Here is a 57671-nt window from a genome sequence, read left to right as displayed (position 1 = left end):
TTGGTCTCATTGGGATGGCTGGTGTGCAGACGGGCCATGCAGCAATGGTGCCGCTAGCTTACCTGCTTAAAACAATTCTGTTCAGCGCTGTACTTTCCGGTACTACGTTTATCCTTCGTAGAAAAATCACAGTGCTTGGCGTTCTTGCATTTTTTATCGTCTTGATTCAGGTAATTATGGGCATTGTGATGGTTATAGGACTTTCTTCATTGTGGTTTGAATAATCGAGGCAAGAAGGAAAAAACGGCCACACCGTGTGGAGCCTCTGCGTGGAGAAGGGGAGTTATCACGCAGGGTCATTACCTGACGTACTAATCTGTGTAAAATCAGAGCTAATCCTATTCCATTGAGAGTTCTGCTATGGCTGGCGTAAACAAAACTCATCTGACCGAAACGGACATCATCAGCAAATTTATCCTTCCTGCGGTTAAGGATGCTGGTTGGGATGATTTGGCTCAGATTCGTCAGGAAGTGAAACTGCGTGATGGCAAGATTGTGGTTCGTGGAAAACTGGCCTCACGTATCAAAGTTAAATCTGCCGATATCGTGTTGTATCATAAACCTAACTTGCCGGTGGCAGTTATCGAAGCCAAAGCTAACAAGCACACCATCAGCAAAGGGATGCAGCAGGGGTTAGACTACGCTAACCTGCTCGACGTTCCCTTTGTATTTGCCTCCAACGGTGACGGGTTTATCTTCCACGATAAAACCAATCCGCAGCAGCTCGAATCCGAAATTGTTCTCAGTGATTTCCCAACGCCTGAACAGCTCTGGCAAAAATACTGTGTCTGGAAAGGTTTCACTCAGGAGCAGTTGCCGGTTATCAGTCAGGACTATTTCGACGACGGTAGCGGGAAATCTCCCCGTTACTATCAGATGCAGGCGATCAACCGGACAATAGATGCTGTGTCGGCAGGTAAGAACCGTATTCTGCTGGTCATGGCGACCGGCACGGGCAAAACCTATACGGCGTTCCAGATAATCTGGCGGCTGTGGAAAGCTAAAAACAAAAAACGCATTTTGTTCCTTGCGGACCGCAATATTCTGGTCGATCAGACTAAAAACAACGATTTTCAACCTTTCGGCACGGCGATGACCAAAGTCACCGGGCGTACCATCGATCCGGCCTATGAGGTGCATTTAGCATTGTATCAGGCGATTACTGGGCCGGAAGAACATCAAAAAGCCTATAAGCAGGTGGCACCGGATTTCTTTGATCTGATTGTGATTGACGAATGCCACCGTGGCAGCGCGTCTGAAGATTCTGCCTGGCGAGAGATTCTGGAGTATTTCGGTAGCGCCACGCAGGTCGGTCTGACGGCCACGCCGAAAGAAACCGAAGAGGTCTCCAATATCGATTACTTCGGTGAACCGGTTTACACCTATTCACTGAAAGAGGGCATTGAAGACGGCTTCCTCGCGCCTTACAAAGTGGTGCGCGTCGATATTGACGTCGATGTACAAGGCTGGCGTCCTGTCAAAGGGCAGTTGGATAAATACGGCAAAGAAATTGAAGACCGCATCTACAACCTGAAAGATTTTGACCGCACGCTGGTCATTGATGAACGCACGATGCTGGTGGCGCAGACCATTACCGATTACCTGAAACGTACTAACCCGATGGATAAAACCATTGTCTTCTGCAATGACATCGATCACGCCGATCGAATGCGCCATGCGCTGGTGGTGCTCAACCCTGAGCAGGTATTGAAGAACGAAAAATACGTGATGAAAATCACCGGCGACGATGATATTGGCAAGGCGCAGCTCGATAATTTTATTAACCCTAAAAAAGATTATCCTGTTATCGCCACAACCTCTGAACTGATGACAACCGGCGTCGATGCGCAGACCTGCAAGCTGGTGGTACTGGATCAAAACATCCAGTCGATGACCAAATTTAAACAGATCATCGGGCGCGGCACGCGGATCAACGAAAAGTACGGCAAGCTGTGGTTTACCATTCTCGACTTCAAAAAAGCGACAGAACTGTTTGCCGATCCCCGCTTTGACGGTTTGCCAGAAAAAGTGCTGGTGGTAAAACCCGGCGATATTTCCGATCAAGATTCAGACTTCAATGAAAGGATGGATGCGGAAGATGACGGCGATAATGTCGCCAATGAAGCACGAGAAGATGCCGCTGACTATCAAATTAATCATGACAAGCATTGGGGCAGCGGTGAATTCCATGACGATGATGAAAACAAAGTCCGTAAATTCTATGTGAATGGCGTGGATGTAAAGGTGCTGGCTAAGCGCGTTCAGTATTACGACTCTGACGGAAAACTGGTGACCGAATCCTTCCAGGATTACACCCGCAAAACGATGCTCAAAGACGGTGATTACGCTTCGCTGGATAGCTTCGTGCGCAAATGGCAGGATGCGCCACGCAAACAGGTCATCATCGAAGAACTGGAGCAACTAGGTATTCTATGGGATGTACTCGCCGAAGAGGTAGGTAAAGATCTCGACCCGTTTGATTTACTCTGTCATGTGGTGTACGGTCAGCCGCCGTTAACCCGTCAGGAGCGCGCGGCCAATGTGCGTAAGCGTAATTACTTTACCAAATACGCCGAGCCAGCACAGCAGGTGCTCAGCACGCTGCTGGATAAATACGCCGATGAAGGCGTGCAGGAAATTGAGGACGTCCAGGTGCTGAAACTGAAACCGTTCGATGCGCTGGGTCGTCCGATAGAGATCATTAAAACCCGCTTTGGTGATAAGAAGGCTTATGAGAAAGCCGTTAACGAACTGGAAAACGAAATCTACCATCTACCGCCGCGCTCAGCCTGATAACGAATAAACATCGTGCCACTGGTCGTGCCTGCGTCCGGTGGCATCCTTTTTTAAGTATGGAAAGAATACATGTCGATTAGCTCAGTCATTAAATCCCTTCAGGACATTATGCGTAAAGACGCCGGGGTGGACGGCGATGCCCAACGTTTGGGGCAGCTTTCATGGCTGCTGTTTCTGAAGATTTTTGATACTCAGGAAGAAGAGTTGGAACTGGAGCAGGATGACTACCAGTTTCCGATCCCACAACGCTATTTATGGCGTAGTTGGGCGGCGAACAGCGAGGGCATCACGGGTGAGGCGTTGCTGGAATTTGTGAATGACGATCTGTTCCCGACTATGAAAAATCTCAGAGCGCCGATTGATAAAAACCCGCGTGGTTTTGTGGTAAAACGGGCGTTCAGCGACGCCTATAACTACATGAAAAATGGTACGCTGCTGCGCCAGGTGATCAACAAGCTCAACGAAATCGACTTCAGCAGCAGCCAGGAGCGCCATCTGTTTGGCGATATCTACGAGCAGATCCTGCGTGACCTGCAAAGTGCCGGAAATGCGGGTGAGTTCTACACCCCGCGTGCGGTGACGCGCTTTATGGTCAACCGCATTGACCCAAAACTGGGGGAGTCAATTATGGACCCGGCGTGTGGTACTGGCGGCTTCCTCGCCTGCGCGTTCGACCATGTGAAAGAGCATTACGTTAAGATCACCGAAGACCACAAAATGCTGCAAAAGCAGATCTATGGCGTAGAGAAAAAGCAGCTTCCGCACTTGCTGTGTACCACCAATATGCTTTTGCACGGCATTGAAGTGCCTGTTCAAATTCGCCACGATAACACGCTCAACAAGCCGCTTTCCTCCTGGGATGAGCAGGTTGATGTGATTGTTACCAACCCACCGTTTGGCGGCACTGAAGAAGACGGGATTGAGAAAAACTTCCCGGCAGAGATGCAGACCCGCGAAACCGCCGATCTGTTCCTGCAACTGATCATCGAAGTGCTGGCCGACAAAGGCCGCGCGGCGGTGGTATTACCGGATGGCACCCTGTTTGGGGAAGGTGTCAAAACCAAAATCAAAAAGCTGCTCACCGAAGAGTGCAATCTGCACACCATCGTGCGTCTGCCAAAGGGCGTCTTTAATCCCTATACCAGTATTAAAACCAACATTATGTTCTTCACCAAAGGTCAGCCGACTAAACAGGTGTGGTTCTACGAACACCCGTACCCTGACGGCGTGAAGAACTACAGCAAAACCAAACCGATGAAGTTTGAAGAATTCCAGACTGAAATCGACTGGTGGGGCAGCGAAGCCGATGGCTTTGCCAGCCGCGAAGAGAACAATCAGGCGTGGAAAGTCAGTATCGATGAGATCATCACCCGTAACTTTGACCTCGATATCAAGAACCCCTATCAGGGCGAAACCATCAGCCACGATCCAGACGAGCTGCTGGCCCAGTACCAGACGCAACAGGCAGAAATCAATGAGCTGCGTAACCAGTTACGCGACATCCTCGGTGCTGCGCTAGCGGGCAACAAGGAGGTGAACTGATGACCATTGAGACGCTGATCACCGACCATATCAATATCTGGTCCTCTGCGCTGCAAACCCGCTCCACGGCCGGACGCAGCAGTAACGGCAAAATCGACCTGTATGGCATTAAGAAACTGCGTGAGTTGATTCTGGAGCTGGCGGTGCGCGGCAAACTGGTGCCTCAGGATCCGAATGATGAACCTGCGTCTGAGCTATTGAAGCGAATTGCTGCCGAGAAAGCGGATCTAGTGAAGCAGGGGAAAATTAAAAAGCAGAAGCCGTTGCCTGAAATTAGCGAAGATGAGAAGCCTTCTGAATTGCCGGTAGGGTGGGAGTGGGTTCGGTTCGAGTCGGTATTGGACTTCTCGGGAGGAGGACAACCACCTAAATCCTTTTTTATTGAGGAAAAAAGAGATGGCTACATTCAATTAATTCAAATCAGAGATTTGGGCGAGTCGCCACAGCCTGTGTTCATACCGAAAGATAAAGCCTCAAAATTCTGTACAACTGATGACATATTGATTGGGCGTTACGGTGCTTCAGTTGGTAAGGTTTTCTGGGGGAAAGATGGCGCTTATAATGTTGCCTTAGTTAAAATAGATAATTCTTTTAAGGCTTTCAATTACCCTTTTTTATATTGGCTTTTAAAAAGTCCTTTAGGACAACACTTATTTTCAGGTATATCCCGCTCGGCCCAAGATGGTTTCAATAAATCGGACATAGGTTCCAAATTGCTTCCTTTGGCTCCAGTGCAAGAACAAGTTCTTATCGTAAATAAGATTCGCGAACTCATGGCCTTCTGCGACCAACTGGAACAGCAATCACTAACCAGTCTGGATGCACACCAGAAACTGGTGGAAACCCTGCTGGTAACACTGACCGACAGCCATAGTGCCGAAGAACTCGCCGAAAACTGGGCGCGAATCAGCCAGCATTTCGATACGCTGTTTACCACCGAAGCAAGTATCGATGCGCTTAAGCAAACTATTCTGCAACTGGCTGTGATGGGTAAGCTGGTGCCGCAAGATCCTAACGACGAACCGGCATCTGAACTGCTTAAACGTATTGAGCAGGAAAAAGCGCAATTGATGAAAGAAGGCAAAATCAAAAAACAAAAGCCGCTGCCGCCAGTGAATGATGAGGAAAAACCGTTTGAGTTGCCGCAGGGGTGGGTGTGGTGTCGTTTTGAAGATATAGTTGATATCCAAAGTGGTATAACTAAAGGCAGGAACCTTGTTGGCAGAGAATTGATTTCAGTACCATATCTTCGAGTAGCAAATGTACAACGGGGATATCTTGATTTATCAGAAATTAAAACGATAGAGATTCCTGCTGATGAAAAAGAGAAGTACCATGTTAAATTAAATGATTTGTTAATTACAGAGGGTGGTGACTGGGATACTGTTGGAAGGACCACAGTCTGGACTGATTCTTCATATTACGTGGCGAACCAAAACCATGTTTTTAAAGCTAGACCGATTCTTAATGAGTTAAACGTTAAATGGATTGAAACATTTATGAATTCGTCTGTTTCACGAAATTATTTCGCAGGTGCTAGCAAGCAAACAACAAATTTAGCATCAATAAATAAAACACAGCTTCGCGGATGTCTTATTGCGTTACCTTCAGTTAGTGAGACAAACAGAATTTTAGAATTGTACATATCACTTCTGAATGTTTGCGACACCCTAAAATCCCGCCTGCAATCCGCCCAGCAAACCCAGCTCCACCTGGCGGACGCGCTCACAGACGTAGCATTAAACTAAGGAACAGACGATGCCGGTTCATCATGCTATCTGGCGGGTGGGGGATAACCCTCAGCCGCTGACCATCAGCAAACTCGCCAGCGAACAACTGCTGGAGAAGATGATTCTAAACGATCCCACCATCCTCTCTGACCAGTGGATGATTATCGGGCATCAAGAACCGACGCTCGATAAAGGGCGTATCGACCTGTTGGCTATTGCGCCGGATGCCTCGTTGATCCTGATTGAGCTTAAGCGCGACCGCACGCCGCGTGAAGTGGTGGCACAGGCGTTGGATTACGCCTCGTGGGTGGATGATTTAACCGCCGATCGTCTGTCGCAGATTTATGAAAAATTCTCCGGTGGCGGCAATCTGGGCGACGCGTTCAAGCAACGCTTTAATACTGAACTGGAAGAGGAGTCACTCAACCAGTCGCACCAAATCATTATTGTGGCGGCAGAGTTGGACTCCTCCACTGAGCGTATCGTCGGCTATCTGAGCAAAAACGGTATCTCGATTAACGTACTGTTCTTTAAGGTATTCCAGCACGGCGACGAGCAGTTCTTAAGCCGCACCTGGCTTATCGACCCGAGTGAAACGCAGACTAATGCTGCACAGGCTACAGCCGGAGCAAGCACCAATGCGAAGGAACCGTGGAACGGAGAGTTTTACGTCTCGTTTGGCGATCCGCAAAGCCGTGTTTGGGAAGAGGCGCAACACTACAACTTTATCAGTGCGGGCGGTGGAAGCTGGTACAGCCAGACGTTAAAACAGCTACAACCGGGCAACCGTGTGTGGGTAAAAATCCCGGCAAAAGGGTACGTCGGCGTTGGTATTGTGCAGAGCGCTGTTGAACCTGCCAGCAGCTTCACTATCAACACCGAAGAGGGGGAAAAGCTGGCAATGGATGTGCTGAAGCACAGCGATCTCTATCGCTTGAACGCGGATGATCCTGAGAAGTCTGAGTATTTTGTTCCCGTAAAATGGCTTGAAACCCGCACTGAACAATCAGCCGTTAACGAAGTGGGGTTCTTCGGAAACCAAAATACGGTCTGCAAGCCTACAACCCAGAAATGGCGACACACTGTTGAGAAATTAAAGCGTTATTTCGGAAATTGGAACGCCGAATTGTAATGTTCTGGTGATGATTTTTCCCGACAGACAAGAAATTGGTATCTCAGAAGACGTCTAAAAGTGAAGGCTTTGGTTTATTGGGATACTGACACTTACATTTCGAGGATCTCTTGAACCCAATCCCCCCAACATTCACAACCAAGTCGTGATTCAACTGTACCCGGATGAGATGTAAACCACCATTCCTTTACCACTTCATATTCCGAGAGCATAAGGGTGAATGGACGCCAACAACCCATTCTTCCATCTTGATCACATGGATCACTGCCAACCAGGAAGAATTCATTCAGAAAGGGTAAAGGTGGGAAATAGCCAGAAGAACTAATGACACCAAAGATGCCATAAAGCACTTTGGTGTTCTCATCTAAAATCCGTTTAGCATTATTAATATTATTCATAGAAATCCATTCACCTGATGTTTACGTTATTGTCATGTTCTTACTAAGTGTACGTACCTTGGTTTTCTTACTCGATAATATTTTTGGATAGTGTTTGGCTATGATGTCGTTCATACGCTCAACCAACCTCAGGTGTTTGAAGGTCAAATGCGCGGTTCCCTTCTGAAAGTAGCGAATACTGAAGAATTTATCTTAGTAAGTTTCCTTAGCCGAAACACCGATAGATAATTTTTTCTCTTTCCCTGAAACGCGGTACTTCAAACGCCAATATTTGGCTCCGTTCGGCTTTATCAGAAGATAAAGGCCTGCGCCGTCAGTGAGTTTGTACTCTTTGTCTTGTGGTTTGGCGGTTTCTATCTGTCGAGCATTAAGTGGCATCGTGGGGGCCCCTAATAGTCATTGAACAAGAAGAGCCCCCATAGAGGCCCCCAACATCGACTTGATTTCCGGTATGCTGGGTTGACCTCGGTGGAGCTCAGCGACAGAAAATCCTAATGGTATCAATGAATATAACGGGGTTTTGTTGAATTCGGTAGAGTCTGGGAGAACTTAAAATGGTACGCCCTACAGGGCTCGAACCTGTGACCTACGGCTTAGAAGGCCGTTGCTCTATCCAACTGAGCTAAGGGCGCATTACGCAAAGAAGTGACCGTTGCTCGTTGCAACAGTGGGCTGGATTATACCCACAAGCCCCAGTGAGTCAACGGGTTGGCGCGGGATTTACGTTATACGGTGAATCCCTGTACAACTTTGCTGAATATTGCTTTTGCTGGTGTGAATTTTTTGCACAATTGCGAGCCCGCTCCACACGAATGACACATAGCAATGAAAGTTTCAGTTTTATCTGCTGGATGCGTTCAGTAATTCTTTTCAAGTTATGAACAGGCATATTCTGCGTCCTACGCTGTTGGTACACTATGCCCGTATTCGTTGGATTTTGGATGAGTGCGGGCAGCTTTCACGTGCTGGGGTTGTTGCTTGGCTATTGATGAATTCGCTATTTCGTCGAACTTTGGAACCTTTTGATTTATGAACATTCTTTCATCCGCATTTTTACGCATTTGTCTATTGACGATGTTAGTGCTGCCCGCTGGATATGCCGCAGCGGCGAATGCGGGTTCTGACCCAGATCCACAGCCCGCTCAGACTGAGGCTCCAGTAAAAATTAATGTTGATGCTGAGTTGATCAAGCAGCAAAAACAGTTAGACAGCATCAAACAGCAGGTTTCAGGCACTAATAACGACAGCAAATTTGGTGCGTTGAATGACACGACACAGGAATTGGTGAATAGCGCCAACGAGCTTTCTAATGCGGTTGCGCCGCTACGTGCTCAAATTCAGGCTCAGTTGGATGTTTTAGGTCCCGCGCCAGAGTCTGGTTCCAGTCTTAATGAAACCAGTGAAGTGACGCGTAAGCGCAATAGTCTGAATGCGCAAAAAGCAAAAATGGATGCGCAGATCGAACAAATTCAGGCTTTACGCACCAGTGCAGCTAATCTGTCGGCGCAAATTGTGACTCTACGACGTAGCGCGCTGAAAACACAGTTGGCATTGAACTCCGGCAGTATTCTGGGTGGGCGTTTCTGGGCACCGCTTATAGTGCCGCAGGCCGAGGATGTTCGCCGCCTGAGTACTTTTCAAGATCAATTAAGCGATGCTTTTACGGTGGCTTGGGAACCGGACTGGCGTTACGGTTCTGCTTTCCTGATTCTGATTGCAATGGCGATGAGTTCGGCAGGGCGGCGGTATCTGGAAAAGTATCTGGCCTGGGCGGGAATCCACTGGTTACCTGAAGGACGCTTGCGCCGGAGCTTTTTAGCGACAGCATCGGTTATTTCAACCGTAGTCACGATCGGTATTGCGGTGAATTTGATTGATTTTACGTTCACGCGTCATGGCGAGGCGACAGAACGCGTCGTGTCGTTCCTTGATGCGCTGGTGAGACAGGCCATCTTCTGTTCGATGATTGCTGGGCTGGGGCGAGCATTCCTGTCAAATCAACGCCCTTCATGGCGTTTACCCGCGATTGCTAATCCAGTCGCCAAGGCCATGAAGCCGTTCCCTGTTGTTGCCGCCGGTATTATTCTGATATTCGGCTTTATTGAACAAGTGACGGCGACGGTAGGGACATCGGTAGCGGCAACCATTATGGTGAACGGCTTATCTGCACTGTTCTTAGCCTTCACCGCAGGGACGATCACGCTGAAAAGCGATCAAATTCGCCGGCAGATGGTACATTCAGGGGAGCAGCCGGAAGCGCGTTCGACGCTATCTGGCATTATCCATCTTGCGGTATTGGCTACGTCATTCTCAATCCTGGTGTCGTTGGCCATCGGTTACATCTCACTGGCTCGTTTCCTGGCGTTCGAACTGGTGTGGATTGGCATGGTGTTCTCCTGCCTGTATTTGTTCTCAACGTTTATTACTGATATCTGCGAAAGCCTTTTCTCTCCCAACAATGCCAGCGGCAAGCGAATGAAAAATTCGCTTAATTTAGACGATCGGCATCTGGCTCAAGCCACATTGCTTCTGTCGGCTGGCGGTAAAGTTTTTTTAATTTTGATGGCGGCCGTTGCTTTACTAAACGGCACATTTGGCACGACTACACCTCTGGAGTTGGTGCAAAAAGCTGTTGAAATCTGGGGTGGTAAAGGACTGGAAACCTTGAGCATCGTGCCTGCTCATCTGGTTAATGCCGTGCTCTTTCTGGTCGTTGGGGTTTATGTTTTACGCTCCTCAAAACGCTGGTTGGAAGACGAGTTTCTTCCTAAAACGACGTTGGAACGTGGAATCCGTGCATCGCTGGTGACGCTGTTCAGCAACATCGGCTATATCCTGATTATCCTGCTGACCTTAGCGACATTGGGGATTCAATGGAACAAGCTGGCGTGGATTGTCAGTGCGCTGTCGGTGGGCATCGGTTTTGGCTTACAGGAGATAGTGAAAAACTTTATCTCTGGCCTGATTCTATTGACGGAGCGTCCGGTGAAAGTCGGGGATTCAGTGAGCATCAGCGGGGTTGAAGGTGATATCCGTCGGATTAATGTGCGTGCAACGGAAATTCAACTAGGCGACCGTTCGACGGTAATCGTGCCGAATTCTCAATTCATTTCACAGAATGTGCGCAATATTACCATGGGTAACCCGTTTGGGGTTGCGACGCTGGCGCTGACGTTCCCGTTGGATATCGACCCCGAAGAAGTCCGAACCCTGTTGCTGGATGCTTATATCAACCACGATGCGATTTTGGAATCACCAGCACCGTCAGTGAAGTTCAGTCAGTTGAACCCAACGGGTATGGTGTTGAGTGTGACGGGCTATGTCAGTAGCCCGAGAATGGTATCGGAAGCGAAAAGCGACCTGTTGTTTGAGATCATCAAACGGTTACGGGCATCAAATATTCCGTTGGCCGTGCCACAGAAGATGGTATTGGAAAACTCGGGGTTAGCGCTGCCTGATAGCATTTCGGGTGAGGATAAATAATGATTTATACCCTAAATAATTCGAGTTGCAGGACAAAACGTTAGCGTTTTGAACAACGCAAAGCGTTGGCCCGCAAGGGCGAGGTTCACGCCAGTGTGCCGAGTAGCGCAGCCAACGCACATGCAGCTTGCAGTATGACGGGGATAGCCATCCGTTATCCAGAATTGAACGGGTAACGGATGAACATCTATGCCGAGCTCACAGAGCGTGAATGGCGGCTATTTTCCCTGCTGTTTAATCATATCGAGATAGATGTCACGCAGCCGTTGAGTAATTTGACCCGGTTTGCCGTCGCCGATCGTTTTTCCATCCAGCATGACGACAGGGAGGACGAGCATGGTGGCTGAACTGACAAAAATCTCTTTGGCGTGATAGGCCTCTTCTGGTGTAAAACAACGTTCTTCTAGCGTAATGCCATCTTTTTCCGCCAGTTTGAGCAGCGACTGACGTGTGATGCCGTGCAGAATATCGTTGCTAAGCGGTCGGGTTACTACTGTGTTGTCATGCAGGACGATATAGCAGTTGCAAGAGCTGCCTTCGGTGATGAAACCCTCTTCGACAAAGAAGGCGTCATCGGCCTTATTCGCGTGGGCATACTCTTTCGCCAGGCTGGCAGCGAGCAGGCTGACGGTTTTGATATCCCGACGGTGCCAGCGGATATCTTCGGTGGTGACAATGTGCAGTCCCGTTGTTGCTTTAGGATTACCGACCAGCGAACGAGCTTGAGTGAATAAAACCAGCGTGGATTTGACGTCCGCGGAAGGGAAATAGAAATCACGATCGCCAGCATTGCCGCGGCTAAGCTGTAAGTAGATCGCACCTTCTTGCAGATCGTTTTTACCGATCAGTTCGTCGTGAATATCTTTGAGTGCCTCAGCGGTGACGGGCAGCGTAAGCGATAATTCGCGGCAGGAGCGTTGCAGGCGGGTGATGTGATCGGGAAAATCAACCAGCTTGCCATCGATTACCGCCGTCACTTCATAGACAGCGTCGGCAAACAGGAAGCCACGGTCAAATACGGAAATTTTTGCTTCATTCTCTTCTAAATACTGTCCATCAACGTAAACAAGACGTTGCATCACAACACTCCTTAATAGTTGCTCAATGCAGGTTAATACGCGTTATCCCCACAATAATGCGTTGGGCGGTAATATTTCGCTACCGTTATAATGCAACCCGTTATTGCGATCGCGCTGTAAGAGCAGCGGACCATCCAAATCGATCACGGTGGCACCCTGCGCTACGACAAATGCAGGAGCCATCGACAGTGATGTGCTTACCATGCAGCCGACCATAATTTTTAAACCTTGCTCCTGCGCGTATTTTTTCAAACGCAGGGCTTCAGTCAGTCCACCAGTTTTATCCAGCTTGATGTTAATCATGTCATAGCGTCCTATCAGAGCGGTTAGCGATTGACTGTCATGACAGGACTCATCGGCACAGACGGGAATAGGGCGGGGCAGATCTGCCAGCACATCATCCTTACCTGCCGGGAAAGGTTGTTCGATCATCGTTACGCCAAGCGCGGCGAGTTCAGGAACCAGCGTCAGATAGCGATCGGTATCCCATCCTTCATTGGCATCCACAATCAGGCGAGCCAATGGGGCTCCTTCGCGAACGGCGGCTACTCTGGCCAGATCGTCTGTGTCAGCCAGTTTTAACTTGAGAAGAGGGCGACGGGCATTGCGCATCGCGGCGTGTCGCATACCATCTGGTGTATCAAGCGATAGCGTATAGGCTGTCTCCAACGCTGTAGGCAAAGGAAGATTCAGGCGTTGCCAAATGCGCTGCTGATGTTGTTTGCATTCCAGATCCCAGAACGCGCAATCGAGCGCATTACGTGCCGCGCCGGCAGGTAGAATGGTTTGCAAGCGCTCTCGGTCTAAACCATTACGAACGTCGCTGTTCAGTGACGTGAGCTGAGCCATTACGCTATCAAGGGATTCACCGTAGCGCGAATAGGGGACGCACTCGCCATAGCCCGTCATATTACCGGACTGAAGCGCCACGACAACGACATCAGCCTGACGCTTGCTGCCACGTGAAATGGTAAATGCGCCCTCTATAGGCCAACTTTCGGTGAAAAATCGCATCTCGGTCATAGGCTGACTCTTGAATCCTCTCTCGAATGAACCATCTTGTAATCCCGAGCTATAACTACCTTATTTAGCAGGCCTGATCGGGTTGTAAAGTGTAATGCCTCTTCCGACGCGTATTCTTTATTTTTCGCGATATTAGCCAGAAATAAATGGGGTTTACTTCCAGACTGAGAAAATTTATGAACGGGTATCGACAGAACGAATTATCTGGGATAGCTTGAATAGACTCATCACACTTCAGGTCGCATGTGCTCTTGCGGTTAACGAAAACGGGCTTCGTGCGATTCGAAAGATGTTGAGTAGAGTGTCTTTTTACAGGCACTGCGTCGCTCGGACGGTCCGGGCGCTCACGTTAATTTGAGGATGTTATGGCTGATTCTACTTCTCCGCGCCGTTTTACGCGCATCGATCGTCTTCCCCCATATGTATTTAATATCACTGCTGAATTAAAAATGGCTGCGCGTCGTCGTGGCGAAGATATTATTGATTTCAGCATGGGTAACCCTGACGGCCCGACGCCTCCTCATATCGTGGAAAAACTCTGTACGGTTGCACAGCGTGAAGATACTCATGGTTATTCGACATCCCGAGGTATTCCGCGCTTACGCCGTGCGATCTCTCGCTGGTATGCCGATCGCTATGAGGTTGATATCGATCCTGAAAGCGAGGCTATCGTCACTATTGGCTCCAAAGAGGGGTTGGCGCACCTGATGCTGGCAACATTGGATCATGGTGATACGGTGCTGGTGCCGAACCCGAGTTATCCGATTCACATCTATGGTGCGGTGATTGCTGGGGCCCAGGTGCGTTCTGTGCCGCTTGTGGAGGGCGTCGATTTCTTTAATGAATTAGAACGTGCGATCCGCGAGAGCATTCCGAAGCCGAAAATGATGATTCTTGGCTTCCCGTCGAACCCGACAGCGCAGTGCGTCGAACTGGATTTCTTTGAGCGCGTTGTTAAGTTGGCGAAACAGTACAATGTGTTGGTGATCCATGATTTGGCCTATGCCGATATTGTGTATGACGGCTGGAAGGCTCCCTCGATCATGCAGGTTCCCGGCGCAAAGGACATCGCAGTAGAGTTCTTCACGCTGTCAAAAAGCTATAACATGGCAGGCTGGCGCATTGGCTTTATGGTCGGAAACCCTGAACTGGTCAACGCACTAGCACGGATCAAGAGCTATCACGATTACGGTACGTTTACGCCGTTGCAGGTTGCTGCAATCGCCGCGTTGGAAGGCGATCAGCAATGTGTACGTGATATTGCCGAGCAGTATCGCCAGCGCCGTAACGTTTTGGTGCGCGGTCTGCATGAGGCAGGTTGGATGGTTGATGAACCGAAAGCGTCGATGTACGTGTGGGCGAAAATTCCTGATGCCTATGCGCACTTGGGGTCGCTGGAATTTGCCAAGCGCCTGCTATCGGAGGCGAAGGTGTGCGTTTCACCTGGAATTGGTTTTGGCGATTATGGCGACACCCATGTCCGGTTTGCCTTGATCGAAAATCAGGATCGTATTCGGCAGGCGGTGCGCGGCATTAAAACGATGTTTCGTGCCGATGGTCTTTTACCGACGGCTAAACCTTCATCAGGAAAAGGCACTGTTGCCTGATATCCTCGGCTCCCAGTCGTCTGGCTGGGAGCGACATAAACATGCCGTGACAGCGGCCTATCATTTGCTAAAATGCCTACCGTTAATCTCAATCAGGATGAGTTTGTCATGTCGTTATCTCTGTCTAAATTTTCTGCGTTAACGCTGCTTTGCGTCACGCTGGCCGGGTGCCAACAAACAGGAACGTCTGCCCACAAAGGAACGGTGGCAGGCCAGTCTTCTGTGGTAACGGTCTCTCCTAACGATCAACTGAATCAGCTGTCGTCATTGGTTGCTGCCACCCGATACCTTAAATCGAAATGTAACCGTAGCGATCTCCCCGATGATGCGACGGTTACCAATGTGGCATTAGCTGTGGCGAAACAAAGAGGCTGGAATGTTGCAAACTATCAGGCTTTACCGCAGCGCAGTGAAAGCCTGTACCAAGGGTTATTAAAAGACAGTACGCCAAAAGAAGCGCAGTGTTCGGAGTTTAACCGTACGCTGACGCCGTTTATTGATGCCATGCGTAACCACGGCTAAGGCGCGACGTTTCCACTTTCACCGTCGGCGGAACGTTCATTGTCGTTGAATTTTCCGCCCGGCCAGTCTTCCAGCGCTTCCAAAATAAATACCTCACCCTCTACGCTGAAAATCGTCATATCTTGCTGGATCTGTTCTATGGTTAGCCCTTCCACTGGCGAATCACCTTCACGGAACGGTAGGCCGTTGAGTGTGATACTGCGCTTGGCTTCGTCGGATGTATAAACATGTGCGCTATAGGTCAGTGGCGGAATTTCGCCATTGCTGATGGCAGGTAATGGCAGCGTGGTCTTTTTCTCAAGGGGTGCTGGCTTATCAGCATAAACCTCCCCTTGATGAGATGTAGCCGCGAGTGCTTGTTCCTCAACCGCCGGCAAGGCCGCGGCGTGAACGGCTAAAGTGGCTGTCGGAGAAGCCGCAGGGCTACCCCAGCGCTGGTGGCTGAACCAGCCTAGCGCGATAAAAAGCAAAGCGTAAACAACCATCAGATAGCCGGGCATCGGATATTTGGCAAGTAGCGCTGGTTGTGAATGTGTCTGTGCGTCCGGTGCGTTATCCACGCGCTCATCCTTAATTATCTACTTAGGCCGTGTAGCCTCACATCATAAACGAAAGTCGTGCAAACGGATGGTGCTATCTGCCTTATTTTGCAAAAAATAGAAAGAACTAAAAACCGAATCTCTCGGTTATGTGACAGCTACTCCATTTTGATTAAAAACTATTGTAATGATAATAATCACGGATGGAACCTTGATGCGGGTCGCAAAAAAAAAGTGCGGATTTGCTTTAATGAAATCATGTTTTACCATTGTAGGCATGATGTTTCTTTTTGGTTCTTAGTGGTCAATGAATTCGGAGAAACCCTAATAATTAATTAACCATTCTGAGCGTTAAATTAGCAGCGTTACTATGTGGTTTTTACTACAGGTATTGCGCCACTTTTTTATCAATAAGGAAAACGTCAATCTGCCGTAAATTACAAATAAAATAAATTTTAAAGAATGTGATTAGTATCGCAGGATTTTTTGCGAATGTGTTATTTCCATTTTAATAATTAAAAAATACTGAGGGATAAAATGTTTAGAGCAGTTATTGGAACGGGTCGTTTACGCGCCTGTGCGGTAGCTATTGCCTTTTCTGGGATAGCACTTTCTGGGTGTGACAACAGTCAGCAACCAGTGGCAGAAAAGGCTCCGCCAGACTTACAGGTGAAAACTGCACCGTTTGGCTGGGCTGCGCAATATCAGAACACGGATGGTAAATTTTATGCGACGACGGGAGGTGAGGGCGCACATGAAAATAGCATTTATGTCGTTACCAATCGTCAAGAATTAAAAGAGGCGTTAAATAACACCCGCAGTGTCCGTTATATTGCAGGCGACGCCGATGCGGAGTTACAGGCAAAGTTAGAACCCAAGATTATCTATTGGCAAGGCACTATTCGTGGTGATGATTTAGGAAATGGACGCTATGCGAATGCTGAGGATTATAAAACCAAACCGAATAAAACCACGTTCGATTTTGATTTATATGTTAAAGCGTTCGATCAGAACTATATGGCACAACTGAAAGCGACGGCGGATGCCGGTGGCGCTGATGCGGTAGCCGCCAGTGCAGAGCTTAGCCTGTTGAAAAAACAGAATGGTCAGCGTTCGCAGTATGCCAACAACCAGAAAGCGCAGATTCAATTTCAGGTTCCGCCGAATACCACAATTTTAGGTGTAGGTAGCGACGCGAAACTGGTGGAAGGCTACTTATCCCTCAATACGTTAAGCCACACGTTTGGCAAAACGGATAACAGCAACATCATTATCCGTAATATTACGTTTCAGGCGCCACGTGACTTTGCCCCAGCTTGGGATGCGGGTGATGGAGATAAAGGCAACTGGAATGCGCGTTATGATTCCGTATCGATTAATGCCAGCAAAAATGTCTGGGTCGACCACTGTACCTTTACAGACGGTGAGCACCCTGACTATCAGGAGTCGGTGCTGTTCGGTAAACATATCCAACGCCATGATGGCCTGCTGGATATAGAAGATGGGGCTGATTATCTGACGATTTCCTACAACATTTTCGCTCAGCATGACAAGACGGTCTTAATCGGCTCAGGCGATGGTGATAAAGGGGAATATCGGATCACTTTTGAAGGCAATTTGTGGGACAACAGCGTGCAGCGTTCGCCGCGAGTGCGCTTTGGTCAGGTGCATTTACTTAATAACTACCACCGTGGCGCAACGGATACAAATTATCCCATTCTGTATGCCATTGGGATGGGCTTCGATTCATCGATTCTTTCCGAAAGTAATGTTTTTAATTTCCAGGGCGGTGCGGCAGATGAAAAGCTGATTATTGGTGCCTACAAGGGAAGTAAATTTAAAGACAACGGTTCTTGGTTCAATGGCAATCCGGCAAGCAATCTGAATCAAATAGCCTTGGATAAATGTACTGCATTGCAAGAAACCGAGAAAGCCGCTGCTACCAGCGCTGGGAAAGCGGTACCGGGATGGGCGTTGGAGACCTGCACCAATGAGTTGGAGTGGAGTCCGCCTTATGTCTATAGCGTTGGGAAATCTATCGCCGCTGTTGAGAAATATGTCCTGGAAAATGCCGGTGCGGGAAAACTGGAGATTGCCCTGCCGTAGCCATCTGATCTTACTCATTATTTAAATTTTTATCTGTAAACCCTCCGCCTGATGTGTGTCTCCCTGTGGTAACGATTCTGCCGCAGGGAGAAAGATGTCGGGCGATATAAAAATACAGGAAATGTTATGACTGATTTTTTACCTCGTACTCGCCTTACGCTCTGCGCGACACTCGTTCTGAGCGGCCTGATTGCCGGATGCAGCGATAGCGACTCAACGCCGAATGTGGGTGTTGACCGTTCTGCCGCACCACAGAATCTTAAGGTGCCGACGCTGGCCTATGATAATAGCAGCGTGGTACTGGCCTGGGAAAAACCGACTAAACCGGCCGCAGGCATTAAAGATTATCGTGTCTATATGAATGGAACCTTGTTGGGCGGAACCATTGATAACCAGAACACCCACTCGCCAGCCAAGCCTTATATCGATCACTTCTACAATTCGATCGATACCGCCAACTGGCATGTTCGCGTCAGCTTCCATAATTTCAAGGTGGCTAACCTGTCGCCGGAAACGGAATACCGCTTCACGGTGCGCGCGCTTTATGAGGACGGCAAAGAATCCGTTGATAGCGAGACGGTCGTGCAGAAAACGACGGCCACGCCAGTCTCACTGAACGTGACTAACTACGGTGCGAAAGGGGATGGGATAGCAAACGATACGTTGGCGATTCAGAAAGCGATTGATGACTGTACGCTAGCCGCCTATCCGAAAGGGTGTAAAGTCGTGGTTGAAGGGGGGACATTTAAAACCGGTGCGCTGTTCCTGCATAGCGACATGACGTTTGAAGTTGCAAAAGGTGCTACGTTGCTGGGGTCGGCAAACGGCGACGACTATCCGCTCGCTCGTGGCTACTATCTCTACCCTTACACTTCACCTCAATTACCTAAGCGCCCACCTTCGTTGATTAACGTGTTGGAAGCCGACGATCGGGGCAGTAGCCATGCCGGTACCTTTAAAAATATTCGTATCGTCGGACAGGGCACGATTGATGGTAACGGCTGGACGCGCGGCATTAAAGCCAGTGATAAAAACATTACTGAAACTGATGAATTAAAGAATGAATTGCCGCTCTACCGTGCGAGCAAAGCGACCAATGTTGGCAGTGACGGTATTCTGGCAAAAGACCAAACGGCCAAAGCCGTTAATGAAGGCATGTCACTGGAGGAAGCGTACAAAAACCGACGCTCCAGCCTGATGACGCTGCGCGGCGTGAGCAATATGTATCTGGAAGGGCTGACGATTCTGAACCCGGCTTACCACGGTGTGATGGTGCTGGAATCCGAAAATGTGGCGATGAATGCGCTGGTACACACGACGTACGATGCGAATAATGCGGATGGTATTGAATTCGGCAATAGCCAAAATGTCATGGTATTCAATAACTTTTTTGATACAGGTGATGACAGCGTAAACTTTGCGGCGGGGTACGGTGCTGAAGTGGCGACGCTGGGGCAAAAAGCGCAGAGCGGTGCCTGGATCTTCAATAACTACTTCCGCCGCGGGCACGGTGCGGTGGTTACGGGTAGCCATACTGGTGCTTGGATTGAAAAAATTGTTGCTGAAGATAACGTCATGAATAAGACGGATGTTGGCTTGCGTATGAAGAGTCGACCCTATTATGGTGGTGGCTCGCGTGACGTGGTATTCCGTAATAACGCGATGCGTGATATTGTCAACGAGCCGTTCGTTTTCACTATCAAATATAAAGCGGACGTGAACGATACTCAGCCTGCGGCTGAACCCGCGCAGTTCCGCGATGTGACCGTTTCTAACGTTACGGTTGATGGTTCAGCGAAGAAAAACAGCATTCTGGTCGATGGGATGACCATCGGTGAGATGGCTGATGCGTATAAGTTCTCTTTTGGACGTGATGCCTATCATCAAGGCTTGCATTTTGAGAATGTAAAATTCAGAAGTGTAAAAGCCACAGATATTACGTTCCTGAAGAACAGTGACTTTAAAAATGTCATTTTTGAGAATGTACCGGGAGCCTGGAATTTCGGTCATATTGAAAATATCCGGCTCGAAGACCGTGTAAATAATGATGCCGCGCTGGCGACCAGCGGTGATGAAACTATCACCCGGGAAGCCGCAACGGAATAAGGCATTTTCCCCACGCCGCTGGCGTGGGGAGTATTATGGATGATTATGCTATGGCACGATTGCAAGTTTTCAAAGAACCGTCTTTTAATTCGCTGGTTGCCTCTGTTCGGTCACTGCCCGCGCCGCTGATCCGACGTATTGTGTTGGGGCTGATTTTATTGCTGATTTGCCAGCAGTTGGCCGTACTGACCTGGCGCTTTCTCCTACCTGAAGATTCACGCGTTGTTGGCGTGTCGGTCACGCCTGCCCAGGCGAAAGAAAAACCTGCTACGTTAGGTGATTTTACCTTGTTTGGTCATGCTCCCGATGCGGATATGACCGCAGCTAACGATGCCGCGCTATCTGGTGATATTCCGCTGACATCGTTAAATATTAGTCTGACAGGGGTGCTGGCGAGTGGAGACGCCAAGCGTTCGATTGCCATTATCGCTAAAGATAGTCAGCAATACAGCCGTAATGTTGGCGATGCCATTCCCGGCTATGAAGCCAAAATTGTGACTATCTCTGCCGATCGTGTCGTGCTCCAGTATCAGGGGCGGTATGAGGCGCTCCATTTATATCAGGAAGAAAACACCGCCGCTGTCCCACTGTCTTCTGGCACTTTTAGCCAAGTGAAAGATGAGATTCAAAAGGCTCCCTTTACGGCGCAGGATTACCTCACCATTTCTCCCGTCACGGAAGAAGACGTACTGAAAGGATATCAGTTAAACCCCGGCAAAAATCCCGATCTTTTCTACCGCGCAGGCTTGCAGGATAACGATCTCGCTGTGTCATTAAACGGCATGGATTTACGTGATACGGATCAGGCACAGCAGGCGATGGCGCAATTGGCAGGGATGAGCAAATTTAATTTGACCGTCGAGCGTGATGGTCAACAGCAAGATATATATCTGGCACTGGATGGAGACCACTAATTTGTTTAGCAAGGGACAGGGATTTTTTAAGCGTCAGGTTTTTTCAAAGCATAAAAACCAATGGCTTAGTCATGTACGCCGCAAGAGCATGCTATTGCTCAGCGGGAGTGTTCTGCTGATGGCGTCATCGTTAGCGTGGAGCGCTGAGTTCTCCGCCAGTTTTAAAGGCACGGACATTCAAGAGTTTATCAATACCGTCAGTAAGAATCTGAATAAGACGGTTATTATCGATCCGTCGGTCAGCGGAACGATTACTGTACGCAGTTATGACATGATGAACGAAGAGCAGTATTACCAGTTCTTCCTTAGCGTGCTGGATGTTTATGGATTTACTGTTATCCCTATGGATAACAATGTGTTGAAAATTATTCGCTCAAAAGATGCGAAATCGACGTCGATGCCGTTGGCCAGTGATGATCAGCCTGGTATCGGTGATGAAGTTGTTACGCGCGTGGTGCCCGTCAACAATGTGGCGGCGCGTGATTTGGCGCCGCTGCTGCGTCAGTTGAACGACAACGCGGGGGCTGGGAGCGTGGTGCATTACGAGCCGTCGAACGTGCTGCTGATGACTGGGCGCGCTGGGGTAATCAAGCGGTTGATGACGATCGTCGAACGGGTTGATCAGACGGGCGATCGGAATGTTACCAGTATTCCACTGTCTTACGCGTCCTCCACGGAAGTGGTGAAGATGGTCAATGAGCTGAACAAGATGGACGAGAAGTCCGCCTTGCCGGGTATGTTAACCGCGAATGTGGTGGCCGATGAACGAACCAACTCAGTGCTGGTACGGGGTGAACCGAATTCACGTCAGCGCGTCATCGATATGGTCAAGCAGCTCGATCGCCAGCAGGCAGTGCAAGGCAACACCAAAGTCATCTATCTCAAATACGCCAAGGCTGCCGATCTGGTTGAAGTGCTCACGGGCGTAGGCGACAGTATCCAAACCGACCAACAAAATGCGCTGCCTGCGCTGCGCAAAGACATTTCGATTAAAGCGCATGAGCAAACCAACTCGCTGATTGTGAATGCAGCGCCTGACATCATGCGCGATCTGGAACAGGTAATTGCGCAGTTGGATATCCGTCGCCCACAGGTATTGGTCGAAGCGATCATCGCGGAAGTACAAGATGCCGATGGGATGAACCTCGGTGTGCAATGGGCCAATAAGAATGCCGGGGTGACGCAGTTCACGAACACCGGTCTACCGATCACGACAATGATGGCGGGAGCGGATCAATTCCGGCGTGATGGAACACTTGGTACGGCAGCGACAACGGCACTTGGCGGTTTCAACGGGATTGCTGCCGGTTTCTATCAGGGTAACTGGGGCATGCTGATGACGGCGCTGTCCAGCAACAGCAAGAACGATATTCTGGCAACACCGAGTATTGTGACGCTGGATAATATGGAAGCGACGTTTAACGTCGGCCAGGAAGTGCCCGTGTTGGCTGGCTCGCAAACGACATCCGGCGACAACGTTTTCCAAACGGTGGAACGTAAAACGGTCGGTATTAAACTGAAGGTGAAGCCCCAAATTAACGAGGGCGATTCTGTTCTACTGGAAATCGAGCAGGAAGTCTCCAGCGTAGCGGATGCGGCCTCCAGCAGCAGCACCAACCTCGGAGCAACATTCAATACGCGTACCGTTAATAACGCAGTGCTGGTCAGCAGCGGCGAAACCGTGGTGGTGGGCGGCTTGCTGGACAAAAGTACGAATGAGTCTGCCAGTAAAGTGCCTCTGTTGGGAGATATTCCCGTTCTGGGGCATTTGTTCCGTTCAAACAGCCAGGAAACGAAAAAACGTAATCTGATGCTGTTTATCCGTCCTTCTATTATCCGCGATCGTAGCCAATACCAGAGCGCTTCTGCCAGTAAATATCACTCGTTCAATGCTGAAGAAGAGAAGCAGAGAGAGGCGAATGGCGGGAAGGCTAATCTGCTGGATAACGATTTACTGCGCTTGCCGGAAGGCGGGAACGCTTATACGTTCCGTCAGGTTCAGTCCTCTATCGTGGCATTTTACCCGGCGGGCGGGAAATGAGTGACGCGGCTTCCCAGATTATAGAATTACGCCCCATATTGCCTTTCGCCTATGCACGGTCGCAGCAAATCCTGCTGTTGCAGGGGGATAATGAGGCGAGCCTTCGAACGATTTGCGTCGCGCAGACACCAGCGGCTGCGTTGTTGGAGGCGCGTCGGGTGGCAGGATGTTCGCTCAGGATTGAGCGGGTCACGGACGAAGAATTCGAGCGGCAATTGGTCATTAGCTATCAGCGCGACTCGGAAGAAGCGCGCCGTATGATGGAGGACATCGGCAACGAGATGGACTTCTATACGCTGGTGGAAGAGCTGCCAGATAGCGACGATCTGCTTGATGCTGATGACGATGCGCCGATTATCCGCCTCATTAACGCCATGCTGACCGAAGCGATTAAGAATAAAGCATCGGATATTCATATCGAAACCTATGAGCGCTATTTGCTGATCCGTTTCCGCGTTGATGGCGTACTGCGTGAGATTCTGCGTCCGCAGCGTAAGCTCGCTTCGCTGCTGGTGTCGCGTATCAAAGTCATGGCAAAGCTGGATATTGCTGAAAAGCGTATCCCGCAGGATGGTCGCATGGCGCTGCGGGTCGGAGGACGCGCGGTTGACGTGCGCGTATCCACTCTGCCGTCGAATTACGGCGAGCGTGTTGTGCTGCGTTTGCTGGATAAAAACAGCGTTAAGCTCGATCTTGAATTGTTGGGCATGTCGGACCGCAATCGACAACTGCTGGACAGCCTGATCCACCGTCCACACGGCATTATTCTGGTCACCGGTCCGACTGGGTCGGGGAAAAGTACCACGCTTTATGCTGCGCTTAGTCGCCTGAATGCTTCGGAACGTAACATCATGACGGTGGAAGATCCCATCGAATATGAGCTGGAAGGCATCGGGCAAACGCAGGTCAATACCAAGGTGGATATGACGTTTGCCCGCGGGCTACGTGCCATTTTGCGTCAGGACCCGGATGTGGTCCTGGTGGGGGAAATTCGTGATGGGGAAACCGCGCAAATTGCCGTGCAGGCATCGCTGACGGGTCACCTTGTCTTATCCACACTGCATACCAATAGTGCGCTGGGCGCGCTGTCTCGTTTGCAGGATATGGGCGTAGAACCTTTCCTGCTATCAACTTCTCTGCTGGGCGTACTCGCACAGCGTCTGGTCAGAACGCTGTGCCCTGACTGTAGCCAGCCGCAGCCTGTCGATCCGGTTCAGGCAAAACAGATGGGAATTGCATCGGATACGCTGCTGCACAGCCCCGTTGGTTGTCCGCAGTGTAGCTTTACCGGCTATCGGGGACGTATTGGTATTCATGAATTGGTTCTCATCAATGATGACGTCCGTGCTGCGATCCATCGCCGTGACGGTGAAATGGCGATTGCGCAGATTCTGGGAGAGAGCCGAACAACGATCCGTCAGGATGGGTTGGAGAAGGTACTGGCGGGGCTTACGACCTGGGAAGAAGTGATCCGCGTAACCAAAGAGGAATGACATGGCACAGTACCACTATCAAGCGCTGGATGCGCAGGGGAAAAAATGCCGTGGCAGTCAGGAGGCCGACTCTGCCAGACAGGCGCGTCAGCTATTACGGGAACGGGGGCTGGTGCCGCTATCGGTCGATGAAAGCCGAGGCGAACAGCAGAAATCCAGCGCTACGGGTTTTTCCCTACGTCGCAAGATCCGTATTAGTACCTCAGATTTAGCATTGTTGACGCGCCAGTTGGCTACGCTGGTGGCGGCATCGTTGCCGCTGGAAGAAGCGCTGGATGCCGTGGCGAAGCAGAGTGAAAAGCCGCATCTGAGCCAATTGATGGCAGCGGTGCGCAGCAAGGTGATGGAAGGCCACTCGCTGGCTGATGCCATGAAATGTTTTCCCGGTAGCTTTGAGCGCTTGTACTGCGCAATGGTCGCCGCAGGTGAAACGTCCGGTCATCTTGATGAAGTGCTGAATCGGCTGGCGGACTACACCGAGCAGCGTCAACAGATGCGTAGCCGCATACAGCAGGCGATGATCTATCCTTGCGTGCTAACCGTGGTCGCGATCGCCGTGGTGAGTATTTTGCTGTCTGTTGTCGTGCCGAAAGTCGTCGAGCAATTTATTCATATGAAACAGGCGCTGCCGCTTTCAACCCGTGTGTTGATGGGGATGAGTGATGCCGTGCGTGCGTTTGGACCGTGGTTCCTGCTGGCGTTGCTGGTAGGGTTTATGGCGCTGCGGGTGATGCTGCGGCAGGAAAAACGGCGCGTTAGTTTTCATCGACGCCTACTGCATTTACCGCTGCTTGGTCGTATTGCTCGCGGCCTGAATACGGCACGCTATGCGCGGACGCTCAGTATTCTCAACGCCAGTGCCGTGCCGCTGCTACAGGCGATGCGCATTAGCGGCGATGTGATGAGCAATGATTACGCTCGCCATCGACTTTCTATGGCGACGGATGCGGTGCGAGAAGGGGTGAGCCTGCACAAAGCACTGGAGCAGACGGCGCTCTTTCCTCCGATGATGCGCCATATGATCGCCAGCGGTGAACGCAGCGGCGAGTTGGACAGCATGCTGGAGCGTGCGGCAGATAATCAGGATCGTGAATTCAGTTCACAAATGACGCTGGCGCTGGGGTTATTTGAACCTCTGCTGGTGGTCAGCATGGCGGCAGTGGTGCTGTTTATCGTATTGGCGATTTTACAACCGATCCTGCAACTGAATACGTTAATGAGTTCGTAAGAGAACCAACAATTGAACAAGGAAAAGTAAGGATGCAACAGTATCAACGTGGTGATAGTCAGCGTGGTTTTACCCTGTTGGAAATTATGGTGGTGATCGTCATTCTCGGCGTGCTGGCGAGTTTGGTGGTGCCTAATTTGATGGGGAATAAAGAAAAGGCGGATCGACAAAAAGCGGTCAGCGATATTGTCTCGCTTGAAAGTGCGCTCGATATGTACAAGTTGGATAACAATCGCTATCCGTCCACAGAACAGGGGCTGAAAGCGTTGGTAACGAAGCCGACGGTACAGCCGGAACCGCGTAACTACCCAGCCGATGGCTATATTCGTCGCCTGCCGCAGGACCCATGGGGGACCGACTACCAACTGCTAAACCCAGGTCAGCACGGCAAGCTGGATATTTTTTCTTTGGGACCAGATGGCATGCCGGGAACAGAAGATGATATCGGCAACTGGAATCTTGATAAAAAATAAAGGTATATGGCGGCACACCCGTTTTTATAGATGATTGCTGTCGGGCGATAGTTGTAGGTCATCGCTACCGATGACGGCGGGAAAAGGACGGCAGAAGCGCAATGAAGCGGTCAACGAGGAAGCAGCAGGGGTTCACCCTGCTGGAAATGATGCTGGTCGTGTTACTGGCCGGTATCGCTGCGGGTATGGTGGTCATGGCGTTTCCCCCCGAGCGCCAGAATGACAGCGCCTGGCAGTTGGCTCGTTTTCAGGCACAGTTAGAATTTGCTGCTGAAAGCAGTCAGGTGAATGAATATATGCTGGGTGTGCGCATTTATCCCGATCGCTGGCAGTTTTATCAACTCCAGCGACCTGCTACAGCGGAAGGCGTGTCTGTGCCGAGCGGCGATCGCTGGCAGGGTTACAAGTGGCAGCCGTGGCAACCGTATCGGGTGAGGGCATCGGCGGCGCTGCCCGATGGGTTACGGCTTGAGCTATTGCAGGCCGATGGGAAAAAAGTGGAGAAAACGCAGAGTGGCGACGATCCCGATATCCTGATTTTGCCCGGTGGTGAAATCACGCCTTTCCGTCTGTTCGTTAAGTCTGACAACAAAGCACTCTCGAATTGGCTCCAGATGGATGCCAACGGGCGGTTTGTGACGTCGATGAGTCAGGGTAAGAAGCGATGAGACGACAGAAAGGGATGACACTGGTGGAAGTGTTGGTCGCGCTGAGCGTTTTTGCGCTGGCGGGCATTGCCGTTTTGCAAACGACAGCCAGACAAGCAAGCAGCCTGAGCCGGCTGGAAGAGAAAACATTTGCAGGCTGGGTGGCGGAAAACCAGCAGGTTCAACTGCGGTTGGAACAACGTTGGCCTGAAGCGTCGTGGGTGAGAGGGGAAACGAAATTCGCGGGCGTGCGCTGGCATTGGCGCTGGCAGGGTGTAGAAACTGGCGACCCTCAGACCAAGGCACTGGATGTGGAAGTGCGGCGTAATAAAGATGCCTTTGCTTCCGATGCCTCGCTACGCACCTATGTGGTGAAGCAATAATGTTTAGTAGAACAAGGATGTGCAATCAAGCTAGGACGGCGCGAGAGGCCGCGAAGCGCAGGCGTCAGCAGGGGTTTACGCTGCTGGAAATGATACTGTCGATCGCTATTTTTGCGGCATTAAGTGTCAGCGCGTTTCAGGTACTGAACGGTGTGATGCGTAACGATGAAATTTCGCAGCGCAAGGCCGAACGTCTGGCTGAAATACAGCGCGCTTTTTCACAAATGGACAGCGATTTTTCCCAGATGATCGCACGTGGCAGTCGGGGAAGCACCTCGATATTCTACGCCGGTCGCGATCAGCTAAAAAGTGATGACTGGGGCGTTAGTTTTATGCGCAATGGCTGGCAGAACCCGTTTGGTATTTTGCCGCGCTCTGAACTTCAGCCTGTAGCCTATCGACTGCGGGATCACACTTTGGAACGGCTAACGCACTCGGTTCCCGACCCTATTGAGGGGCTCGATCCCGGCGTAAAACCGCTTCTCACGCAGGTTGATGGTTTTCGCCTACGCTTTTTCAGCAACAAAAGCTGGCGTGACCGCTGGGATAACAGTACGCAATTGCCACAAGGAATTGAAGTCGTGCTGACCTTAAGGGATTACGGAGAAATGTCGCGTATGTTCTTGATTACCACCGGGCCAGTTAAATGAAGTCGCGTCAGCGCGGCGTGGCGCTGCTGGTGGTGCTCTTGATTCTGGCATTAATGGTAACGATAGCCTCAGCGATCACGGAACGCACGGGTAAAGCGTTTTTGCGTACCGAAACGCATTTAAGCCGTCAGCAGGCGAAATGGTACGCCTTGGGAGCGGAAACGCTAAGCGGGCAAATATTGCTACGCGATACCCGAAATATGCCAGGTCGCACGTTTGTCGGGCAAAATTGGTCCCAGCCGGGACACCGTTTCCCCGTGGACGGAGGGGAAATCATCGGCCAGATTAGCGATGCGCGCACCTGCTTTAATCTGAATGCGATCAATCAAGGCGTGGATAACGAAAGTACGTTGGTGAAGACACCTTATCCAGCGCAGGTTTTCCGTTTTCTGTTGAAAAATCTAGGCGAAGATGCGGATCGTGCAGAAAAAATCACTGCGGCGGTACGTGACTGGATTGATGCGGATAACTACCCGTCGGCGAACGGTGCAGAAGACGAGGTCTATGCCACGTTACCAGTACCTTATCGCACAGCCAATCAAAGAATGAGTGAAATCAGCGAATTACGAGCGGTTTACGGTATGGACAGCGATCTCTATCGCCGGTTATTACCTTATGTCTGTGCGCTACCAGTGGATGCGATGTCCATTAATATCAATACATTAACTGAGTTTGATGCCCCGCTGTTATCCGCTATTTTCTTGAATGAAATGACGATGTCTCAGGCAAAAGCGTTGGTGCAGCAGCGTCCCCGTATGGGATGGGCAAGCCTGGAGGTATTGCAGCAAACGGGACTATTGCCTCCGAATAGTAAAAATACCGCGCAGCGGGTGCTGGCAGTGAAAAGTGAGTGGTTTTTTGTAAAGCTTCAGGTACGTGTCGGCGACAGTGATTTTCACCAACGCAGCTTGCTTCATTTGAGTGGGCAAAAGGTAGAGATTGTGCAGCGGCAATATGGAGGATATAGGACGGTGAATCCATGAAATTAGCGGGGAAATGGAAGAAAAAAACCGCGAAAGTCCCATTAAATCGAGGTTCGGTTGTTCGACATCCGTGCCTCATTGTGCGCCTTCCGGTAGAGGAACAGGGCGAAATCGAATGGCAGGTCCGTTCATCCAATGGGGAAAGCTTACTGAGTCAGGGACGCGGCAGCGTAGAGCAGGTTCGTCCTGCGCTAGCAGCCTATCCGTCCGTGGCATTTACCCGCGTTCTGGTTCCGGCAACGGACGTGACGTTTTATGCCCTGACGTTGCCCCGTCAGGTGCGGCGTCAACTGACGCAAGTCGTACCATTTATGCTGGAAGATCAACTGGCTACGGATATTGAAAAGCTGCATTTTGCCGTGTTGGAAATTCATGGTGATGACGGTACGGCTGCCGTGGTGGAAAAAAGCCGAATGCAGCAGTGGCTGGCATTGTGTGATGCGTTGGATCTCCGCGTTGATGCCCTGTTGCCTGATGCTCGGGTATTGCCAAAACATCAGGATGGGTGGAGCGCGTTGCAACATGATGACATGTGGCTGTTTCGCCAGCCTACGGGTCATGCCATGGCGGCAGAATCGTCCTGGTGTGGTGACCTGCTGAAGGCATCTATGCCGCTGCCTGCGATATACAGCTATAGCGCTGCCTCGGTTGGCGGTGAGCTGTCGCAGTACGAATGGCAGGAGGAAAGCAAGTGGAAGGCGCAGCCAGAAACGGATCTCTTTACATTGGCGGCGACGGTATCTCTACCCGCTTCAGTTGATTTGCGGCAAGGTGATTATGCGCCGGAGAACGCGTGGCAAAACAGGCTATTGCCGTGGCGTAGCGTTGGAATTGCTTTTGCTTGTTATCTCTTGTTGGTCGTGGCAGATGCTGGCTGGGCGCACTATCAGCTTTATCAGCAGGCCGAGCATTGGCGGCAGGAGAGCGTGCGCGTCTATCGGCAAATTTTCCCTTCCGAGACGAATGTCGTTAACCCGCGAGCACAGATGCAGCAGCATCTGCAACGTACGACAGCCGGGAGTGCAGGGAAGGGGCTACTGGAGCAATTGAGCCCTTTGCAGCAACTCATGACGCAGAATAGCGCGATCAAAATTCAGTCGCTGTCTTACGACGGTTCTGCGGGTGAATTCCGATTGGCGTTGCAGGGTACGTCTTATCAAGAGCTGGAACAGTTTCAGCAGCAGGCTGCTGCCTATTATCAGGTACAGGCGGGTGAGATGCGGCAGGAAAACGATCGGGTTGAAGGCCGGTTAACATTAAGGAGCCAGCAATGAATGAATTACGGCAACGCTGGCAGGCTATGAGCCCGCGGGAGCGCCAGCTTATGGTCGTGTGTGCGGGGATGCTTCTGCTCTGTCTGGTTTATTACGCTATTGTTCAGCCGTGGCAACTGCGGGAGGAACTGTGGGAACGCACAATTTCCCGTGAACAGCAAACCGTAAACTGGATGCAAAAACAGGCCTCATCGATTCCACAGGAAAATCAGGCGCAGGGGGAAAATAGTCAGAGGGAAACCAGTCTGCCTATTTTGATTTCACAAAGTACCCAGCGTTACGGACTGTCTGTTGTACGTTTGCAGCCGCAGGGGAACCAGGCATCGGTAACGCTAGCGCAGAGTGACTTCAATAGTCTGCTACGCTGGCTGAGTGAACTGGAGCGGCAAAACGGCGTACGTGTTGTGTCGCTGGATGTGAATGCCGTAGAGCAAAGCCCTGGCATGGTGGATGTCACCAGGCTAATGCTGGAACGGTCGGATGAAGCTTAAATCCGGCATCAGTGCTGGTGTCGCTCTGGTTCTGGCCTATGGGCTGTTTCTGGCGTGCTATGCACCTGCCCGCTTGCTTACTGCGGTGCCCCTGCCAGCAGGAATGGTGGTCGCGGAGGCCGCTGGAACGCTATGGCAGGGGAATCTGCAACGGTTTAGCTGGCGTAAGTTAACGTTGGACGATGTGCACTGGAAAATCACTTTTTCGGGTTTTATGCCCGCGTTAGAGATTGCGTTTAAAAACCCGGAAGGCATTGAAGGTCATGGAATCATTCGCGGCTGGCAGCAGCCGCAGCTTTATCAATGGCGACTTTCTGTTCCGGCCGGCTACTTATTCAGCCAGTTACGTTTTATTGTGCCAATCGGGGCGGAAGGAAACGTGCAGCTAAATCTGCAAGAAGCGACGGTCGATCGTTCAGGCTGCCAGTCGCTGGATGCTAGCGTCATTTGGGCAGACGCGCGGGTAAAAACGCCGCTGGGTGGGCTGGCGTTAGCGACGCCTCAGGCCACGCTACGCTGCCAACAAGGCGGACTGGAAGCGAGTCTGCGGCAGGTTTCCTCACATCTACAGTTGTCTGGTAAAGGCAGCGTTACCCCGAAAGGCGAATACCGTTTTACGGGACGGCTTAGCAGCGGGAATGACTTACCCGCGACCATGAAAAAGCTGCTGGCGACCACGGGTAAAGCAGACGAGCAGGGTGCCAGAACGCTGAATTTTCAGGGGCGCTTGTTGTAATAAAGACAGTTGTTGAATCAAGACAATTGTTGTAATAAAGACGATCGTTGCAATCACTGCGTAGGCGCTCGCGAGAACGGGCAACTCATCTATACCACTTCTTTATCAATACTCAGGGATTAACGTGGATGATTTAAGGGAATTCGCACAGGTGTTTCCTGCATGGTGGTTTAGCATGCTGGGTGTATTGGGGCTGATTATTGGCAGTTTTCTGAATGTGGTGATTTACCGCCTGCCAATTATGCTGGAACGACGTTGGCAGCAGGATACCGATCTTCAGATGGGAGTGACGGATTCCGGTCGTGATAGTGCGCGTTATAACCTGTGGTGGCCGCCTTCGGCGTGTTCACATTGTCGGCAGGCTATTGCGGTGAAAGATAACATCCCGCTGTTCAGCTGGTTGTTGCTGCGCGGACGCTCCCGCTGTTGTCATCAACCGGTGTCTGTGCAATATCCGCTAGTGGAAGCTATCACCATGCTGGTTTTTCTGACGGCGGGTTGGCTATGGGTTCCCGGTATGGCGCTGTGGGGAGCGTTAATTCTGCTGTCTTTCCTGCTGGTGTTGACCGTTATTGATATAAAAACGCTGTTGTTGCCGGATGTACTCACGTTGTCGTTCCTGTGGATGGGACTTTTGTTTAATTTATCGGAAACGTTTGTTTCATTGAACGATGCGGTGATAGGTGCCATGGCCGGCTATTTGTCGCTGTGGCTACTTTATTGGGGATTTAAATATGCCACAGGCAAAGAGGCGCTGGGGTACGGTGATTTCAAGTTACTGGCTGCGCTGGGTGCATGGCTGGGCTGGCAGGCATTACCGAATTTAGTGCTGGTAGCGGCGCTAAGCGGGCTGGTTGTGACGCTCGTCTGGCGCGGATTGCGCAAAGAAGGGACGGATAAACCGTTGGCATTTGGTCCCTGGCTGGCACTTGGCGGCGTGTTCAGCGTGATAATGAATGGGGTCAATCTGTAGATAATGACAAAGACATGGCTGAATCATTATTAGACAGCGAATAACAGGCATAAAAATAGGCTGAGGGTATAAATACCATCAGCCTTTTTTATCTCTGTGTGTGCCCTTCAGCGAAGACATCTTTGCCGGGCAAATGACAGGTTATTCTACCATCAGCATAAAGGTACTCACCCAAACGACTAAGCAGAATGAGATACCCATAAAAAAATACTTCACCGATTTATTCTCCAGCAGAAACCACGCCAGCAACGATCCCGATTGTGCGTTTTATTATGGAAGGAAGTCATTACGCAGCCGACGATGTCACCACAGGAGAACGTCGCCGAAGGGTAATTCTTCCCGTTGTCATCACCAGAATCACACTAGTTATGACGGGATCGGCGCTAAATCTACGCCGAGTGAGGGGGGGAATTCAAGAGGTCCAGAAACTATATTTTCAAAATAGCATTAAAAAGCGTTGCGTCGCTTCTGAGGCCGGGAAATTCGGGGGAATTCCGGTGAAAATCGTCCCTTATTCCCCCGATTTTTGACGGCGCTATCTTAGGAGTAACGCCTCATTAATAGTCGAGTAATTGTATTGTTATCAGCTCATCATCAGGCGAGTTATTTAGGTGACTGGCAGCCTACTCTCTCCACCCCATCGCAGGCGCGATATGCTTCAGAATCGCTTCGATAACATGCGCATTGTAATCAACACCGAGTTGATTCGGCACTGTCAGCAATAACGTATCTGCTTCAGCAATTGCTTCATCCTGTTTTAACTGTTGGATGAGTGTTTCTGGCTCAGCAGCATAACTGCGCCCGAAAATCGCGCGTGTTTTCTCATCGAGAAAACCGACGGTATCGCTATCGTTACTGCTCCCGCCGAAATAGGCGCGATCGCGCTGATCCATCAGTGCAAAAATACTCCGGCTAACGGAGACGCGCGGTGTGCGTGTATGTCCAGCCTCAGCCCAGGCAGCTCGGTATGCGCGAATTTGCTGTGCTTGTTGAATATGAAAAGGTTCGCCAGTTTCATCATCCTTCAACGTGGAGCTTTGCAGGTTCATTCCCAGCTTCGCCGCCCATACCGCCGTTGCATTTGATCCTGCCCCCCACCAGATTCGTTCACGCAGCCCTTCAGAATAAGGTTCCAGACGTAGCAGACCCGGTGGGTTCGGGAACATGGGCTGCGGATTCGGCTTTGCAAACCCTTCTCCACGCAGCACATCCAGCAATACCTCAGTATGATGTCGCGCCATATCCGCTTCGGACTGACCTTCTGTAGGCTGATAGCCAAAATAGCGCCAGCCATCAATGACCTGCTCAGGAGAACCTCGACTGATACCGAGCTGTAATCGACCCTCTGAAATCAAATCGGCCGCACCGGCATTTTCAGCCATATACAGTGGGTTTTCGTAGCGCATGTCGATGACGCCAGTGCCAATTTCAATGCTGCGGGTTTTCGCACCAATCGCCGCCAGCAGTGGAAAAGGTGAACCCAGTTGGCGGGCAAAATGATGAACCCTGAAATAAGCGCCATCAGCGCCCAGTTCCTCTGCTGCGACAGCAAGATCGATGGATTGCAGTAATGAATCTGCCGCTGAACGCGTGCCGGACTGCTGCGACGGTGTCCAGTGGCCAAATGATAAAAATCCAATCTTCTTCATAGGGTATTTATCCTTATATTCAGCGAGATATTTAGCATAAGCGTGCGCGTAGCAAGGCGTAACGCCACAGTGTGATTACTCTACGCGATTAATAATGAGAATAAATGTCATTTTTTTAACGTAATAATTCAGTTTATCTGAGCGATCGTTTGCAGAGTAAAGGGGGTGTTGAGCGGATGATTTCTCGATTTGTTCCCGTAAATAACCTTTAGGGAACACGCAATCCCACTTATCTACCTCGAAGTTGGTATCTAAATATTATTATGAGCGAGATCAGTATTCTCTTTCTCGCTGACGCTGTATTATTTTATATATAGCGAAAATCAGGATAAGAACATGATAAAGAAATTTGGCTACACACTGTGGTTTACCGGGTTGTTTTTGGTGTTTTCCAACGTCTGGGCGGCGCGTCAGGTCACCGATCAACTGGGGCGCAATGTGACCATTCCCGACCATGTTAACCGCGTGGTGGTGTTGCAGCATCAAACACTCAATTTGCTGGTGCAATTGGATGCACAGGATAGCGTGGTCGGTGTGCTATCCAGTTGGAAGAAACAGCTAGGAGAGCATTATTTGCGGCTTGCTCCGCGTCTGGCGGCTCTACCGCTGCCGGGCGATCTCACGCAGGTTAATATTGAAAGCCTGCTGAAGCTGTCGCCACAGGTGGTTTTTGTTGCTAACTATGCCCCGCCGGAAATGATTTCACAGATTGAGCGGACGGGGATTCCGGTTGTGGCGATCTCGCTACGTCAGGATCAACCGGGAGAAGCCGACAAGATCAATCCTACGATGGGTGATGAAAACACCGCGTATAACGAAGGGCTCAAGGCAGGGATTCGGCTGATTGGTGACGTGGTTGAGCGTCAAAAACAGGCGGAAGCGCTGATTGATTATACCTTTACGCAGCGGCAGAACGTTAGTGCGCGGTTGGATTCCATCCCAGAAGAAAAGCGAATCCGCGTGTATATGGCTAACCCAGATTTGACAACCTATGGTTCAGGAAAATATACCGGCCTGATGATGTCGCATGCGGGAGCGTTGAACGTGGCGGCAGCCTCGATAAAAGGCTTCAAACAGGTGTCGATTGAAAATGTATTGACCTGGAACCCGCAGGTGATTTTTGTGCAGGATCGCTACCCAGATGTCGTGAAGCAGATCGTCAACGATCCGGCCTGGCAGGCGATTGATGCGGTGAAACAGCATCGTGTGTATCTGATGCCCGAATATGCCAAAGCCTGGGGTTACCCGATGCCGGAAGCGTTAGCGATTGGCGAATTGTGGATGGCGAAAAAACTGTATCCCGAACGTTTCGCAGATATCGATATGCAAAAAGCCGCGGATGAGTATTACCAACGCTTCTACCGTATGGACTACCGCACGGAAGCCTCTGCGGCACAATGAGCTATCGCACTTACCGGATTACGTTGCTGACAGTGGTGGTGCTCACGCTGTTGATTGCCGTATGTTCGCTGGGACTCGGGCGCTTTAGCTTATCCCCGTGGCGCATCGTCCAGATCCTTGCCGAACCGCTGTCTGGCGACAATCCTTTACTTGGAGATATCGAGCGGCAAGTAGTATGGAGTGTCCGCTTACCCCGCGTGTTATTAGCCTGGTGCGCGGGTGCGGCGCTGGCGCTGAGCGGGGCCACGCTGCAAGGTGTTTTCCGTAATCCGTTGGTCGACCCGCATATTATTGGTGTATCCGCCGGCGCAGCCTTTGGCGGCACGCTGGCCATTCTATTAAGCTGGACACCGCTGTTTTTGCTGCTATCTGCGTTTGCGTTCGGCATGGTGGCGCTCCTGCTGATTTTCATGATGGCCGCCGCATTCGGTAAACAGAACGTACTGATCCTCATTCTGGCAGGTGTCATCCTCAGCGGCTTTTTTGGGGCGCTGGTCAGCCTGATGCAATATCTGGCGGATACCGAAGAGAAGCTGCCGAGCATCGTGTTCTGGCTGCTGGGTAGCTTTGCCACCGCACACTGGAACTCGCTAATGACGGTGGCGGTGCCATTAGCGCTTGCGGGTGGGTTGCTGTTGCGGCTGCGCTGGCACGTGAACGTGTTGTCGATGGGAGAGCAGGATGCGCGCGCGCTGGGTGTTGCCGTACAGCCGTTGCGTTGGCTGGTTTTGAGTCTGTGTGCTGCCATCGTGGCTGCTCAGGTGGCGGTCAGTGGTAGTATCGGCTGGATAGGTCTGGTGATCCCCCATGTCGCGCGCATGTTGGTGGGAGCCGACCACCGCCGTTTGTTGCCGGTGTCGTTGTGGCTTGGTGGTGGCTTTATGGTGCTGGTAGACGATCTGGCTCGCAATCTCAGTGAAGCCGAGATTCCGTTGGGCATTCTGACAGCGCTACTTGGCGCACCACTTTTCGCTGTGCTGCTGTATAAAACACAGCGCCAGGGGCGAGGACGCTAGCATGTCTATTATCAGGTTATCGACAGAAGAACTCGTGTATGGCTACCAACAGGGGCGGGGCTTTTTTTCACCGCTAAATTTGTGTTGTAGGGAAGGTGAGGTGACGGCAATTCTGGGAGCGAATGGCAGAGGGAAAACCACGCTTCTGAATACCTTACTGGGCCACTTATCGCCGCTTTCTGGGACAATCCAGCGTGAGGGGCGTATTGGTTTTGTGCCACAGATATTTACCCCACCGTTTTCCTACAGCGTTCTGGATATGGTACTGATGGGGCGCGCCGCGCGTGTTCGGCTGTTTACCATGCCCTCTGCGCATGATATTCGCGTGGCTCAGCATGCGCTGAACCTGCTGGGCATCGCATCGCTTGGCGAGTGTGAATTTAGTGCGTTGTCCGGCGGGCAGCGGCAGCTTGTGTTAATTGCACGGGCATTGGCATCAGAGTGTCAGATGTTGATTCTGGATGAGCCTATGGCGGCGCTTGATGTACAAAATCAGGCGCAGGTGCTGTGGCTATTGAAGGATCTGGCAAGGACGCAGCATCTGAGCATCCTGCTGACCACGCACGATCCTTCCCACGCGTTAGCAATTGCAGAGCAGGCGCTGCTCCTGATGGACAATCAGCATTATCTTTATGGCCGCAGCGATGAGGTTCTGACGGAGGCTAACCTGTCGCGTTTATACGGCATCCCGGTACGGCAGGTTTGTGTGGAAATCGCGCCGCAGCCGTATCGCGCGCTGATACCGATATTAACCATGACGGAGCGACCATGAGCGACCCTCTTCGCCTGTATGCAGCTGGCAGCCTACGCCTCGCGTTTGCTCCTTTGTTGACGACATTCAGTGAACGCTACGCGGTGGAGGTGATGTCGACTTTCGGCCCGGCCGGGCTATTGAGCGAAAAAATAATGCACGGCGACGCGGTAGATATTTTTGCATCGGCAAACTGTGCACATCCGCAGCGCTTGAAAACGATGGGGCTGGCGGAGGAAACCTCTGTGTTTACGCGCAATCACCTTTGCATCGTCATGCGTAATGTGGCAGAACTTACCACGCAATCCTGGCTGATGGCGCTGCTTGACCCGCGTTTTGTGCTTTCTACCTCAACGCCCGGCAGTGATCCCGGTGGGGATTATGCTTTTCAACTCTTTGATCGCATCGAACGCCTGCATCGGGGTTGGGGAAATCAGCTGCGAGACAAAGCGAAACCGTTAGTGGGTGGGGGGCTGGACCATGCGATTCCGACGGGGATGACGGCGGGGAGCTACCTGATTCGTACCGGGCAGAGTGATATGCACATTGGCTATGCCAGCTATCTGCCATTACTGCTCAATCAGCCGGATTTGCATGTGGTTCACTTACCCGATCCCTATCGGATTGATGCTGAGTACATGTTGGCCATCATGAAGCCAGCCCGACGTGAAGCACGACTGCTGGCGAACTACCTTTTGTCACCCGAAGGACAGGATTTTTTGGTGAATAGAGGGTTCGCCTCGTTGTTTTAGCGGGAGAACGGGAGGTAAATCGGTCAACGATGGCGAACTCTGCTATGATTGCGGCATATCTGCGCCGTTCTTTGGCTCGGCGTCACCTTCTGTTATTTCGTCCTTGGTAGAGTAATCACTGTGAGCACAACCTCTTTTTCTTCCCTCGCGCTGCCGGCAGAGCAGTTATCCAATCTTAATGAACTGGGCTATACCGATATGACGCCCGTTCAGGCGGCGACGTTGCCAGCGGTTCTGAGCGGCGCGGACGTGCGGGCCAAGGCGAAAACCGGTAGCGGCAAGACGGCGGCATTCGGGATTGGGCTGCTGGATCGTATTGTCGTGAGCGACTTTACCACTCAGGCACTGGTGCTGTGTCCGACGCGTGAACTGGCCGATCAGGTTAGCAAAGAGCTGCGTCGTCTGGCGCGTTTTGCGCAAAACATTAAGATTTTGACACTGTGTGGCGGTCAGCCGATGGGGCAACAGCTCGATTCGCTGGTTCACGCTCCACATATTGTCGTCGGAACGCCAGGGCGTATTCAGGATCATTTACGCAAGCAGTCACTGTCTCTGGATAGCCTGAAAGTGCTGGTGCTGGATGAAGCGGATCGCATGCTGGACATGGGGTTCACTGACGCCATTGATGATGTGATTTCCTATACGCCGTCCGATCGTCAAACCCTGCTATTTTCCGCTACTTACCCGGAAGAGATCGAACAGATCAGCGCACGGGTTCAACGCCAGCCGCAACGTTTTGAGATTGCAGATGATGTGGAAGAGTCGGCCATTGAACAACGTTTCTATGAGACGACGAAAGAACAGCGGCTGCCGCTGCTGATTGCCATTCTGAGCCATTATCAGCCAGCATCCTGCGTGGTGTTTTGCAACACGAAGCGCGATTGCCAGAGCGTATTTGACGCACTGGACATGCGTGGGATTAGCGTATCGGCGCTGCATGGCGATCTGGAACAGCGCGATCGCGATCAGGTGCTGGTGCGTTTTGCTAACCGCAGCTGCCGCGTGCTGGTTGCAACCGATGTTGCGGCTCGCGGTCTTGATATCAAAGAGCTGGCGCTGGTGGTGAATTTTGAGCTGGCTTTCGATCCTGAAGTTCACGTGCACCGTATTGGCAGAACAGGGCGCGCGGGTACGCAGGGACTGGCTGTCAGCCTATGTACGCCACAGGAAATGAATCGCGCTAATCTGATTGAAGACTATCTCGGTATGCGCATTAAGTGGACGTCGGCGGATGAGATTAGCCGCAGTGGTGAGGTTGCGCTCGAACCTGAGATGATGACGCTGTGCATAGATGGTGGCAGAAAAGCCAAAATTCGTCCCGGTGATATTCTTGGCGCATTAACTGGCGATGCGGGATTAACGGCGGCGGAAGTTGGTAAAATAGATATGTTCCCGCTGCATGCCTATGTGGCTATCCGTAAAGCCAGTGCTAAACGTGCGTTGCAGCAGCTCCAGAAAGGCAAAATCAAAGGGAAAAGCTGTAAGGCTAGATTGTTAAAGTAACCGGTATTTAATCGATCTGGCAGGGTAGGATGAGCGTCACGGTGTAACAGACAGGAGTGTTAAGAACGGATGCAGACAACAGAAATCGATCTGCGGCTTGCTGAAGTGAGCCAGCAGCTAACGATGGTACTGGTGCCGGGGTTGCGAGACAGCGATGACGAACACTGGCAAAGCCATTGGGAACGGCGTTTTCCTCACTGGCACCGTATACGTCAGCGGGAATGGTATCAGGCCGATCTGGACCGTTGGGTATTGGCGATCCGCCGTGAGATCGGCGTCTGTACACAGCCTGTGATTCTCATCGGTCACAGCTTCGGTGCATTGGCTTCCTGCCATATCGTGCAACAGGGTCAGGAAGGGATCGCTGGTGTCATGCTAGTGGCTCCTGCCGAGCCCCTGCGCTTTGAAATCGACGATCGCATTCAGGCAGCGCCGCTGCCGGTTCCTGCGCTGACATTTGCCAGCCATAACGATCCGTTAATGAGTTTCACTCGCGCCCAATACTGGGCGCAGGCGTGGAACAGTGAGTTAGTTGATGTCGGCGAGGCGGGGCATATTAATGCGGAAGCGGGGTTTGGTCCCTGGGAATATGGCCTGACAAGATTAACTGAGTTTTCGCAAGCGCTCGTTGCTAATCGTTAATCGGCCAGTTTCCATTAAGTAGCCATTCTGTATTATTAAGATAGCGTTATATTTTTCTTTAATGCCAGGGCAATGGGTTTATTTGTCTTGGCATCGATTTATTATTAAGACTGATCTTCCTGACCGCTTGAACCATGAATCATCTCTTGGATCTGCTGATAAACTTCGGCCGCAGATAAATTGCTATATGACGTCTTACTCTCAAAATGTAATACCTGCTCGCCACCAGAACTATGAAGTGCGCTCATGAGAGCCAAATCTTCCTGTGTGATGCGCTGTCCTGTAAAGGCATCAAACATTTCAGAATTACCATCTGGGTATTTAACCACGGACACAAGTTTACCGTTATACAAAGGAATACCCGTCATCGCCAAAGAATATTCAGTGGCAACTTTCTGCTGTGCCTTAACCTGTTCAGGTGGAGTGACATCTTTCTCTTCAGTAGCACGCTTCTTTTGAGACGACAGTGTGACCTTCGTGCTCTCGTTCGAGCCCGGCATATTTTGCGAGTCGGAATTTGCTGATGTGTCGGTTTTATTCCCCGGGCTGATGGCTGCAACGACAGTTGGATTAGCGGCTGCGCCAATGGGAGGCATGGTCGCCGGGGTTGTTGAACTCACGATTTGAATATCTGGAATCACCACAGTATAACTCCTTCTTATATCTATTTAATGCTGGTAATGGTTTTACCAGTGAGTTACTTCAGTGCGTTAAAACCACATGCGTTAATGCGCCATTGTTAAAACTCGTGCCGCCAACATAAGCAAGTTAATTATCTTACTTGGAAGAGGCATCAATCCGATGAGTATAATTTCCTATTATTCAACACGATGACGTTAACGACATGGTTCAATCAGAACACGATAAAACAGTATTTATGCCAAACACTATTTATGCAAAATGCAATTGCATTAAAAAACACCCTATCGAAAAGTGTATCGGCTGTTTTTTCTGCTTCATTAATATCCAAAAGGCATAAGATTTAACTTTTTGATTACCAATTGTGCGATTTTATGTGACCAGATCCCTCTATTTTTAAAAAATAGAAAACTATCATGGTATTAGCATGGGTTGGGGATACCGCTTGCTATGTATGTGCTCTACAAGCGCGAGTGAACGCGATACACTGTTTTCCTTGTTTTTTCCCTGTTAAGAAGTGCTATGCCCAGCATTAAACTCACGGTTAACTATTTGTATCGGCAATCCGGTGAAACGCGCGAAGCCTCACAGGCGACAGCCCGTATTTTTGTCGGTGATGAGCTTATCGCCACTGAAGTGGTGAGTGGTATGACGGAAAGTCCCGTCAATAAGTATCTGCACCACTCGGAGCCTGAAGGCCTGCCGGTACGTGTCGAATGGGATTGTCAGGGAACAACGGCCATGACGGTTTCTGAGGTAGAAATCTGTCCCTGCTGCCAGCATGATTAAAGGGATGTGCGACAGGTGTTCGCCGTTTTTGAACAACAGCGCTTTATGATTACACACTAAATAACACGAGTTGCAGAAAAATCAACGTATATGTGGCTTGAGGTATAACGGGTAGACAAGGTGAATATATGAGAGTAGCGGTATCAACCTTAATAGCCTGTGGACTGTGGACGGCAACATGGGGAGCGCATGCTGGCTGGTATGTCGTGAGCAATTACGAAGGCCATATTGGGCCTTATCCGGTGCATTTTTCATTGCAGAAATACGGTATTGACCAAGATAAGAATCTTTTGGGAAGTTACTTTTACGATAAATACCGAGCACCGATCCCTCTGTATGGTCGACTCTCGGAAACGTCGCTCGAGATCTGCGAAATTCATACGCCTCAGGATTATGATAAATATATCGTTCAGGGCGTTAAGTCTGACATGGATATGACACATTGCCCGTTTAAATTAACGGAAACGGGAGAAGAGCTCCGCGGCGAGTGGTCGAACGGAAAAGCGCGTTATGATGTTAGCTTACGGCGTGTCGCATCCTTTGACGATAGCGAGCAACCTGCCAAGGTAGAAGGGCAGGTCGATATTCCTTTCTGGGGACAAACGGAAACCCACAGTTTCGTCGGAGTGTATCAAAACAGCGATACGGGGATGGTTGTTGAGGGGATCAAGGCGATTAACAAGAAGAGCGGCAATGTCGATCAGCTTCTTAAACCTGATTTTCAACAATGCCAGTTCGGTTTTTTCATGACCCCGGTTTATATGAATATTGAGAACGGCGAAGATAATCGCAGCATCATGCTGAACTGCTATTCCCACGGCGGAGGGGATATTCTGTTGGAATATCGTTTTGATGCGAAAAATCAGCGTTATGACGTGTTTGGAGAGTAAGCGTCCTAACGTGGTAGGGAACTTGCTGACTATTATATAAGTTCCCTATATTATTTTGCAGCCTAAATATATTCATCTTCATTGTTGAAAATAAAAGATTTTGATTTCCTCTTTTTTCTTGTTAAAAGTGGATCTTCTTACGCTTTCATCATGGGTACAGTTTTTGTAGCTATTGATGGTATTGGTTTTAAACGGTTATTCTTTACTAAAGGAATTAATATGCTTTCAGGAAAGAAAACAAGTCTGGCATTCTCAATATTGTTCGCTACTTTTTCTTCGCATGCAGATACTTTCCCTAAATTAAACCAAACCTTGCCGTCTGGAATTGATGCACGGGCGATTGCACCGGTATTTGATTTTGATTCTGATGGTTGTCTTCCCAGCGCCGGAGTGAGCCGTAATGGTGTACAAAACGGTGGGCTTAAACCATCGGGAAATATAACAGGTGGGTGCCGATGGAGTAACTTTCTTGACTCATCAAATACACTGCATCGATATGCCTGTGTTAACTCTGGTGGTTCCCGTTATTGTGGCAGCTTCTACGCGCTCTATTTTTTAAAAGATCAGATACTGAACGGTGTAAATTCAGGCCACCGCCATGATTGGGAACATGTTGCGATCTGGACTAAAAATGGCGTAGTAACGCATGGTAGCTACAGTGCTCATGGTAAATTGACGACCAAAGATGCGGCGAGCATCGATAAACAGGATGGGCATCTGAAATTTGTTTATCACAAAGATGGTGCATTAACCCACGCTTTCCGTTTTTCTAAAACGAATGAACAAGCAGAAAATCCATATAAGAAATTTGTCACGCCAGATATTATCAGTTGGTATTCAATGTACGGTGATGGCATTAATAATCAGGAATTGCGGAACCGATTAAACGCGTTTGACTATGGATCGGCCTCGATTCCTCTTAAAGACAATAATTTCCTGAATAATCTGAATAATGGTCGGCCGGCTGGTTATCCAGAATTTACCGCTGCCAGCCTAACAGCATCAAAATAATTATGATAAGAGAGGTATGGTCAAACATACCTCTTCCTATTTTCGCACTTTTCAGTCTGATAAAATTCTTATGGAATAACCTATTGATGAATAAATTATAGGCAGGTATTAATGTATTTCACAGGTTGGTTGTTGTTTTAATCTGTAACGTAAACAGGATGGAGATCACCACGAAACCTACCGCAGTATATAGCACCGTCGTATAACCCCAATGCTGATAGAGAGCACCGAAGAACGTATTTCCTGCAAAGACAGCCAAATAGGTCACGGCACTGTTCAGCCCCATGATGGCACCGCGTTTCGATGCATCGGTTGTATTTAACCCGGTGATCAGCAAATTGACGCATAGGTGATTTGCGGTACCCAGAAAAAGCATCAGCACGCATACCGTTGATAAGTTATTTCCTGACAGCGCGAAAATAAGGTACACCGCCGCAACCGTAAGAAATGAGGCTGGCATAGCTACTCTGCTATTCACTTTACTTATCATAGCATCCAGAAAAGCTGCGGAACCAAAGCCGATACCGTAGCAAAGTGCGATCAGGCCGTTAGCACTCAACGGCTGGTGCAGTCCGTGGTACAGATAGTCGCCCAGATAGCCATAAACCCCATAAAAGGCGGTCATGAATCCGCCGCATGCCGCTAATAACGGTTTCACACCGGGCACGCTGAGTGCTGCCAGGGGAGATGATGAAACCCGAATGACGTTTTCATCTCGATTGCTCAAACGGGAAAGGATGACGATAGCCAAAACGGCGAGCCCACCGATCCCGAGATAAACGATGCGCCAGTGAAACTGCTCTGCCAGAATCGACGCGAGTGAAACACCGGCAACAAGGCTTAATGTCCAGCCGGTAAGAACAACACCCGTTGTTTTACTTTCCAGCCCCTTGGGAGCGATTGCCGCAGCGGTGGTGTAAATCGCGGGAATCGCTACGCCGGATGCAATACCTGCAATAAGCTGGCTGGCTATCAGCCATTCAACGGAAGAAGCAATCGCACTGGAAAGCAAGGCGACGACCAGCAGCATCATCGCGTTCTTCAACATCCTAAAGGCACCGAATCGATCGATGTATCGTGCCAGAAACAGAGCACTTAGCGCGGTTCCCAGACCAAACGCAGCTGAGGCCAGCATGACTGACTGTGTGACGCTCTTAAATGATGTGGCAAGCTCGGGAGCGATGGGGCCCATGAGTAACGAATTTGATCCAATCACGCCGATGCAGAACGTCAGGACATAAGCCGCGCTAGGAACACGAAGCGTGCGCGAATTCGCATGATGTTCGGCATGTTGATGTGGTGACATTGAAATTTCACTTTTTGCTTAATATGATTCGGAGAAAATACTATTAACCAAACAGAATTAGTTTTGAATAAGGAATTAGAGAATGAAAATAAATAAAGATGATATTAAGCCAAAAGCCATTCCTACTCGGGATATTGATGCCACAGACAGAAGATTATTAAGAGAACTGGTCGACGATGCTACGCTGAGCTATGCCGAACTAGGGGAAAAAGTCGCGCTTTCGGCTCCTGCCGCCCATGAACGGGTGAAACGGCTTCGGCGCGACGGTGTGATACGGAAAACGGCTGTGCTGCTCGATCCTGTCGCGATAAAAAAGAACCTTCTGGCATTTGTGCATGTTGATACTAGCGGTTGGGGCGTGTCATCAGAACTGATGGAGATAACGCGTAATTCTGATGTTGAAGAGGTGCATTCGGTTGCTGGCGATGCAGCACTGATCCTCAAGATTCGTACGGAAGACGCGCAGTCGCTGGAAAAGCTCCTGTTTCAGCTTTACGCGGTGCCTGGTGTTAGCTCAACACGATCTTACATTGTGTTGTCGACCTATCTTGAGCGCCCTGTACAGCCGAGCGATAGCTGATTGTCTGGTTGAGTCAGTAGGACGAGAGGTTTATATTCAGGCTATTGCTAAAATAGCAGGCAATAGCCTGAAGCAACATAGGTGTGACTATTACCCTTCGCTTGGATCTAAACTTGATATTTGTTCACTCATCGTTGCATTATGGCAGCGATAAGCATGAATCTGTTCTTTAATTGAATGATTATTCGCTTCTAACGATTCTATATTGCCGCATTTTTTATTTCTTTCTTTAACCCATGTTTCTTGAGACGCGTGGAATTTACTCTTTATGTCTTCAGGTGCGTCTTCCAATATTCCATATACGTCGGTGAAAAAGAAAAGATATTGGTCTTTTTCATTTTCAAGCGTTTTCTCTTGTGCAGTTTTTGTGATTTTTTTGGCATTTTCACTGAGCCAGGCGACACCATAAATTGCTCTGGATAGAGCATCATAGGATTTCTTTTCTACTTTTATTTCCTTTTCACTATCGAGAATACTGAGATCGTAGGAAAATGACGGAATGACAATCTTGTTATTACTGAGCCTATTATCTTTGCTTTCCCCTGTTTTAGTAAAAAGGTTATTGCTAATTTTATCCATTTCATCTTTTGTGTACAAAAGATCGTCTTCATTAAGAATGATGTCGATAATCTCCTGACTTACGGGAATTTCAATCCGTAGGCTACATGAAAACGCCTTTCCCCAGCGTGGCTGAGTTGATAATTTAGAATAAATTATGCTCACAGTATCAACAGATTGAGAAGAAGAATTATAGAACAGTGCTTTTGCACGGTCGGAAAACGTTTTTTTAACGACTTCCACTGCGTTGAGATCGCTGCATTGAAAGTCTTCCTTGGCATATGCTGACGTGCAAGTGAGGATAATTCCAACCATGACATAGAAGAGCTTTTTCATCTCTTGTCCTTGTTTTCAGTCAACCCAAGCTGTACCAGCCTTTCCCTAGTCATTTGTTGTTGGCAGGTATAAATTTTTGTCTGATCTTCCAGAGAGTGGCTTTGATTTGAGATGGATTTTATTGCCCCGCATTTTTTATTTTTATTTTTTATCCACTGCCGTGCATCCTCTTTCATCTGCCCTTTAATATAGTCGGGTAGGTTACTCCAATAAATATTTAATGCATTATCAGCCTCAGTGAACTCTATGATTGCTTTTTTATATTTAAAACGTGGTGATTGATCTTCCAGCCTTGCTGCATTTTCTTGTAACCAGGCCAGTCCATAAAGTGTGCGCGAGACTGCCTCATCATGTGGATACATAATATTGGTTTCTTGCTGATTATCAGCAATATGAACATTATAATAAACACGGTCTACTACGATGTATTCAGCTTCTTTTTTGTGGGGGGGAATAGTGAGAAGATAAATGCTTTTTGCTTTAGGATCTCCATTATCCATAAGCGGATAGTATTTTAAAAAATCTAACACAGTGGATGGGATTTTTATCTTGGCTTTGCCAAAGCAGCTTAGATTATTTTTTGTTTTAAGTTTTGTGATAATGATGTCATATTCAAATTCAATTTTTTTAATTGTCTCTAAAGATACACGATCGCTGATGGGTTGTGCTTTCTCTTGATCTTCTTTGATTAACGACTGCATGACGAGAGGACTACGGCACACAAGGTTATTTGCATTAACATAGTGTGATGAAACTATTATCAATAATAGAGATTTTATTATGATTTTTATCATTTTCAATTCCATTGAAATCACGTTAGCAGGACATGCAGATTCGTTTATCTGAAGATGAATAGGCATTGGCGCTGACCATCTTATAGGTCTCATTTGTTTTTTTGAATTGATAGATATAAGCCCTTTCGCCTGCTTCTTGTCTAAGTTCAGATTCCCTTTCGTTAAGTATATTGATGACAATTCCTTTGAGGCCCGGAGGAGAAACGGTGTCCATCTGGATATTAATAATCCCTGATGACAGCATATAGTAATTCATGACGAAGACCAAACCTGCATCCGTGTAGGATTTTTCAAAATATTTTTCTGACGGCGGTAGATTTTTTATTTCTTGCAGAAATGAAATAAAAGCTGATTTTCCATTTGAACCATTGAATATAAAACTGGAGTCAGATTCAAGTTTTGGCATTATTTCGTTGTTTTTATAACTGACTTTATCTTTTTTCGCTATGCTTACACCATAGTTAGCTGGAACAAAATAGGAATCAGTGAGTTCAATGAATTGGTTATAGTCTTTTTGTGATAATTTACTCTTTTGCAACACCGTGGTGAAGTCTGTAACAAACGTTGAGAAGTCTTGCGCATGTGCCCCAATGGAGAGAGGAAGAAAAAGAAAAGGTAAAATGCCGCTTTTTATATAATTCCGTTTCATAATAAACACACATTCCTTACAAATAGTGAATAAATTTTATTGATATTATAAGGATATTTATGGCTGCAAGTATATATTCTTTGTTATTCAAGCCACTATCGATGCTTTATTGGGACGTCTGCTACGTTTCGTGCTCCGTCCTGTCAGGACAATTTAGGTGCCATTCAAATGATACTTGATTCATTGTCAGTATGTTGAATCTTCAGGTATACATATAAATCAAGGAAATAAGGATGAGGTTTTTAGGTTTAATGCTGCTCTGTCGCGTTGTTCTTTTCTCGCCACTTTCTCTTGCTGCCGATGTGTCTAACGTTTAAGCAATGAATAGCTTAGTCTGTTCTGTTAGTACCGTTATAAATCACCACTTGTCGTAATCGGTCAAAATTTCACGCCAATGAATTGGATATGAACATGTGAACCGCCGATGTTCAGAATTTTCTGTTAATCCTTACCCTTGGCCTTGGTCATCTGTTATTAATAATATAACGGCCACGTTATAACAACGTTAACGCATAAAAAGGAGGTTACTCAATGATTTCGAAGGATAACGCAGAGCACTACGTTTGGGGAGATAGTTGTGATGGATGGTATCTCGTCAAAAGACAGGATATGAGTATTATTCATGAAAGGATGCCATCAGGAACTAGGGAAAAACGTCATTATCACTCAGAATCGAGGCAGTTCTTCTTTGTGCTCTCTGGAACCCTGACCATTGAATTAGAAGGTTCAGAGCACATAATCAATAAACATCAAGGCGTTGAAATTCCTCCGGGCACAAGGCATCGGGCCAAAAATGAATCAGATAATGATGTTGATTTCATTGTGGTATCACACCCTACGACTCGGGGAGACCGTATCGACCTTCTATAAAATACGCTTATTACCCTTTTCCGATTCGCTACTTATAGCGTATAGGCATATTAATTTAGCTGGTGCCGCGTGTTGAACTCGAAAAATGAACTAAAAGTGTACAACCTGTACTTCAGCACCAACGGTGCCAGCTATTTTTTCTATACGGTGGCTCATCATAGAAAATCTCCCACAGTGATGGTATCTGCATTATCGAACTTGCTATGCCAACATTTATACCAACAAAACAGCGTAGACTCCGGTAAAACGGAGTAGGGTTAAGTAGACTCGCGTGTTGTATTAACTTAATGAATAGAATGGAAAAAATAGACTTTGATGGACGTGCGTAGGCGAGATTATGGTGTCCCCAGCAGGAATCGAACCTGCAACTAGCCCTTAGGAGGGGCTCGTTATATCCATTTAACTATGGAGACGTGAAGCGCAGCCATTATACGCATTTTGGCTCTGAGAATAAGCACTTAACTGCGCGTTTGCTCAAAGTGTCGGCAATCAGAGCCTTATGCATGTTCTTTTTCCTCGATTTCTCTCTACGTCCTTCTCTTTTTCTCGCAGGGTATGATCATCTTCTAAAGATGTACTCGTCGTCTTTTTTACAAGGTGGGATGACGCGTTATGCCTCACTGATTTAGGTTGGCAGTGCTATGCTTTGAGCGGAACAATGAACTACCGTGTTGTCGTCCACGCAGGGGAGCGCGTTGTTACGATACCGCGTGTTGTCCTGATAAGAAAAATGGCAAGCCTCTGAAAAGGCAGTAATACGTAAGCCAGCGTAGCGATAGATCAAGAAAATGTTACACTGTTGGCCGATATCCCGTCCTTATCGTCCAGTTTGATAGGTTGGGCTGATAGTGGGAATACCCATTTTCGGTCACGGGTATATACCCCCAATAATTCAAGTTGCAGGACGAAACGTTAACGTTTTGAACAACGCAGAGCGTTGGCTCTCAGAGCGATGCTCAGTGATGAGCATCGTAACGCGGCAAGAGAGGGTCAAATTCGTCGAGAACGAATTTGATCAGCCAACGGCTGGCCTCCGGTGAGAGACAGGATGTCTCTCATTTCATTCCGATGAGCTTACTCAGGTAAGTGATTCGGGTGACTGACAAATCTGCTAAAAGCAGATTTGAGCGCGGCTTGCAGCGGCCTCAAGGGGGCGAGATACACACGAGTGTGTCGAGTAACGCAGCCAACGCACATGCGGCTTGAAGTATTACAGGTATAGCACACTATAAATCAGGGAGAACAGATATGAATTACCGCCTGAGTGGGGTGGTGTTTGCCAGCGTGTTACTGATCGGCTGCGCCAGTTCCGGGGATCGCGCTCAAGAAGGACGTTCTGATCCACTTGAAGGCTTTAACCGTACCATGTTCAACTTCAATTACGACGTCCTAGATCCTTATCTGGTTCGTCCGGCCGCTGTTGCCTGGCGCGATTATGTGCCGAAGCCCGCGCGCAATGGGCTGGGGAACTTCTTCAGTAACCTGGAAGAGCCAGCGACGATGGTAAACTATTTCATTGAAGGCAAGCCGTATAAAGCGATGATTCACTTTAACCGCTTCTTCCTGAATAGCTTGCTTGGGATGGGCGGTCTGATTGATGTCGCGTCGATGGCTAATCCTAAATTGGCGAAAGAAGAGTCTCGTCGTTTTGGTAGCACATTGGGTAATTATGGCGTGGGCTATGGACCTTATTTGGTCGTGCCGGGCTACGGCAGTGCTACCCTGCGTGAAGATGGCGGTGACGTTGTGGATACGCTGTATCCGATGCTGAGCTATCTGACGTTCTGGATGTCTGCGGGTAAGTGGGCTATCGAGGGACTAGAAACGCGAGCGCAACTGTTGGATTCCGATGGTCTGCTGCGTAACTCTTCCGATCCGTATCTGATGATGCGTGAAGCCTACTTCCAACGGCATGACTTCCTTGCCAGCGATGGGCAAATCACCCCGCAGCAGAATCCGAATGCCGCTGCGATTGAAGACTCGCTCGACGAGATTGATTCAGCGAACTAGCCCAGCATATTTTTGCTCATTTCAAAGGCACCTGCGGGTGCCTTTTGCTTTTATAAAACACTGCTAAACTTATCGTTACCCCACTGATTCTGTGGTTTGTTTCTTAAAAGTTATTACTTTGTTGTCCATTTATTTACTTACTAAAATTTATTTCCTTTCGTCAGATAACAATAATGCAACGTCGTTAACCGCTATTGATGCTCACGGTGGTTGAAATGCATCAGCACGCTGATTTTTTTGTTAGCGAGGTGATTAACAAAAAGGTCATAAGAATGATGCCTTTTACCGATGGTGGCATGGTCGTGTGTTAATGAATGCGTGAAATTCTATTTACCTGCACTTATAAAAATAGAGATATAAGCATGAAAAAACTACTTGCTATGTTCTTCTGCCTGACCGTGGTGGTGAGCACCCCACTGGCGATGGCTGAAGATGCTAAAACGACAGAGAAGACAACGGATGTGGTACTGATCGGCGGGGGGATTATGAGCTCTACGCTGGGCGTGTATCTACAAGAGCTACAGCCAGATTGGTCTATCGACATGGTTGAGCGTATGGATAACGTGGCGGAAGAGAGCTCTAACGGCTGGAATAATGCCGGTACGGGCCACTCGGCCTTCATGGAGCTAAACTACACGCCGGATAATCCCGACGGCCCAATCAATATCAGCAAAGCGCTGGAAATTACCGAAGCGTTTGAAGTCTCGCGCCAGTTTTGGTCTTATCAGGTGAAAAATGGTGTGCTGAATAATCCGCACGCTTTCATTAACAGTGTGCCGCATATCAGCTTTGTCTGGGGCGACGAAAACACCGCGTTCCTGAAACACCGCTATGATGCGATGCAGCATAGTACGCTGTACCGTGGCATGGAGTTCTCTGACGATCCAAATACGATCAAAGAGTGGGCTCCGTTGGTGATGGAAGGTCGCGATCCTGCTCAAAAAATTGCAGCAACCCGTATGCCTATCGGTACTGACGTGAACTACGGTGAAATCACGCGTCAGTTAGTTGGTGCGATGAAAACCAAGTCCAACTTTGCGCTGCATCTGAATTCAGAAGTGCGTGATATCAAGCGTAATGCAGACAACAGCTGGAGCGTGACTTACGCCGATCTGAAGAACGGCGAAAAAGAGAGCGTGATTAAGGCAAAATTCGTCTTTATCGGTGCGGGTGGGGCGGCACTACAATTGTTGCAGAAAACCGGTATTCCTGAGGCCGATTTGTACGGCGGCTTCCCGGTTGGTGGTGAATTCCTGGTGACAGAAAACCCGGAAATCGTGAAGCGCCACATGGCAAAAGTGTACGGCAAAGCCTCTGTGGGGGCACCACCGATGTCCGTTCCTCATCTGGATACGCGTATTTTTGACGGCAAGCCAGTCTTGCTGTTTGGGCCATTTGCCACTTTTTCCAGTAAATTCCTGAAAAATGGTTCGCTGTGGGATCTTATCGGTTCTGTGACCTTCTCCAACGTAATGCCGATGACGCACGTCGGTCTGGATAACTTCGATCTGGTGAAATATCTGGTCGGTCAGGTCATGATGGATGATGACGATCGCTTCGCTTCATTGCAGGAATACTTCCCGAACGCGAAGAAAGAAGATTGGAGACTGGCGATTGCAGGCCAGCGCGTTCAGATTATCAAGAAAGATGATGATAAAGGTGGCGTGCTGAAGTTGGGTACTGAGATCGTCAGCTCACAGGATGGCTCGATTGCCGCTCTGCTGGGAGCTTCTCCGGGCGCGTCAACTGCAGCGCCGATTATGCTGAGCCTGCTGCAAAAAGTGTTTAAAGATAAAGTGGCGACGCCAGAATGGCAAAGCAAGCTGAAAGAGATTGTTCCGTCTTATGGTCAGAAGCTGGACGGTAATATTGAAATGACCAATAAAATCCGTCGCTACACCAGCAGCACGCTGGATCTGGATTATATTGAGGTTAAGCCTGAGTAATTGGTATTAATTGGAATAACAACGTAAGTAAGGCCGCGAAAGCGGCCTTTTTTTATCGTGTTTCTACGGTATATCGGGCAATAAAAAAGCAGGAAAGTTGCCTTACCTGCTTTTATGTAGAAATCCGTAGATTACTTAGAACGCATAGTTGAAGTTCACGCCGTACAACCATGCTTTACCTTTAGAGGTAAAGTCATATTGGACAGCATTGAAGGCACCCGGCGCACGTTCGTTGATAGTCACGCTCTTGCCATGCATGTAGGACACGCCAACGTCAACCGACGCGTCTTTGTTAAATGCATAGGTTGTGCCTGCGCTCAACCAGAAACGATCTTGATCCGGGATGGAGATAGAACGTCTGTCGGCTGGTACTGGGCTGTCATCAAACGCGATACCGCTACGGAACGTCCAGTTATCGTCGTGATAATAGGTGGTGCCGAGTGCGATACGGTAAGCATCACGGAAGTTTTCTTCTTTCTGGAACAGTGTGTTACCGCTATTACCTGTTGCTTTCAGCTCTTGGAACTGGCTCCAACTGGTATAAGTCAGGCTGTAGTGCACCGCCCATTTTGGTGCCACGCGGTGATAGGCAGAGGCTTCCCACATTTCCGGCAGATTGAGAGTCAGCTTACCTGGAACGGTCGCACCATTGAGGGCACCTGGCCCAGCGGGCAGTTGGTTGCTGTAATCGCCGTTAAAGTCGATATCGACTTTAGAACGATAAGTCAGGCCGACGCGGTTGTTTTCATCGATTTCGTACAGGATGCCGGCATTCCAACCATAGCCCCATTCTTTGCCTTCTAATTTCGCTATCTCAGTGGTGCGCGGCAGTGCTGTACTGAGATCGCCGAGATGACGCGTAATTTTGGCATCGGCATAGACGGCGTTAACACCCAGACCAAAGCTGAAATGCTGGTTCAGACGATAGGCTGCGCTCAGGTTCAGGTTTGACGTCAACAGGTCGGTTTTACCGCCAATAGATCCTGCTGCATAGCTATCGTTGAATTCCGTTGCCAGACCGTAGTTGGTGGTGGCTGACGCGCCAATTGCCCACTGTTCGTTAAGCGGCATGATGAAATGCAGGTTCGGTACCCAGGCATGTGGCGCGATATTTTTGGCGCTAGCATCATTTCCTGTCAGTCGGTTTGAACCGCTGACATCAATATCTGGGTTGATGTAAGTGACGCCACCGGAAAATGAAGGACGGTCAAACATGGTCATGGTTGCCGGGTTACGGCTACCTGAGGCCGCGTTGTCGGCTACGGCACCTTCACCAGAAAACGCGCGTCCCAGACCCGATGATGAGTATTCATTTAGCTGGAAACCAGCCGCGGACACATTTGCTGAAAACAGGGCCACCGCAACAGCAATTGTGGATTGTTTGAACAGGTTTTTCTGGCTCATGACCAAAACCTCTTTATATGCTTGTTATTTAACGTTGTTACACGGGGTAACAAGGGACGCGCATTGTAGGGGGCGCACTCAGCCTGACAAATCAGACCAGTTGCCAAAGTATAAGTTGGGAATACGAGAATGTTGCGCTTGTGTATTAAAAATATTTCCAAAATGATGCAAAATTTAGATCTGCTTAACGTTTTGGTTAATTTTTGTGAGGAACTATTACTCGGTTTTTACTGCCTAATAACACCTTAATGTGACTGATATCACTAAAATTACGGGTGGGCATGAAGTACTGGTGCTGCTTTAGGATGAGGGAGTAAAATATAAGGAAGATAGAAATATTTGAACTGGATCATATCTCCCGCGTCTTAAGCCTCAAGAGGAAAGCATCATGACGAACGTAATCAATAAATGCAGTGCTGAAGAAACCGCAGCCTGCTGCTGTGTCGATGTCGGCACAATCATGGATAATACAGATTGCACGGCGTCTTACAGTAAAGTGTTCAGCGATCGTTCTGATGCGGAGGCGACACTCGCCACTCTGACGGCAAAAGCGCATGCGGTGGAGTCTGAACCTTGCGACATCGCCAGCACGCTGGAGGAGGTAGACGGTGGTGTTAAATTGGACATCGATTTTACATTCAGCTGCCAGGCTGAAACAATGATTTTCCAGCTAGGCCTGCGTTAAGTCTCCTTCTGGCAAGTATTGCCTTATTGCATAGCTTGCCAGACTCGTTTTTTATTTCTCTTCGCTGTTATTCACCAATGTTGGCGGTGTCATCACTTATTAATTCTCCCGATACGCATGTTAATCGGCCATATAATTGGTCGGTATGTTGCCGGGTTTCCCCAGAGTTCTGCGATATCTTCATAAAAACGATGCAGCGTTTCCTCCTGTCCTGCCTCCCTAATGCTGGCGACGGCAGACCAGGTTGAAATGTAGCCGATGAGAGCTTCCAACGGCCATTCAAGGTGGATGTTCAGGGGCGGTGCGTCGATCTCGTCAAAGGGAAAAGGGATGTCCCTATACCCATTATCAACCAGTTGGCGTTCGGCAGGCCAAAACGGGCCAATCTCGTCGTCATAAAACTGACGAAATCTGTCGTTCAGATCGTCATCAAGCTGCATAACCCCATAGCTGATGAGCGCCAATATTCCTAGAGGGACTGCCACCCTGTGCACCTCCCGGTAAAACGCGTCCAGTTTGAACCAATGTGCAGCCTGTGCCGCGGTAATCAAACTGTAACTGAGCGGTTGTCCCGGCAGTGTTTCGGCGGGGGAACATGCATAATGGATACGGTTGTGTGCAATAGCGTTACGTAGCTGGCTATCGCTGGGATCGATACCTTTTACAACGTCGAAATGTTCAGCTAGCTGTCGCGTAAGCTGCCCGGTCCCGCACCCCACATCCAGCGCGTTTTGGGTATTGGGTGCGAGACTGGAAAGGTATTCTGCCAGTTCGGGTGGGTATTGGGGGCGGTAACGAGCGTAGTTTTCCCCACCGGAGGCAAACCAGTTTCTGCTTTCTTCGGTTGTGTTAGTCATCTTTATCACCTGAGGCGTGTAATTCTGCACGCGCTATCTGTATTCGTTTTTCAAAGCTCTGCTGTTCCAACGCCGATGCCAGAGCTTCCAGCCCCTTCATCAACGGCCAGCCCGCGTCTTTTTCAAGCTGTTCAATGGCAAGGAAAATGGCTTCCCAGCAGCTCTCTAGTCGATCAACGAGTTGAATGCCTGCTGGTGTCAGCCTGAGCGCAAATTTACGCCCATCGCTGAGCTGTTCGCGCACAAGAATGCCGTCCTGCTCCATTAACGTGACCGACTGGCTGATCGCGCCCTGTGTCAGATGCGTCGATTCGGTGATGTCCTGCACGGTCTGAGCGCCAGCGACAATTGAACGCAGGATCGGTGTAAATCGTGGACGATAATTGAGTGACATGGCGCGGTAGTTTGCCTCCGACCCTTTATCAACCAATTCAGCGGTATACCTCAGTAGCTCGCCCAATCCAGGTTTAATTTTCAAAAGTGCCTCCCTAATGGAAATAAATACATTAGCGCTAATGTATTTTGTTGGCAAATTCCTTTGCGTAAAGATTGATGGAATAAAGGCCACGACCCGCATGCTCTTCACACTTTTATGTTGCGCGGCTTTGCGTAATGTAACTATCTGGTTAACAATGAAATCAGGTCTGACCTGTTGTGCGCGTACTTTATTTTTGGTTAACGGAAGTATTTTCGGTTAACAGGAGCGTTTATGAGCGAGGTATTACCTCTGATAACCCGCCGTGGCGATCGCATTGCGTTCGTGAGCGGATTACGCACCCCATTTGCCCGGCAGGCAACGGCCTACCATGGCGTACCTGCCATTGAATTAGGCAAACTTGTCACCAGTGAACTTCTTGTTCGCACGGGTATCGATCCTGAGCTGATCGAGCTATTGGTGTTCGGGCAGGTGGTTCAAATGCCTGAAGCGCCGAATATCGCCAGAGAGATTGTGCTCGGTACGGGCATGAGCGTGCATACTGATGCGTATAGCGTTTCACGCGCCTGCGCGACCAGCTTTCAGGCCGTCGCCAATGTAGCGGAAAGTATTATGGCAGGCACGGTGGAAGTCGGTATTGCCGGAGGGGCGGACTCCTCTTCCGTATTGCCCATTGGTGTCAGTAAAGCACTGGCCAGAACGCTGGTGGATATGAACAAGGCTCGAACGCTGGGCCAGAAGTTGAGATTGTTAAGCGGCCTGCGCCCGAAAGACCTGCTCCCGGTGGCACCTGCCGTGGCGGAGTATTCCACCGGGTTGCGCATGGGCGATACCGCCGAACAGATGGCAAAAACCTACGGCATCACGCGTGAAGAACAGGATGAGCTGGCGCACCGTTCGCACAGGCTAGCGGCCCAGGCCTGGGAATCTGGCGTGCTGCGGGATGAGGTCATGACGGCGTACGTCCCGCCTTATGAGAAGGCGCTGAGTGAAGATAACAACGTGCGCCATGATTCCGCCTTAGAGCAGTATTCTCGCTTACGTCCGGCGTTCGATCGCCGACACGGTACGGTGACGGCGGCAAACAGTACGCCGCTAACGGATGGTGCGGCAGCGGTCTTGATGATGAGTGAATCCAAGGCCAAAAGTTTGGGACTTACGCCGCTAGGCTATCTGCGCAGCTATGCATTCAGCGCCATCGGCGTGCAGCGCGATATGTTGTTGGGGCCGGCTTATGCTTCTCCACTTGCGCTGGCAAGGGCGGGCGTGGCGTTGGCCGATCTGACGTTAATTGATATGCACGAAGCCTTTGCCGCCCAGACGTTGGCAAATCTGAAGCTGTTTGCCAGCGATGAGTTTGCCCGAAGCCAATTGGGCAGAAACGCCGCGCTGGGCGAGGTGGATCGCGCTAAGTTCAACGTGCTGGGTGGCTCGATTGCCTATGGTCATCCTTTTGCCGCTACTGGTGCGAGGATGATTACCCAAACGTTGAATGAACTGCGTCGTCGCGGTGGCGGACTGGGCTTAACCACCGCCTGTGCGGCGGGCGGGCTAGGCGCGGCAATGGTACTGGAGGTGACGCCATGAACGATCAACAGTCTTTCCTCACGGCAACGGAAAGCCAGTCTGCGTTTTCCCTCACCATTCGGCCAGACAATATTGGCGTGATTAGTATTGATGTCCCCGGCGAGAAGGTGAATACGTTAAAGCGCGAATTTGCAGAACAGACTCTCTCGGTCTTCGAGCTGGCGCGGCAGCACGCGACGCTCAGAGGACTCATTTTTATTTCTGCCAAGCCTGATTCGTTTATTGCTGGCGCAGATATCACCATGTTGAGCCAGTGTGGCA

53 protein-coding genes, 2 tRNA genes and 2 pseudogenes (2 of these 57 only partly in view) are annotated in these 57671 nt (G+C 49.5%); 39 read left to right on the top strand and 18 right to left on the bottom strand.

Annotation, left to right across the window (positions count from 1 at the left end; translation table 11 throughout):
* From A6301_RS15255 to A6301_RS15235, 5 genes are all read left to right on the top strand, one after another.
* Positions 1-224: the 3' portion of a hypothetical protein gene (locus A6301_RS15255; RefSeq protein WP_107170215.1), read on the top strand. Its footprint begins 79 nt before the window's first position; only the last 224 of its 303 coding nucleotides appear in the window; its start codon lies off the left edge, out of view; the stop codon is at positions 222-224.
* Positions 225-360: 136 nt separating this feature from the next.
* Positions 361-2793 (top strand): EcoAI/FtnUII family type I restriction enzme subunit R, encoded by a 2433-nt coding sequence (hsdR, locus tag A6301_RS15250; protein WP_234258163.1) that lies wholly within the window; start codon positions 361-363, stop codon positions 2791-2793.
* A 72-nt stretch (positions 2794-2865) separates the two neighbouring features.
* Positions 2866-4338, top strand: coding sequence for an N-6 DNA methylase (locus tag A6301_RS15245; RefSeq protein WP_234258162.1), 1473 nt, complete (start codon positions 2866-2868; stop codon positions 4336-4338).
* The gene (locus tag A6301_RS15240) at positions 4338-6086 is read left to right on the top strand and encodes a restriction endonuclease subunit S (protein ID WP_234258161.1); all 1749 of its coding nucleotides are present in this window, start codon (positions 4338-4340) and stop codon (positions 6084-6086) included. Before A6301_RS15245 ends, A6301_RS15240 begins: the two co-directional genes overlap by 1 nt.
* A gap of 10 nt (positions 6087-6096) precedes the next feature.
* Positions 6097-7200 carry a nuclease gene (locus A6301_RS15235; RefSeq protein WP_234258160.1) on the top strand — a complete coding sequence of 368 codons (1104 nt, stop codon included), beginning with the start codon at positions 6097-6099 and terminating at the stop codon, positions 7198-7200.
* A 92-nt stretch (positions 7201-7292) separates the two neighbouring features.
* Here the strand turns inward: A6301_RS15235 and A6301_RS15230 are convergent, their stop codons facing one another.
* The 4 genes and pseudogenes from A6301_RS15230 to A6301_RS15215 form a co-directional block, all read right to left on the bottom strand.
* Positions 7293-7598: a hypothetical protein gene (locus tag A6301_RS15230; RefSeq protein WP_234258159.1), complete on the bottom strand. Its 306-nt coding sequence runs from the start codon at positions 7596-7598 to the stop codon at positions 7293-7295.
* Positions 7599-7619: 21 nt separating this feature from the next.
* Positions 7620-7790: pseudogene (locus A6301_RS15225) on the bottom strand (DUF4942 domain-containing protein); the annotation flags it as partial.
* 21 nt (positions 7791-7811) lie between these two features.
* Positions 7812-7976, bottom strand: a pseudogene (locus A6301_RS15220) (Arm DNA-binding domain-containing protein); the annotation flags it as partial.
* A gap of 177 nt (positions 7977-8153) precedes the next feature.
* Positions 8154-8230, bottom strand: a tRNA-Arg gene (locus tag A6301_RS15215).
* 397 nt (positions 8231-8627) lie between these two features.
* On the opposite strand from A6301_RS15215, the gene A6301_RS15210 reads away from it, so the two are divergent.
* Positions 8628-11081: a DUF3772 domain-containing protein gene (locus A6301_RS15210; RefSeq protein ID WP_234258158.1), complete on the top strand. Its 2454-nt coding sequence runs from the start codon at positions 8628-8630 to the stop codon at positions 11079-11081.
* Between the two features lie 218 nt (positions 11082-11299).
* On the opposite strand, the gene A6301_RS15205 is transcribed toward A6301_RS15210, so the two are convergent.
* Both A6301_RS15205 and dgcA read right to left on the bottom strand, forming a co-directional pair.
* Positions 11300-12160 carry a D-amino-acid transaminase gene (locus tag A6301_RS15205; protein WP_107170219.1) on the bottom strand — a complete coding sequence of 287 codons (861 nt, stop codon included), beginning with the start codon at positions 12158-12160 and terminating at the stop codon, positions 11300-11302.
* A 42-nt stretch (positions 12161-12202) separates the two neighbouring features.
* On the bottom strand, positions 12203-13183 hold the full coding sequence (gene dgcA / locus A6301_RS15200) for an N-acetyl-D-Glu racemase DgcA (protein ID WP_234258157.1): 981 nt from the start codon (positions 13181-13183) through the stop codon (positions 12203-12205).
* Between the two features lie 365 nt (positions 13184-13548).
* Here dgcA and alaC point away from each other — a divergent pair, with 365 nt between their 5' ends.
* A complete protein-coding gene (alaC, locus tag A6301_RS15195; RefSeq protein WP_205543070.1) occupies positions 13549-14790 on the top strand; it encodes an alanine transaminase in 1242 nt (413 codons plus the stop codon).
* Between the two features lie 108 nt (positions 14791-14898).
* On the top strand, positions 14899-15312 hold the full coding sequence (gspS, locus tag A6301_RS15190) for a type II secretion system pilot lipoprotein GspS (RefSeq protein ID WP_107170222.1): 414 nt from the start codon (positions 14899-14901) through the stop codon (positions 15310-15312).
* On the opposite strand, the gene gspB is transcribed toward gspS, so the two are convergent.
* Positions 15309-15872: a type II secretion system assembly factor GspB gene (gene gspB / locus A6301_RS15185; RefSeq protein WP_234258156.1), complete on the bottom strand. Its 564-nt coding sequence runs from the start codon at positions 15870-15872 to the stop codon at positions 15309-15311. The two genes, gspS and gspB, sit on opposite strands and share 4 nt — an antisense overlap.
* Positions 15873-16388: 516 nt before the next feature.
* On the opposite strand from gspB, the gene A6301_RS15180 reads away from it, so the two are divergent.
* From A6301_RS15180 to A6301_RS15110, 15 genes are all read left to right on the top strand, one after another.
* Entirely contained in the window at positions 16389-17957 is a 1569-nt protein-coding gene (locus tag A6301_RS15180; protein ID WP_234258155.1) for a polysaccharide lyase family 1 protein, read from the top strand.
* A gap of 126 nt (positions 17958-18083) precedes the next feature.
* Positions 18084-20063, top strand: a complete 1980-nt coding sequence (locus tag A6301_RS15175; RefSeq protein WP_205543066.1) for a glycosyl hydrolase family 28 protein — start codon at positions 18084-18086, stop codon at positions 20061-20063.
* Positions 20064-20113: 50 nt separating this feature from the next.
* Positions 20114-20977: a type II secretion system protein GspC gene (gene gspC / locus A6301_RS15170; RefSeq protein ID WP_107170257.1), complete on the top strand. Its 864-nt coding sequence runs from the start codon at positions 20114-20116 to the stop codon at positions 20975-20977.
* A gap of 88 nt (positions 20978-21065) precedes the next feature.
* A complete protein-coding gene (gene gspD / locus A6301_RS15165) occupies positions 21066-23018 on the top strand; it encodes a type II secretion system secretin GspD (RefSeq protein ID WP_205543065.1) in 1953 nt (650 codons plus the stop codon).
* Entirely contained in the window at positions 23015-24511 is a 1497-nt protein-coding gene (gene gspE / locus A6301_RS15160; protein WP_205543064.1) for a type II secretion system ATPase GspE, read from the top strand. Before gspD ends, gspE begins: the two co-directional genes overlap by 4 nt.
* Position 24512: 1 nt before the next feature.
* On the top strand, positions 24513-25739 hold the full coding sequence (gene gspF / locus A6301_RS15155; RefSeq protein WP_107170228.1) for a type II secretion system inner membrane protein GspF: 1227 nt from the start codon (positions 24513-24515) through the stop codon (positions 25737-25739).
* Between the two features lie 32 nt (positions 25740-25771).
* The gene (gspG, locus tag A6301_RS15150) at positions 25772-26212 is read left to right on the top strand and encodes a type II secretion system major pseudopilin GspG (RefSeq protein WP_215484386.1); all 441 of its coding nucleotides are present in this window, start codon (positions 25772-25774) and stop codon (positions 26210-26212) included.
* Positions 26213-26313: 101 nt separating this feature from the next.
* On the top strand, positions 26314-26880 hold the full coding sequence (gene gspH / locus A6301_RS15145) for a type II secretion system minor pseudopilin GspH (protein ID WP_234258154.1): 567 nt from the start codon (positions 26314-26316) through the stop codon (positions 26878-26880).
* Positions 26877-27242, top strand: coding sequence for a type II secretion system minor pseudopilin GspI (gspI, locus tag A6301_RS15140; RefSeq protein ID WP_107170231.1), 366 nt, complete (start codon positions 26877-26879; stop codon positions 27240-27242). Before gspH ends, gspI begins: the two co-directional genes overlap by 4 nt.
* Positions 27243-27259: 17 nt before the next feature.
* Complete coding sequence (gene gspJ / locus A6301_RS15135; protein WP_370642235.1) at positions 27260-27892, top strand: type II secretion system minor pseudopilin GspJ; 633 nt, start codon at positions 27260-27262, stop codon at positions 27890-27892.
* Complete coding sequence (gspK, locus tag A6301_RS15130; protein ID WP_205543062.1) at positions 27889-28875, top strand: type II secretion system minor pseudopilin GspK; 987 nt, start codon at positions 27889-27891, stop codon at positions 28873-28875. The genes gspJ and gspK overlap by 4 nt, the downstream gene beginning before the upstream one ends.
* Entirely contained in the window at positions 28872-30149 is a 1278-nt protein-coding gene (gspL, locus tag A6301_RS15125) for a type II secretion system protein GspL (RefSeq protein WP_234258152.1), read from the top strand. Before gspK ends, gspL begins: the two co-directional genes overlap by 4 nt.
* Positions 30146-30640, top strand: coding sequence for a type II secretion system protein GspM (gene gspM, locus A6301_RS15120; protein WP_234258151.1), 495 nt, complete (start codon positions 30146-30148; stop codon positions 30638-30640). The genes gspL and gspM overlap by 4 nt, the downstream gene beginning before the upstream one ends.
* Positions 30630-31376, top strand: coding sequence for a type II secretion system protein N (locus A6301_RS15115; protein ID WP_205543059.1), 747 nt, complete (start codon positions 30630-30632; stop codon positions 31374-31376). The genes gspM and A6301_RS15115 overlap by 11 nt, the downstream gene beginning before the upstream one ends.
* Positions 31377-31500: 124 nt before the next feature.
* The gene (locus tag A6301_RS15110; protein WP_370642233.1) at positions 31501-32349 is read left to right on the top strand and encodes an A24 family peptidase; all 849 of its coding nucleotides are present in this window, start codon (positions 31501-31503) and stop codon (positions 32347-32349) included.
* Between the two features lie 141 nt (positions 32350-32490).
* On the opposite strand, the gene ypdK is transcribed toward A6301_RS15110, so the two are convergent.
* A complete protein-coding gene (gene ypdK / locus A6301_RS22505) occupies positions 32491-32565 on the bottom strand; it encodes a membrane protein YpdK (RefSeq protein WP_099606229.1) in 75 nt (24 codons plus the stop codon).
* 407 nt (positions 32566-32972) lie between these two features.
* Positions 32973-33998 (bottom strand): LLM class flavin-dependent oxidoreductase, encoded by a 1026-nt coding sequence (locus tag A6301_RS15100; protein WP_107170238.1) that lies wholly within the window; start codon positions 33996-33998, stop codon positions 32973-32975.
* Between the two features lie 336 nt (positions 33999-34334).
* Between A6301_RS15100 and A6301_RS15095 the strand changes: the two genes are divergently transcribed.
* The 6 genes from A6301_RS15095 to A6301_RS15070 all read left to right on the top strand — a co-directional run bounded on the left by A6301_RS15095 (position 34335) and on the right by A6301_RS15070 (position 40063).
* Entirely contained in the window at positions 34335-35399 is a 1065-nt protein-coding gene (locus tag A6301_RS15095; RefSeq protein ID WP_234258150.1) for an ABC transporter substrate-binding protein, read from the top strand.
* Complete coding sequence (locus A6301_RS15090; RefSeq protein ID WP_234258149.1) at positions 35396-36415, top strand: iron ABC transporter permease; 1020 nt, start codon at positions 35396-35398, stop codon at positions 36413-36415. Before A6301_RS15095 ends, A6301_RS15090 begins: the two co-directional genes overlap by 4 nt.
* Before the next feature lies 1 nt (position 36416).
* Positions 36417-37187, top strand: coding sequence for an ABC transporter ATP-binding protein (locus A6301_RS15085; protein WP_234258148.1), 771 nt, complete (start codon positions 36417-36419; stop codon positions 37185-37187).
* Positions 37184-37918, top strand: a complete 735-nt coding sequence (locus A6301_RS15080; RefSeq protein ID WP_234258147.1) for a molybdate ABC transporter substrate-binding protein — start codon at positions 37184-37186, stop codon at positions 37916-37918. The genes A6301_RS15085 and A6301_RS15080 overlap by 4 nt, the downstream gene beginning before the upstream one ends.
* Positions 37919-38038: 120 nt before the next feature.
* Positions 38039-39421, top strand: a complete 1383-nt coding sequence (gene dbpA, locus A6301_RS15075; RefSeq protein ID WP_107170243.1) for an ATP-dependent RNA helicase DbpA — start codon at positions 38039-38041, stop codon at positions 39419-39421.
* A 69-nt stretch (positions 39422-39490) separates the two neighbouring features.
* The gene (locus A6301_RS15070) at positions 39491-40063 is read left to right on the top strand and encodes an alpha/beta hydrolase (protein ID WP_107170244.1); all 573 of its coding nucleotides are present in this window, start codon (positions 39491-39493) and stop codon (positions 40061-40063) included.
* A 104-nt stretch (positions 40064-40167) separates the two neighbouring features.
* On the opposite strand, the gene A6301_RS15065 is transcribed toward A6301_RS15070, so the two are convergent.
* A complete protein-coding gene (locus tag A6301_RS15065) occupies positions 40168-40707 on the bottom strand; it encodes a hypothetical protein (protein WP_234258146.1) in 540 nt (179 codons plus the stop codon).
* A 517-nt stretch (positions 40708-41224) separates the two neighbouring features.
* Here A6301_RS15065 and A6301_RS15060 point away from each other — a divergent pair.
* The 3 genes from A6301_RS15060 to A6301_RS15050 all read left to right on the top strand — a co-directional run bounded on the left by A6301_RS15060 (position 41225) and on the right by A6301_RS15050 (position 43392).
* On the top strand, positions 41225-41491 hold the full coding sequence (locus A6301_RS15060; protein ID WP_215484593.1) for a hypothetical protein: 267 nt from the start codon (positions 41225-41227) through the stop codon (positions 41489-41491).
* A 128-nt stretch (positions 41492-41619) separates the two neighbouring features.
* On the top strand, positions 41620-42381 hold the full coding sequence (locus tag A6301_RS15055; protein ID WP_234258145.1) for a hypothetical protein: 762 nt from the start codon (positions 41620-41622) through the stop codon (positions 42379-42381).
* Positions 42382-42600: 219 nt separating this feature from the next.
* Positions 42601-43392 carry an NPP1 family protein gene (locus A6301_RS15050; RefSeq protein WP_107170248.1) on the top strand — a complete coding sequence of 264 codons (792 nt, stop codon included), beginning with the start codon at positions 42601-42603 and terminating at the stop codon, positions 43390-43392.
* A gap of 118 nt (positions 43393-43510) precedes the next feature.
* Here A6301_RS15050 and A6301_RS15045 read toward each other — a convergent pair whose 3' ends face one another.
* On the bottom strand, positions 43511-44698 hold the full coding sequence (locus A6301_RS15045; protein WP_234258144.1) for an MFS transporter: 1188 nt from the start codon (positions 44696-44698) through the stop codon (positions 43511-43513).
* 82 nt (positions 44699-44780) lie between these two features.
* Between A6301_RS15045 and A6301_RS15040 the strand changes: the two genes are divergently transcribed.
* Complete coding sequence (locus A6301_RS15040) at positions 44781-45278, top strand: Lrp/AsnC family transcriptional regulator (protein ID WP_234258143.1); 498 nt, start codon at positions 44781-44783, stop codon at positions 45276-45278.
* A 90-nt stretch (positions 45279-45368) separates the two neighbouring features.
* Here A6301_RS15040 and A6301_RS15035 read toward each other — a convergent pair whose 3' ends face one another.
* The 3 genes from A6301_RS15035 to A6301_RS15025 are packed head-to-tail and all read right to left on the bottom strand — an operon-like array spanning position 45369 to position 47615.
* Complete coding sequence (locus A6301_RS15035; RefSeq protein ID WP_234258142.1) at positions 45369-46172, bottom strand: hypothetical protein; 804 nt, start codon at positions 46170-46172, stop codon at positions 45369-45371.
* Positions 46169-46966 (bottom strand): lysozyme inhibitor LprI family protein, encoded by a 798-nt coding sequence (locus A6301_RS15030; protein WP_234258141.1) that lies wholly within the window; start codon positions 46964-46966, stop codon positions 46169-46171. Before A6301_RS15030 ends, A6301_RS15035 begins: the two co-directional genes overlap by 4 nt.
* Before the next feature lie 22 nt (positions 46967-46988).
* A complete protein-coding gene (locus A6301_RS15025; protein ID WP_234258140.1) occupies positions 46989-47615 on the bottom strand; it encodes a hypothetical protein in 627 nt (208 codons plus the stop codon).
* A 531-nt stretch (positions 47616-48146) separates the two neighbouring features.
* On the opposite strand from A6301_RS15025, the gene A6301_RS15020 reads away from it, so the two are divergent.
* A complete protein-coding gene (locus A6301_RS15020) occupies positions 48147-48485 on the top strand; it encodes a cupin domain-containing protein (protein ID WP_234258139.1) in 339 nt (112 codons plus the stop codon).
* A gap of 338 nt (positions 48486-48823) precedes the next feature.
* Here A6301_RS15020 and A6301_RS15015 read toward each other — a convergent pair.
* A tRNA-Arg gene (locus A6301_RS15015) sits at positions 48824-48898 on the bottom strand.
* Between the two features lie 835 nt (positions 48899-49733).
* On the opposite strand from A6301_RS15015, the gene mlaA reads away from it, so the two are divergent.
* Together mlaA and mqo are read left to right on the top strand one after the other, a co-directional pair.
* Positions 49734-50495, top strand: coding sequence for a phospholipid-binding lipoprotein MlaA (gene mlaA / locus A6301_RS15010; protein WP_107169694.1), 762 nt, complete (start codon positions 49734-49736; stop codon positions 50493-50495).
* A 362-nt stretch (positions 50496-50857) separates the two neighbouring features.
* On the top strand, positions 50858-52441 hold the full coding sequence (mqo, locus tag A6301_RS15005; protein ID WP_107169695.1) for a malate dehydrogenase (quinone): 1584 nt from the start codon (positions 50858-50860) through the stop codon (positions 52439-52441).
* 135 nt (positions 52442-52576) lie between these two features.
* Here the strand turns inward: mqo and fadL are convergent, their stop codons facing one another.
* The gene (gene fadL, locus A6301_RS15000; protein ID WP_107169696.1) at positions 52577-53845 is read right to left on the bottom strand and encodes a long-chain fatty acid transporter FadL; all 1269 of its coding nucleotides are present in this window, start codon (positions 53843-53845) and stop codon (positions 52577-52579) included.
* Between the two features lie 388 nt (positions 53846-54233).
* Here fadL and A6301_RS14995 point away from each other — a divergent pair, with 388 nt between their 5' ends.
* A complete protein-coding gene (locus tag A6301_RS14995; protein WP_234258138.1) occupies positions 54234-54530 on the top strand; it encodes a YfcZ/YiiS family protein in 297 nt (98 codons plus the stop codon).
* A gap of 92 nt (positions 54531-54622) precedes the next feature.
* Here A6301_RS14995 and A6301_RS14990 read toward each other — a convergent pair whose 3' ends face one another.
* Positions 54623-55387: a class I SAM-dependent methyltransferase gene (locus A6301_RS14990; RefSeq protein WP_234258137.1), complete on the bottom strand. Its 765-nt coding sequence runs from the start codon at positions 55385-55387 to the stop codon at positions 54623-54625.
* Positions 55380-55865: a MarR family winged helix-turn-helix transcriptional regulator gene (locus A6301_RS14985; protein WP_107169699.1), complete on the bottom strand. Its 486-nt coding sequence runs from the start codon at positions 55863-55865 to the stop codon at positions 55380-55382. The genes A6301_RS14990 and A6301_RS14985 overlap by 8 nt, the downstream gene beginning before the upstream one ends.
* Positions 55866-56096: 231 nt before the next feature.
* On the opposite strand from A6301_RS14985, the gene fadI reads away from it, so the two are divergent.
* The gene (gene fadI / locus A6301_RS14980; protein ID WP_205543036.1) at positions 56097-57410 is read left to right on the top strand and encodes an acetyl-CoA C-acyltransferase FadI; all 1314 of its coding nucleotides are present in this window, start codon (positions 56097-56099) and stop codon (positions 57408-57410) included.
* A protein-coding gene (gene fadJ / locus A6301_RS14975) for a fatty acid oxidation complex subunit alpha FadJ (RefSeq protein ID WP_234258136.1) crosses the window boundary here: on the top strand, positions 57407-57671 show its 5' portion. The gene runs 1922 nt beyond the window's last position; 265 of the gene's 2187 nt are visible here — the first part of the coding sequence; the start codon lies at positions 57407-57409; the stop codon falls past the right edge of the window. Before fadI ends, fadJ begins: the two co-directional genes overlap by 4 nt.

The sequence above is a fragment of the Pectobacterium sp. IFB5596 genome (assembly GCF_021432585.1).
GTDB lineage: Bacteria > Pseudomonadota > Gammaproteobacteria > Enterobacterales > Enterobacteriaceae > Pectobacterium > Pectobacterium punjabense.
The sequence above is the reverse complement of the archived record's forward strand: the minus strand, read 5'-3'. Positions and strand labels throughout refer to the sequence as shown.

Bases quoted from the DNA above. Each gene is read 5' to 3' on its own strand.
- hsdR (WP_234258163.1), top strand. From the start codon at position 361: ATGGCTGGCGTAAACAAAACTCATCTGACCGAAACGGACATCATCAGC.
- A6301_RS15245 (WP_234258162.1), top strand. From the start codon at position 2,866: ATGTCGATTAGCTCAGTCATTAAATCCCTTCAGGACATTATGCGTAAA.
- A6301_RS15240 (WP_234258161.1), top strand. From the start codon at position 4,338: ATGACCATTGAGACGCTGATCACCGACCATATCAATATCTGGTCCTCT.
- A6301_RS15235 (WP_234258160.1), top strand. From the start codon at position 6,097: ATGCCGGTTCATCATGCTATCTGGCGGGTGGGGGATAACCCTCAGCCG.
- A6301_RS15230 (WP_234258159.1), bottom strand. From the start codon at position 7,598: ATGAATAATATTAATAATGCTAAACGGATTTTAGATGAGAACACCAAA.
- A6301_RS15210 (WP_234258158.1), top strand. From the start codon at position 8,628: ATGAACATTCTTTCATCCGCATTTTTACGCATTTGTCTATTGACGATG.
- A6301_RS15205 (WP_107170219.1), bottom strand. From the start codon at position 12,160: ATGCAACGTCTTGTTTACGTTGATGGACAGTATTTAGAAGAGAATGAA.
- dgcA (WP_234258157.1), bottom strand. From the start codon at position 13,183: ATGACCGAGATGCGATTTTTCACCGAAAGTTGGCCTATAGAGGGCGCA.
- alaC (WP_205543070.1), top strand. From the start codon at position 13,549: ATGGCTGATTCTACTTCTCCGCGCCGTTTTACGCGCATCGATCGTCTT.
- gspS (WP_107170222.1), top strand. From the start codon at position 14,899: ATGTCGTTATCTCTGTCTAAATTTTCTGCGTTAACGCTGCTTTGCGTC.
- A6301_RS15180 (WP_234258155.1), top strand. From the start codon at position 16,389: ATGTTTAGAGCAGTTATTGGAACGGGTCGTTTACGCGCCTGTGCGGTA.
- A6301_RS15175 (WP_205543066.1), top strand. From the start codon at position 18,084: ATGACTGATTTTTTACCTCGTACTCGCCTTACGCTCTGCGCGACACTC.
- gspC (WP_107170257.1), top strand. From the start codon at position 20,114: ATGGCACGATTGCAAGTTTTCAAAGAACCGTCTTTTAATTCGCTGGTT.
- gspD (WP_205543065.1), top strand. From the start codon at position 21,066: ATGCTATTGCTCAGCGGGAGTGTTCTGCTGATGGCGTCATCGTTAGCG.
- gspE (WP_205543064.1), top strand. From the start codon at position 23,015: ATGAGTGACGCGGCTTCCCAGATTATAGAATTACGCCCCATATTGCCT.
- gspF (WP_107170228.1), top strand. From the start codon at position 24,513: ATGGCACAGTACCACTATCAAGCGCTGGATGCGCAGGGGAAAAAATGC.
- gspG (WP_215484386.1), top strand. From the start codon at position 25,772: ATGCAACAGTATCAACGTGGTGATAGTCAGCGTGGTTTTACCCTGTTG.
- gspH (WP_234258154.1), top strand. From the start codon at position 26,314: ATGAAGCGGTCAACGAGGAAGCAGCAGGGGTTCACCCTGCTGGAAATG.
- gspI (WP_107170231.1), top strand. From the start codon at position 26,877: ATGAGACGACAGAAAGGGATGACACTGGTGGAAGTGTTGGTCGCGCTG.
- gspJ (WP_370642235.1), top strand. From the start codon at position 27,260: ATGTGCAATCAAGCTAGGACGGCGCGAGAGGCCGCGAAGCGCAGGCGT.
- gspK (WP_205543062.1), top strand. From the start codon at position 27,889: ATGAAGTCGCGTCAGCGCGGCGTGGCGCTGCTGGTGGTGCTCTTGATT.
- gspL (WP_234258152.1), top strand. From the start codon at position 28,872: ATGAAATTAGCGGGGAAATGGAAGAAAAAAACCGCGAAAGTCCCATTA.
- gspM (WP_234258151.1), top strand. From the start codon at position 30,146: ATGAATGAATTACGGCAACGCTGGCAGGCTATGAGCCCGCGGGAGCGC.
- A6301_RS15115 (WP_205543059.1), top strand. From the start codon at position 30,630: ATGAAGCTTAAATCCGGCATCAGTGCTGGTGTCGCTCTGGTTCTGGCC.
- A6301_RS15100 (WP_107170238.1), bottom strand. From the start codon at position 33,998: ATGAAGAAGATTGGATTTTTATCATTTGGCCACTGGACACCGTCGCAG.
- A6301_RS15095 (WP_234258150.1), top strand. From the start codon at position 34,335: ATGATAAAGAAATTTGGCTACACACTGTGGTTTACCGGGTTGTTTTTG.
- A6301_RS15090 (WP_234258149.1), top strand. From the start codon at position 35,396: ATGAGCTATCGCACTTACCGGATTACGTTGCTGACAGTGGTGGTGCTC.
- A6301_RS15085 (WP_234258148.1), top strand. From the start codon at position 36,417: ATGTCTATTATCAGGTTATCGACAGAAGAACTCGTGTATGGCTACCAA.
- A6301_RS15080 (WP_234258147.1), top strand. From the start codon at position 37,184: ATGAGCGACCCTCTTCGCCTGTATGCAGCTGGCAGCCTACGCCTCGCG.
- A6301_RS15070 (WP_107170244.1), top strand. From the start codon at position 39,491: ATGCAGACAACAGAAATCGATCTGCGGCTTGCTGAAGTGAGCCAGCAG.
- A6301_RS15060 (WP_215484593.1), top strand. From the start codon at position 41,225: ATGCCCAGCATTAAACTCACGGTTAACTATTTGTATCGGCAATCCGGT.
- A6301_RS15055 (WP_234258145.1), top strand. From the start codon at position 41,620: ATGAGAGTAGCGGTATCAACCTTAATAGCCTGTGGACTGTGGACGGCA.
- A6301_RS15050 (WP_107170248.1), top strand. From the start codon at position 42,601: ATGCTTTCAGGAAAGAAAACAAGTCTGGCATTCTCAATATTGTTCGCT.
- A6301_RS15045 (WP_234258144.1), bottom strand. From the start codon at position 44,698: ATGTCACCACATCAACATGCCGAACATCATGCGAATTCGCGCACGCTT.
- A6301_RS15040 (WP_234258143.1), top strand. From the start codon at position 44,781: ATGAAAATAAATAAAGATGATATTAAGCCAAAAGCCATTCCTACTCGG.
- A6301_RS15035 (WP_234258142.1), bottom strand. From the start codon at position 46,172: ATGAAAAAGCTCTTCTATGTCATGGTTGGAATTATCCTCACTTGCACG.
- A6301_RS15030 (WP_234258141.1), bottom strand. From the start codon at position 46,966: ATGATAAAAATCATAATAAAATCTCTATTATTGATAATAGTTTCATCA.
- A6301_RS15025 (WP_234258140.1), bottom strand. From the start codon at position 47,615: ATGAAACGGAATTATATAAAAAGCGGCATTTTACCTTTTCTTTTTCTT.
- A6301_RS15020 (WP_234258139.1), top strand. From the start codon at position 48,147: ATGATTTCGAAGGATAACGCAGAGCACTACGTTTGGGGAGATAGTTGT.
- mlaA (WP_107169694.1), top strand. From the start codon at position 49,734: ATGAATTACCGCCTGAGTGGGGTGGTGTTTGCCAGCGTGTTACTGATC.
- mqo (WP_107169695.1), top strand. From the start codon at position 50,858: ATGAAAAAACTACTTGCTATGTTCTTCTGCCTGACCGTGGTGGTGAGC.
- fadL (WP_107169696.1), bottom strand. From the start codon at position 53,845: ATGAGCCAGAAAAACCTGTTCAAACAATCCACAATTGCTGTTGCGGTG.
- A6301_RS14995 (WP_234258138.1), top strand. From the start codon at position 54,234: ATGACGAACGTAATCAATAAATGCAGTGCTGAAGAAACCGCAGCCTGC.
- A6301_RS14990 (WP_234258137.1), bottom strand. From the start codon at position 55,387: ATGACTAACACAACCGAAGAAAGCAGAAACTGGTTTGCCTCCGGTGGG.
- fadI (WP_205543036.1), top strand. From the start codon at position 56,097: ATGAGCGAGGTATTACCTCTGATAACCCGCCGTGGCGATCGCATTGCG.